This window comes from Pseudomonas sp. 05N431 (assembly GCF_056397005.1).
Genome location: NZ_JBFTMN010000025.1, coordinates 1 through 57,671 on the forward strand (window position 1 = coordinate 1; position 57,671 = coordinate 57,671).

The 57,671-nt window shown below is 58.2% G+C and carries 52 protein-coding genes and 1 pseudogene (1 of these 53 running past the window's edge); 22 read left to right on the forward strand and 31 right to left on the reverse strand.

From position 1 onward, the window contains the following. Positions 1-372: 372 nt before the first annotated feature. Positions 373-585 (reverse strand): hypothetical protein, encoded by a 213-nt coding sequence (locus AC1DIG_RS27030; RefSeq protein ID WP_477769756.1) that lies wholly within the window; start codon positions 583-585, stop codon positions 373-375. A 198-nt stretch (positions 586-783) separates the two neighbouring features. Further along, positions 784-1,827, reverse strand: coding sequence for a GlxA family transcriptional regulator (locus AC1DIG_RS27035; RefSeq protein WP_477769757.1), 1,044 nt, complete (start codon positions 1,825-1,827; stop codon positions 784-786). Between the two features lie 105 nt (positions 1,828-1,932). Between AC1DIG_RS27035 and AC1DIG_RS27040 the strand changes: the two genes are divergently transcribed. From AC1DIG_RS27040 to AC1DIG_RS27065, 6 genes are all read left to right on the forward strand, one after another. After that, positions 1,933-2,574: an HD domain-containing protein gene (locus tag AC1DIG_RS27040; RefSeq protein ID WP_477769758.1), complete on the forward strand. Its 642-nt coding sequence runs from the start codon at positions 1,933-1,935 to the stop codon at positions 2,572-2,574. A 108-nt stretch (positions 2,575-2,682) separates the two neighbouring features. After that, positions 2,683-3,564 (forward strand): NmrA family NAD(P)-binding protein, encoded by an 882-nt coding sequence (locus AC1DIG_RS27045; protein ID WP_477769759.1) that lies wholly within the window; start codon positions 2,683-2,685, stop codon positions 3,562-3,564. A gap of 95 nt (positions 3,565-3,659) precedes the next feature. After that, entirely contained in the window at positions 3,660-4,280 is a 621-nt protein-coding gene (locus AC1DIG_RS27050; RefSeq protein WP_477769760.1) for a glutathione S-transferase family protein, read from the forward strand. 182 nt (positions 4,281-4,462) lie between these two features. Continuing rightward, on the forward strand, positions 4,463-5,515 hold the full coding sequence (locus tag AC1DIG_RS27055) for a sensor histidine kinase (RefSeq protein WP_477769761.1): 1,053 nt from the start codon (positions 4,463-4,465) through the stop codon (positions 5,513-5,515). After that, positions 5,512-6,165, forward strand: coding sequence for a response regulator transcription factor (locus AC1DIG_RS27060; RefSeq protein ID WP_477769762.1), 654 nt, complete (start codon positions 5,512-5,514; stop codon positions 6,163-6,165). Before AC1DIG_RS27055 ends, AC1DIG_RS27060 begins: the two co-directional genes overlap by 4 nt. A gap of 136 nt (positions 6,166-6,301) precedes the next feature. Beyond that, on the forward strand, positions 6,302-7,504 hold the full coding sequence (locus tag AC1DIG_RS27065) for an NAD(P)/FAD-dependent oxidoreductase (protein ID WP_477769763.1): 1,203 nt from the start codon (positions 6,302-6,304) through the stop codon (positions 7,502-7,504). 119 nt (positions 7,505-7,623) lie between these two features. Here the strand turns inward: AC1DIG_RS27065 and AC1DIG_RS27070 are convergent, their stop codons facing one another. From AC1DIG_RS27070 to AC1DIG_RS27090, 5 genes are all read right to left on the reverse strand, one after another. Further along, positions 7,624-9,057 carry a mechanosensitive ion channel domain-containing protein gene (locus AC1DIG_RS27070; RefSeq protein WP_477769764.1) on the reverse strand — a complete coding sequence of 478 codons (1,434 nt, stop codon included), beginning with the start codon at positions 9,055-9,057 and terminating at the stop codon, positions 7,624-7,626. Between the two features lie 446 nt (positions 9,058-9,503). Next, positions 9,504-11,090, reverse strand: a complete 1,587-nt coding sequence (locus AC1DIG_RS27075; protein ID WP_477769807.1) for an MFS transporter — start codon at positions 11,088-11,090, stop codon at positions 9,504-9,506. Between the two features lie 19 nt (positions 11,091-11,109). Continuing rightward, positions 11,110-11,538, reverse strand: a complete 429-nt coding sequence (locus AC1DIG_RS27080) for a DoxX family protein (protein ID WP_477769765.1) — start codon at positions 11,536-11,538, stop codon at positions 11,110-11,112. A gap of 68 nt (positions 11,539-11,606) precedes the next feature. After that, entirely contained in the window at positions 11,607-12,260 is a 654-nt protein-coding gene (locus tag AC1DIG_RS27085; RefSeq protein ID WP_019690853.1) for a hydrolase, read from the reverse strand. 132 nt (positions 12,261-12,392) lie between these two features. Beyond that, positions 12,393-13,289, reverse strand: coding sequence for a LysR family transcriptional regulator (locus AC1DIG_RS27090; protein ID WP_477769766.1), 897 nt, complete (start codon positions 13,287-13,289; stop codon positions 12,393-12,395). Positions 13,290-13,450: 161 nt separating this feature from the next. On the opposite strand from AC1DIG_RS27090, the gene AC1DIG_RS27095 reads away from it, so the two are divergent. Continuing rightward, positions 13,451-14,467 (forward strand): alpha/beta hydrolase, encoded by a 1,017-nt coding sequence (locus tag AC1DIG_RS27095; RefSeq protein ID WP_477769767.1) that lies wholly within the window; start codon positions 13,451-13,453, stop codon positions 14,465-14,467. A 177-nt stretch (positions 14,468-14,644) separates the two neighbouring features. Beyond that, positions 14,645-16,072, forward strand: coding sequence for a mechanosensitive ion channel domain-containing protein (locus AC1DIG_RS27100; protein ID WP_477769768.1), 1,428 nt, complete (start codon positions 14,645-14,647; stop codon positions 16,070-16,072). A 43-nt stretch (positions 16,073-16,115) separates the two neighbouring features. Here the strand turns inward: AC1DIG_RS27100 and ycaC are convergent, their stop codons facing one another. From ycaC to AC1DIG_RS27125, 5 genes are all read right to left on the reverse strand, one after another. After that, positions 16,116-16,742: an isochorismate family cysteine hydrolase YcaC gene (gene ycaC / locus AC1DIG_RS27105; RefSeq protein WP_477769769.1), complete on the reverse strand. Its 627-nt coding sequence runs from the start codon at positions 16,740-16,742 to the stop codon at positions 16,116-16,118. A gap of 69 nt (positions 16,743-16,811) precedes the next feature. Then, positions 16,812-18,650, reverse strand: a complete 1,839-nt coding sequence (locus AC1DIG_RS27110) for an amidohydrolase (RefSeq protein WP_477769770.1) — start codon at positions 18,648-18,650, stop codon at positions 16,812-16,814. Next, the gene (locus AC1DIG_RS27115) at positions 18,647-19,276 is read right to left on the reverse strand and encodes an antibiotic biosynthesis monooxygenase (RefSeq protein ID WP_477769771.1); all 630 of its coding nucleotides are present in this window, start codon (positions 19,274-19,276) and stop codon (positions 18,647-18,649) included. The genes AC1DIG_RS27110 and AC1DIG_RS27115 overlap by 4 nt, the downstream gene beginning before the upstream one ends. Positions 19,277-19,426: 150 nt before the next feature. Beyond that, positions 19,427-20,350 (reverse strand): LysR family transcriptional regulator, encoded by a 924-nt coding sequence (locus tag AC1DIG_RS27120; RefSeq protein WP_414907730.1) that lies wholly within the window; start codon positions 20,348-20,350, stop codon positions 19,427-19,429. 47 nt (positions 20,351-20,397) lie between these two features. Then, positions 20,398-21,393 carry an MBL fold metallo-hydrolase gene (locus tag AC1DIG_RS27125; RefSeq protein ID WP_477769772.1) on the reverse strand — a complete coding sequence of 332 codons (996 nt, stop codon included), beginning with the start codon at positions 21,391-21,393 and terminating at the stop codon, positions 20,398-20,400. A 277-nt stretch (positions 21,394-21,670) separates the two neighbouring features. Between AC1DIG_RS27125 and AC1DIG_RS27130 the strand changes: the two genes are divergently transcribed. Next, a complete protein-coding gene (locus tag AC1DIG_RS27130) occupies positions 21,671-22,096 on the forward strand; it encodes a helix-turn-helix domain-containing protein (RefSeq protein ID WP_216745151.1) in 426 nt (141 codons plus the stop codon). 94 nt (positions 22,097-22,190) lie between these two features. Here the strand turns inward: AC1DIG_RS27130 and AC1DIG_RS27135 are convergent, their stop codons facing one another. Both AC1DIG_RS27135 and AC1DIG_RS27140 read right to left on the reverse strand, forming a co-directional pair. Then, a complete protein-coding gene (locus tag AC1DIG_RS27135; RefSeq protein WP_477769773.1) occupies positions 22,191-23,015 on the reverse strand; it encodes an alpha/beta fold hydrolase in 825 nt (274 codons plus the stop codon). Positions 23,016-23,045: 30 nt separating this feature from the next. Then, positions 23,046-23,621, reverse strand: coding sequence for a flavodoxin family protein (locus AC1DIG_RS27140; protein WP_477769774.1), 576 nt, complete (start codon positions 23,619-23,621; stop codon positions 23,046-23,048). 383 nt (positions 23,622-24,004) lie between these two features. On the opposite strand from AC1DIG_RS27140, the gene AC1DIG_RS27145 reads away from it, so the two are divergent. After that, positions 24,005-26,806, forward strand: a complete 2,802-nt coding sequence (locus AC1DIG_RS27145; RefSeq protein ID WP_477769775.1) for an ATP-binding protein — start codon at positions 24,005-24,007, stop codon at positions 26,804-26,806. On the opposite strand, the gene AC1DIG_RS27150 is transcribed toward AC1DIG_RS27145, so the two are convergent. Together AC1DIG_RS27150 and AC1DIG_RS27155 are read right to left on the reverse strand one after the other, a co-directional pair. Beyond that, positions 26,753-28,249, reverse strand: a complete 1,497-nt coding sequence (locus tag AC1DIG_RS27150) for an ATP-binding protein (protein ID WP_477769776.1) — start codon at positions 28,247-28,249, stop codon at positions 26,753-26,755. The genes AC1DIG_RS27145 and AC1DIG_RS27150 overlap by 54 nt on opposite strands. Before the next feature lie 186 nt (positions 28,250-28,435). After that, the gene (locus tag AC1DIG_RS27155; RefSeq protein ID WP_477769777.1) at positions 28,436-29,386 is read right to left on the reverse strand and encodes a GlxA family transcriptional regulator; all 951 of its coding nucleotides are present in this window, start codon (positions 29,384-29,386) and stop codon (positions 28,436-28,438) included. Between the two features lie 215 nt (positions 29,387-29,601). Here AC1DIG_RS27155 and AC1DIG_RS27160 point away from each other — a divergent pair, with 215 nt between their 5' ends. Beyond that, the gene (locus AC1DIG_RS27160) at positions 29,602-30,324 is read left to right on the forward strand and encodes a pirin family protein (protein WP_477769778.1); all 723 of its coding nucleotides are present in this window, start codon (positions 29,602-29,604) and stop codon (positions 30,322-30,324) included. 203 nt (positions 30,325-30,527) lie between these two features. Further along, complete coding sequence (locus AC1DIG_RS27165; protein WP_477769779.1) at positions 30,528-31,730, forward strand: YbfB/YjiJ family MFS transporter; 1,203 nt, start codon at positions 30,528-30,530, stop codon at positions 31,728-31,730. Here the strand turns inward: AC1DIG_RS27165 and AC1DIG_RS27170 are convergent. The 3 genes from AC1DIG_RS27170 to AC1DIG_RS27180 all read right to left on the reverse strand — a co-directional run bounded on the left by AC1DIG_RS27170 (position 31,722) and on the right by AC1DIG_RS27180 (position 34,816). Further along, the gene (locus AC1DIG_RS27170; RefSeq protein WP_477769780.1) at positions 31,722-32,399 is read right to left on the reverse strand and encodes a DsbA family oxidoreductase; all 678 of its coding nucleotides are present in this window, start codon (positions 32,397-32,399) and stop codon (positions 31,722-31,724) included. The genes AC1DIG_RS27165 and AC1DIG_RS27170 overlap by 9 nt on opposite strands. Positions 32,400-32,506: 107 nt before the next feature. After that, positions 32,507-33,406, reverse strand: a complete 900-nt coding sequence (locus AC1DIG_RS27175) for a LysR family transcriptional regulator (protein ID WP_477769781.1) — start codon at positions 33,404-33,406, stop codon at positions 32,507-32,509. A gap of 195 nt (positions 33,407-33,601) precedes the next feature. Continuing rightward, a complete protein-coding gene (locus AC1DIG_RS27180; protein ID WP_477769782.1) occupies positions 33,602-34,816 on the reverse strand; it encodes an MFS transporter in 1,215 nt (404 codons plus the stop codon). A 230-nt stretch (positions 34,817-35,046) separates the two neighbouring features. Here AC1DIG_RS27180 and AC1DIG_RS27185 point away from each other — a divergent pair, with 230 nt between their 5' ends. The 5 genes from AC1DIG_RS27185 (at position 35,047) to AC1DIG_RS27205 (ending at position 40,469) form a co-directional block, all read left to right on the forward strand. Beyond that, the gene (locus AC1DIG_RS27185) at positions 35,047-36,312 is read left to right on the forward strand and encodes a c-type cytochrome (protein ID WP_477769783.1); all 1,266 of its coding nucleotides are present in this window, start codon (positions 35,047-35,049) and stop codon (positions 36,310-36,312) included. Further along, positions 36,309-36,782: a (2Fe-2S)-binding protein gene (locus AC1DIG_RS27190; protein ID WP_477769784.1), complete on the forward strand. Its 474-nt coding sequence runs from the start codon at positions 36,309-36,311 to the stop codon at positions 36,780-36,782. The genes AC1DIG_RS27185 and AC1DIG_RS27190 overlap by 4 nt, the downstream gene beginning before the upstream one ends. Continuing rightward, a complete protein-coding gene (locus tag AC1DIG_RS27195; RefSeq protein WP_477769785.1) occupies positions 36,779-39,016 on the forward strand; it encodes a xanthine dehydrogenase family protein molybdopterin-binding subunit in 2,238 nt (745 codons plus the stop codon). Before AC1DIG_RS27190 ends, AC1DIG_RS27195 begins: the two co-directional genes overlap by 4 nt. 117 nt (positions 39,017-39,133) lie before the next feature. Further along, on the forward strand, positions 39,134-39,313 hold the full coding sequence (locus AC1DIG_RS27200) for a hypothetical protein (protein WP_477769786.1): 180 nt from the start codon (positions 39,134-39,136) through the stop codon (positions 39,311-39,313). A 43-nt stretch (positions 39,314-39,356) separates the two neighbouring features. Continuing rightward, the gene (locus tag AC1DIG_RS27205) at positions 39,357-40,469 is read left to right on the forward strand and encodes an alkene reductase (protein ID WP_477769787.1); all 1,113 of its coding nucleotides are present in this window, start codon (positions 39,357-39,359) and stop codon (positions 40,467-40,469) included. Positions 40,470-40,578: 109 nt separating this feature from the next. Here the strand turns inward: AC1DIG_RS27205 and AC1DIG_RS27210 are convergent, their stop codons facing one another. The 7 genes from AC1DIG_RS27210 to copC form a co-directional block, all read right to left on the reverse strand. Further along, positions 40,579-41,355: an alpha/beta fold hydrolase gene (locus AC1DIG_RS27210; RefSeq protein ID WP_477769788.1), complete on the reverse strand. Its 777-nt coding sequence runs from the start codon at positions 41,353-41,355 to the stop codon at positions 40,579-40,581. Between the two features lie 23 nt (positions 41,356-41,378). Then, on the reverse strand, positions 41,379-41,888 hold the full coding sequence (locus tag AC1DIG_RS27215) for a cytochrome P460 family protein (protein ID WP_477769789.1): 510 nt from the start codon (positions 41,886-41,888) through the stop codon (positions 41,379-41,381). Positions 41,889-41,910: 22 nt separating this feature from the next. Beyond that, positions 41,911-42,984: an alpha/beta fold hydrolase gene (locus AC1DIG_RS27220; RefSeq protein ID WP_477769790.1), complete on the reverse strand. Its 1,074-nt coding sequence runs from the start codon at positions 42,982-42,984 to the stop codon at positions 41,911-41,913. 63 nt (positions 42,985-43,047) lie between these two features. Then, positions 43,048-44,430, reverse strand: a complete 1,383-nt coding sequence (locus AC1DIG_RS27225; RefSeq protein WP_477769791.1) for an epoxide hydrolase family protein — start codon at positions 44,428-44,430, stop codon at positions 43,048-43,050. A gap of 68 nt (positions 44,431-44,498) precedes the next feature. Beyond that, entirely contained in the window at positions 44,499-44,762 is a 264-nt protein-coding gene (locus AC1DIG_RS27230) for a DUF2790 domain-containing protein (RefSeq protein WP_477769792.1), read from the reverse strand. A gap of 448 nt (positions 44,763-45,210) precedes the next feature. Then, complete coding sequence (copD, locus tag AC1DIG_RS27235) at positions 45,211-46,149, reverse strand: copper homeostasis membrane protein CopD (RefSeq protein WP_477769793.1); 939 nt, start codon at positions 46,147-46,149, stop codon at positions 45,211-45,213. A 3-nt stretch (positions 46,150-46,152) separates the two neighbouring features. Continuing rightward, positions 46,153-46,536 (reverse strand): copper homeostasis periplasmic binding protein CopC, encoded by a 384-nt coding sequence (copC, locus tag AC1DIG_RS27240; protein WP_477769794.1) that lies wholly within the window; start codon positions 46,534-46,536, stop codon positions 46,153-46,155. A gap of 564 nt (positions 46,537-47,100) precedes the next feature. Here copC and AC1DIG_RS27245 point away from each other — a divergent pair. The 5 genes and pseudogenes from AC1DIG_RS27245 to AC1DIG_RS27265 all read left to right on the forward strand — a co-directional run. After that, positions 47,101-47,307, forward strand: a complete 207-nt coding sequence (locus tag AC1DIG_RS27245) for a co-regulatory protein PtrA N-terminal domain-containing protein (protein ID WP_477769795.1) — start codon at positions 47,101-47,103, stop codon at positions 47,305-47,307. 218 nt (positions 47,308-47,525) lie between these two features. After that, positions 47,526-49,370 carry a copper resistance system multicopper oxidase gene (locus AC1DIG_RS27250; RefSeq protein WP_477769796.1) on the forward strand — a complete coding sequence of 615 codons (1,845 nt, stop codon included), beginning with the start codon at positions 47,526-47,528 and terminating at the stop codon, positions 49,368-49,370. 12 nt (positions 49,371-49,382) lie between these two features. Then, a complete protein-coding gene (locus AC1DIG_RS27255) occupies positions 49,383-50,318 on the forward strand; it encodes a copper resistance protein B (protein WP_477769797.1) in 936 nt (311 codons plus the stop codon). A gap of 326 nt (positions 50,319-50,644) precedes the next feature. Beyond that, a complete protein-coding gene (gene fdhA, locus AC1DIG_RS27260) occupies positions 50,645-51,844 on the forward strand; it encodes a formaldehyde dehydrogenase, glutathione-independent (RefSeq protein ID WP_477769798.1) in 1,200 nt (399 codons plus the stop codon). A gap of 47 nt (positions 51,845-51,891) precedes the next feature. Beyond that, a pseudogene (locus AC1DIG_RS27265) lies at positions 51,892-52,509 on the forward strand (integrase core domain-containing protein); the annotation flags it as partial. Between the two features lie 420 nt (positions 52,510-52,929). On the opposite strand, the gene AC1DIG_RS27270 reads toward AC1DIG_RS27265, so the two are convergent. The 5 genes from AC1DIG_RS27270 to AC1DIG_RS27290 form a co-directional block, all read right to left on the reverse strand. Then, a complete protein-coding gene (locus AC1DIG_RS27270) occupies positions 52,930-53,133 on the reverse strand; it encodes a transposase (RefSeq protein WP_477769799.1) in 204 nt (67 codons plus the stop codon). 470 nt (positions 53,134-53,603) lie between these two features. Further along, positions 53,604-54,185, reverse strand: a complete 582-nt coding sequence (locus AC1DIG_RS27275) for a hypothetical protein (RefSeq protein ID WP_477769800.1) — start codon at positions 54,183-54,185, stop codon at positions 53,604-53,606. Positions 54,186-54,200: 15 nt separating this feature from the next. Continuing rightward, positions 54,201-55,415, reverse strand: a complete 1,215-nt coding sequence (locus AC1DIG_RS27280) for a glycosyltransferase family protein (protein WP_477769801.1) — start codon at positions 55,413-55,415, stop codon at positions 54,201-54,203. 19 nt (positions 55,416-55,434) lie between these two features. Then, entirely contained in the window at positions 55,435-56,916 is a 1,482-nt protein-coding gene (locus tag AC1DIG_RS27285) for a hypothetical protein (RefSeq protein WP_477769802.1), read from the reverse strand. Between the two features lie 745 nt (positions 56,917-57,661). Continuing rightward, positions 57,662-57,671, reverse strand: partial view of a hypothetical protein gene (locus tag AC1DIG_RS27290; protein ID WP_477769803.1) — the 3' portion only. It continues 314 nt past the right edge of the window; the window shows 10 of its 324 coding nt (coding positions 315-324); its start codon lies beyond the right edge, outside the window; its stop codon occupies positions 57,662-57,664.

Below are 57,671 nucleotides of genomic sequence, written 5' to 3' on the forward strand. Positions count from 1 at the left end.
GGCTGCGTTCGGCTGCGAAGCAGTCGTGAGTCCGGCTGCCATGGTGTACCTGACACACCGCGATTGCTGAATTTACGGCTGCTTCGCAGCCGAACGCAGCCTTCGGCAGCTGCTACAGATCGCATTACGGCTTAAATGAACAGCATTACACTCATTGAGTGGCGTTTTTCTGTATTTGGAGCGGGATACGAGACTCGCATCTAGCGTCCGACCCATTGAAATCTATGGGGCTTCTTCTATTCCTGAAGCAGGAATGAACTTGATTCTGGACTTGTTTATCCTGCGGCCTGGGGCAGGAAGGGTCTTGTTGCGGCGGCTGAAGTGTCCTTCGGCGTAAAACGTCGATTGAAGGTCAAACCGCCGATAAAGCGCTCAGTGATCCGTAAGGAAGTGACGGACATCATCCTCGCCGCTCAGCGTTCCGTGAAAATGGACGATCTTCGCGTCAGGGGTGAAGGACTCGATCATGCCCTCCAGATCCCAGGTCTCAAACAACCAGTTAACACGATTGACGTAATCCACTGCGCTGGCGCGCATTTGCGCATCAATCTCGCCAACTGCGATTACTTTGGGGAAGAAACTCATCTTTGCCTCCTGTGCTAGACGGCACCGGGCACTCGGTTTCGAATGCGACACTACTCAGCGTCGAACGCCAAGTCGCAAGCGACCGAAGGCCCTGCTGATGGTTCGAACACGCACTCGCGACGTTGAATCAGGAGCATAGTTCTGGTGCCGCTGAAAGGCTATTTGCAGATCCGGAAAGCTCATGACCATTGCACCTGCCTAAGCGGGCTCGTTAACGGGTGCGAAACGTTGTGCGTACTCCTTTGGGCTCACTCCCATGCGTCGCACGAAGGCTTTTCTGAGCACATCGACACTGTGGTAGCCGCACCGGCGCGCAATCTCTTCCATCGACCGCCTTCCCAGCTCGATTTGCCGACAGGCCGCTTCGACCCGGACGTCCTCGACGTACTTCGCAGGCGTTGTCTTGAATTCGCGCTGAAACATGCGAATCAAGGTCCTCACACTGGTGGCGAGCCTGTCTGCAAGTATCTCGACCGTAAGCTCCGTATGTAGATGCTCACTGATCCATACGCATAACTCATCCAGGCTCGAACCTGTCGCATGCTGCGACTGGAGTGCGACGCTGAACTGTGCTTGACCGCCTGGACGTCGCAGAAACAGGACCAGATTTTTCGCGATCTCCAAAGCGATGTCGTCACCCAGGTCTTCGCTGACCAAGGCGAGCGCAAGATCGATTCCCGCCGATATGCCTGCCGAGGTGTACAGGTTGCCGTCTTTGATCCAAATCGGGTTGGGATCCACCCGCACGTTGGGATAGCGATCGGCCAGGCTGCGTGCCATCCGCCAGTGGGTGGTTGCCTTTCGACCATCCAGAAGCCCTGATTCGGCCAAGGCGAACGCCCCGACACAGATCGAGCACACGCGCCTGACAGTCCTGGCTCGCGTGCGGATCCACTCGATGGCGGTCTGATCCAGCTGATCCATGGCTTTCCAGCCCGACGTCACGATCAACGTGTCGATGGCCTTGTTTTCAAGACGCTCCTGTTCAAGCGTCTTGTGCGCCAGAAGTGCGATGCCGGTGCTGCTCTCCAGGTGTTCATTGGCACCCGCACAAACGAGTTCGAGTGCGTAGGGAGCAGAGTCACCGCGGTACAGATTGTTGGCATAGGCAAACACCTCTGCCGGGCCGATCACATCAAGCGAATCCACGGGCGGCAAACCCAGAATCACCACTCGTTTTTGCGCCACACCGATAAAGGAATGATTTGATTTCGTCGTAACTCTCACCGCGATCTCCCGCATTGACCCGACACGCACATTGGCACAAATCATCTGAAAATAGTCAATTTGGCCAGTCACGCCTATTTAGAATGAACCGCAAGCCAACTTCATCCCCCGGAAGCAAACATGAGTACACCTGTCATTATTGGCGGCTTCAGCGCTCCAGGCTCCGAGCTCGCTCGCAAGGCCTCCTTCCTCGTCGAACGCGTTCACTCGACAGTGCTCCTGCACCATGTGCATCGCACGTGGTGGTTTGCTGAATTCCTCGGTCAGCAGCGAGGCCTGAAATACGACCGTGAGGCAGTCTATCTCGCCGCCCTGCTGCACGATCTGGGTCTGACGTACGAATTTGCAGCCGACCAGCGTTTTGAGGTCGACGGCGCCGACGCTGCCAGCCGCTTCCTGGTGGAAAACGGTTACCCGGAATCGAAAGCCGAGCTGGTTTGGGATGCGATCGCACTTCACTCCAGCGCCGGCATCGCCGACCGCAAACAGCCAGAGATCGCCCTGATCTACATGGGCGCCCATGTCGACGTGATGGGATTACGGCTGGAAGAAATCACGCCATCGCTGGTCGAGGATACGCTGGCCCTCTACCCCCGTATTGGAATGAAAGCCGCGTTTACCCAAGCGGTCGCCGAAGTGGCGAGGAAGAAACCTCACACGGCGATTGGCACCGGGCTCGCTGATGTCGGACGTCGTCACGTGCACGGGTTCAATTGCCCGAATGTGTGCGACCTGATTGATCACGCGCCTTTCGATAGCTGACTGCGGTGCCGCCAGATGGCACTACTGCGCAACATTCGTGAATTGGTAACGCCTGATACGTGATATCGGCGCGAGCAATGTGTGTTCCTTTACTTTGGAGTATTCACCATGCAGCAACGTAAATACCTCATCACCGGCGCTACTGGAAAAACTGGCGTCTACACCATTCGCCACCTTCTCAGCGCAGGTCATGCGGTTCGGGCTTTTGTGCATCAGGAGGACGAGCGCAGCGCAGCGCTCCGGAACGAGGGCGCCGAAATAGTTGTTGGCGACCTCCTTGAACATGACGACATCGTTCGTGCGATGGAAGGGGTCACAGGCGCCTACCTGTGCTATCCCGTGCGTCCTGGCTACATTCAGGCGACTGCCTATTTTGCAGATGCCGCCCGGCGAGCCGGCGTCGAGGTTGTGGTGGAAATGTCGCAGATTTCCGCTCGTGAAGATTCATTGAGTCACGCCGCGCGCGACCACTGGATCGCGGAGCGCGTACTCGACTGGTCTGGAGTGCCCACCGTCCATATCCGCCCGACGTTCTTTTCCGAGTGGTTGATCTTTCCGTGGGTGCTTGATCAGATCGTGAAGGAGAACAAGATCACGCTGCCATACGGTAGCGGACGACATGCGCCCATCGCCGCTGAAGACCAGGCGCGACTGATCGCCGCCGTTCTCACACAGCCGTCTGGCCATATCGGGAAGACCTATCCGCTGTACGGCCCTGTCGAGCTGAGCCATCAGGAGATTGCCGACGAAATCAGCGGTATCACAGGCCGCACCATCACCTACAGCCCTTCGACCCTGGAAGAGTATCGCCAGCATCTGGAGACCTACGATCTGCCGGAGTTTGTGATCCAGCACTTTCTCGCAGTCGCGCTCGATTACCAGAAAGGAATCTTTAGCGGTGAGGACGGGGTTATCGGCGAAATCACCGGACAAGCGCCTCAAACGGTGGCTGACTTCGTACGCGCAAACCGGCAAGCGTTCGAGAGGTGAGCATTCGGGGCGTATGCGCTTGGTCTTGAAGACATACGCATACGCCGCGTCTAAATTGGTATTCACTCAATGCCGATGTTTCCAGGGAGTGCCTGATGAACCCCAAAATAGAGCTGTATGGCGCGCATACCGGCAACAGTCTGAGGGCTGCAATAGCCTTGGAAGAAGCAGGTATCCCCTACGCCGCGCGGAAACTGAATTTGCAAGCGAATGAGCAACGCGACTTGTCGTACCTGGCGCTCAATCCGGCAGGAAAGGTCCCGACCCTGGTCGACCATACCTCGACACCCCCGCTGATCATTAACCAATCAAACGCAATCATTCAGTTCGCTGATGCAAAAGCTCCCGGTCGGCTCGCACCCGCGCACAGTGGACCACAGCGCGACCGGGTGTTTGATCGCTACTTCTTTTTCGTAACGGACGTCATCGGGCCCAGCCACGCGGCATTTTTCCTGCGCCAAGCGGGATTCATTGATGCGGCCACAGTCATCGATCTGCGCGTCATTGAGCAACTTGTTTATGCAGAACGGTTTCTTACCGACGACTTTATGGCCGGAGATCAATTCTCCATGGCAGACATCTCTGCTTTCACCATTGCGGCATCACTTCGTGACCGGCTGGATTGGGCTGTACTTGCGCGCTTATCACGCTGGTTCGACGCGATCGAAGCCAGGCCCGCAGTACAGCGGGGATTGAAAGCGTTCCAGGATCACTAAGCGCTACCCCGCAGACCTTATTGTGTGCGCTAGTTCGGTGAGGTACGCCCCCGGCCTCTCAACCTGAGCGCCTTACGTCATTTAAAACACAGTAACGACACAGGCTCCTGGACAAATATCCAAACAAAACTCAATGGAAACCCAAGGCGTCGGCAAAGCATTCGGTCCGGCTGGCAAGCAAAATGCCTGCATCGATCGCCCTTATGCCGTTCATGTCACCGCCAACGAAAAAGCCTGCCAGTGAACGTACCCCCCTCTTGAAAGGTACCTACTGCACGATGCTGTACAACCTGGGCAAAGGGACCTCTCGCCCCTTGATGTTTTCAATCAACGTAGTGAGCGTGGTCGCCCCGCTGTGCATGATGTCGCTGACGGCGACGTTCCTCTACCAGGGAGGCTATCAACACTGGGAATCGACCACAGAGTTTGTACGCAGCCTGAGCGCGCTAGCAGCAATCACCTTGCTGGCACTACGTAGCCAATACGCCGAAGAAGCGCTGCTCCGCGCCCAGGCCCAATTGGCCCATGTCACACGCGTGAAGTCCTTGGGCGAACTGGCAGCCTCCATCGCCCATGAAGTGAGTCAACCCCTCACGGCGATCATCAGCAGTGGTGAAGCCTGCCGCCATTGGCTCGATCGCCCGGTCCCGGACCTGGGCGAAGTACGCCAATCACTCGAGCGGATCATCACCTGTTCCAACCGGGCGAGTGAGATCACCCATCGGGTCCGGGCGTTGTCTCGCCAATGCGATCCGCTACGCCAGGAAGAGTCGCTCAATGACATCGTTCAACAGACGCTGGACCTGCTCCAATGCGAATTGGCACAGCGCAAAGTCTTTCCGAAAGTCGATCTCACAACCGTCACTGACCTGATCAGCGCCGATCGCGTGCAGCTGCAACAAGTCATCATCAATCTGATCCTAAACGCTTGCCATGCAATGGACGCGGTCGAGGTCGGTGAACGAACCCTCTGCATTCGGACTTGGGTAAAAGACAACGAGGCCGTACTGGAAGTGGCCGACCAGGGCTCGGGGATACCTGTCGATATCCTTCCTCATGTGTTCACAGCGTTCTTTACCACTAAAGAAAACGGTTTGGGCCTGGGACTTTCCATCTGCCGATCGATCATCGATTTTCACAATGGGCGTATCTGGGCAACCGCCGCAACGGGCAAGGGCAGCGCCTTCCGGTTTGCATTACCGGTGCTGGTCCCCCGCGAAACGAGCCAACAATGAACGCAGCCTCCCCCACTGACCAAACCACTGACAGCGAGCCATTCGTCTTCATCGTGGACGATGACGCGCCACTACGCGAATCGCTCGGAAGCCTGTTGCGCTCACTCGGTTTGCGGGTCGAACTGTTCCATTCAGTTGCAGAGTTCCTGCACTACAACCGCCCGGACGCTACCAGTTGCCTGGTGCTGGATGTGCGGCTGCAAGGCAGCAGTGGCCTGGATCTTCAGAACGACCTGGCCATGGCCGGCATCAACCTGCCGATCGTGTTTATAACCGGGCACGGAGATATCGCCATGACCGTGCGAGCAATGAAGGCCGGAGCGGTGGACTTCCTGACCAAGCCTTTTCGTGAACAAGACCTGATCGATGCGGTTTACGCCGCCCATGCACGGGACCGGCGGCATCGAGAGGCCGAGCGTCAGACCGATCATTTGCGTCAGCGCTACGCGACACTGACAGCCCGTGAACAAACAGTCATGGCGTTGGCCGTTTCAGGCTTGATGAACAAACAGACAGCCGGGGAAATAGGCTTGAGCGAAATCACGGTCAAGATACATCGAGGCCAGGCCATGCGAAAAATGGGGGCACGCTCATTTGCCGATCTGGTGCGGATGGCTGCAGCTATTTCAGTTCACCCTCCCACCCGGTAACAGGCGTCATTCAATACCTTGGTATACAGACGTCATACTTCGTCATGCCTCGACTGCCCCTATGTAGAAGTGCTCCAGACCGTGCGCGTGGATAACATCCCCCGAAGTCCAAGCGAACACAAACAGGAGCAACTTAATGAAAAAGCAGATATTGATTATTGGCGCAGGGTTCGGTGGAGTATGGAGCGCCTTGAGCGCTGCCCGTTTGCTGGACAAGCACAATCGTCATGACGTCGATATCACCGTTCTCGCGCCTCAGGCCGAGCTGCGGATCCGCCCACGCTTTTACGAGGCCAACGTGCATACCATGACGGCGCCCCTGAACGACTTGTTCGACGCCGTGGGGGTGAAATTCGTGCGGGGCTCGGCCAACGTCATCGACGAGAAAAACCAACAGGTCAGCTACAGCGACACACTGGGCCAGAAAGGTCAGTTGAGTTATGACCGGCTGGTGCTTGCCACGGGTAGCCATGTCACTCGCCCTGCCGCCGAAGGCATGACCAAACATGTGTTCGATGTCGACCAGATCGAAGAAGCCACTCGCCTGGAAGACCACATCAACTCGCTGAAGGATTTGCCCGCCAGCGTCGCCCGCAACACGGTAGTGGTCGCAGGTGGCGGTCTGACCGGCATCGAAACGGCGACCGAAATGCCTGCGCGTCTGCGCGCGGCCCTGGGCAATGACACCGATATCCGAGTGATCGTCGTGGACCGCAGCCCGAAAATTGCCGCCGCCATGGGCAAAGAGCTGAGCCCCTTCATTGCCGAGGCGTCAGAGCATCTGGGGATCGAATGGGTGCTCAATGCAACCGTCGCCTCGGTCGATGCCAATGGCGTAACCCTGGCCAATGGTCAGCGCATCGAATCCAACACCGTGATCTGGACCGTTGGCTTGCGTGCCAGTCACTTGACCGAACACGTGGACGGTACGCGTGATCATCAAGGCAGGCTGCATGTCGATCAGCACTTGAAGGTACGCAGTCAAACGGCGGTGTACGCCGCTGGAGACGTTGCCTATGCCTCGACCGACGCGGTGGGCAACTTCGCGGTGATGTCCTGTCAGCATGCCATCTCCCTGGGCCGCTACGCTGGCAACAACGCGGCCGCGGACCTGCTCGGCGTGGAGCCGATTCCTTACAGCCAACCCAAGTACGTCACTTGCGTCGACCTGGGCACTTGGGGCGCGGTGTTCACCGAGGGTTGGGATCGGCAGGTAAAACTCATCAAGCACGAGGCAAAGGAATTCAAGACTCAAATCAACACGGTGTGGATTTATCCGCCCGCTGCTGATCGTGCCTCGGCGCTTGCCGCCGCCGACCCGCTGATCCCGGTGGCCTGACGCGCAAAAACGCCTGTCAGGCATTCCTGTCCCGGCCAGCGCTCTCCTTGCTGGGCCGGGCATTTTCCGAGCGCCCGCCCACGTTTTCCGGCGGGCGTTTTTTTCTCAAGCAAGCCGTTTCAGCGTCTTTGCAACAGCCAGTGCAACAATCCGCTTTTCTTGGTCTGTGCAGGTTTTTGCATGACGATGGCCTGACGGATCCCCTGGCGCTGATCCTGAAGGTTGCTCAGGGCAGACTTCAAATCGCCGGGGTGTTTCAACTGATTGTCGAGCACCGCTTTTTCAATCCGGAAATACCGGCCACTGGTGATACTGCGAAACTCTCCTCGCGATGGGCTTTCGGCGAGCACCCCCTCTTCGCCCATAACCTCCCCCGGCCCGATACGCATGGCCTCAAGCAGTTTTTCACCGTCGTGAATCGAGACCGAAACCACCCCGGTACTGATAATCATCAGGCCATCGGCAACCTCGTCGAAAGCCAGGAGCACCTCATTGGCCTGATAGTCCACCGGAGTCATTTCGCCGGCGAGACGATCACGCTCATCGTTACTCAGTGAGCGGAAAATACGCACGTCCTCCAGCAACTGGCGTTGACGGTTCCAGGGCTGGCTGTCCTGATCGGTGTCCCAGGAAACACCTGTGGCTTCGAGATGACGATGGGCGAGATCGAACATCAGATTGCACACTTCGGTCTTGTCTTGTTCCAACGCTATATAGCCCTTGAGTTCGTACTCGGTGTACTCAAGATGGGAACTCTTTATCGAGACTTTAGTGGAAAACTCCGGTAACAACGCCTGAGTCCCGCGCAAGGTTTTTTCCAGGGCATCGATCACACGACGCGGACGTACGCTGCTGGGGACCGTAATGGTCACACTGACCCCCTGTACGTCCCCGGGACGGCTGAAATTGATAATGCGTGCTTTCGCTGCCACGGAGTTGGGCACCACCGCAATGGCGCCCATATCCGTGATCAGATGCGTCGAACGCCAGTCGATCTCGACCACTTTGCCCTGGGTGGCATCAATGGAAACCTGGTCCCCCAGTTGGTAAGGCTTGGTGGTGTTGATCACGATGCCTGAAAACAAATCGCTCAATGTGCTCTGCACCGCCAGGGCGATCACGATAGCCATCGCCCCGGAAGTCGCCAGCAAGCCCTTGACCGGCAACTGCAAGACATAGGCCGCGGCGCCGATAATGCCGATCAGGAATATCACCGCCCCCATCAGATCGTAGAGCAACCGGGCGTTGCGACCGGCGCGAGACATCAGGCCATTGCCCAGGATCACCGTCAGTACTCTGGCCGCAAACAGCCACCAGCCGATGCCCAACACCGTGGCCATCAGGTTCAGTACCGGATCCTCCGGCCAGAGGGGGGGTTGCAAGGGGCTGATGCCGACAGACAGCATGACCCAGCAGAACAACACAAAAATACCGACGCGCACGCACATTCGCAGGTTACGCCGTGAGGGACCAATCAACTGCCAGAGCGCCAGTTCAATCAGAATCAGGGTGATAGCGCTGATCAGCGGGTGAGCCTGCAGGAGTGTGAACATGAGTGACTTCTCCAGAACCCTGTATGCCGTGCACGGATTCAGTGAACAGGTGACGATCTGCGCGCGCTCCTCTCCATCAATAGACAGATTAGCGTTCAGGGGAGAAAAGCCGCGACAGCCGTTGGAAGCGTTGGACGGATGGACCTGAGCGGCCGTTTTTACCCATCCAGCTGACAACGCACTTTAAGTCGCACACCCGCACCAGGCACTCCTACTTCAGTGCTAGCGACTCATACCCTGGTATGAAGGGCCTGGCCCGCCTATGTGTTGGCGCAACCCATTTATTCCGGCAGCCCCGCTTTGCGCAGACCATCCACCAGTGTGGCGAGATTTTCCGGCCGGTGGATCGCTAGCCATTCAGTGAGATTGGACACCGTGTCTAGTCCTGAAATAGGTTTACACCTGTTTCACCCCAACGCCCGGTGCATCTGCGCGGAACTAACCCTTCAGCCTTTGAGCAGGTGCCGAATACGTACAGGCTTTCCAGCGATTTGAAAGCGCCGGGCGGCTGATTCGATTTTCAACTCGGCGCGAGTGACTCGACTGTGATGGCGTAGATGATCGTGCCAGGACTCGTCAAAAAACAGCTCTATCCACCGTTGCGGATTTTCGGTGTCCTGCATCAATTGCCAGGAAAAAGAACCATTGCGCTGGCGCATTCTGCGCACCTCTTCCATGGCCTCTTTGAAGGCATCGGCGTGCGCCGTGTCAATCTCGTACTCGACCGTGATCATGACTGGCCCACGTTCACCATCGGCATCGACACTCAGCAACGGTTGAGGCCAATGCAGCGAAGGAGCGAGGTCTTCTGCGCTCAGCGCGGGCAGTTTGAACCACCGGCCCAGCGCTACTCCCGCCACCATGATGACGGCGGCAAAACTCAGCGATATCGAGATCGAAAGCCAGCTGGCGATCAGCCCCCATACCACACCGCCCATGGCCATGCTGCCAAAGAACGTCAGAATGTAGACCGCCAACGCCCTGGCCCTGACCCACGCCGGTACCGATGTTTGCGCAGACACCTGAAGGCTGGACAATACCGCGATCCAGGCAGCACCACTGATGAGCATCACCGGGATAAGCAGATAGAAATCCCGAACCCATGCCAAAGCCAGCAAGACTGCCGCATAGATAAGGCTGGCCGATGCCACCAGCAAATTGACCGCAATATGACGACGAATCAGGGGCAGAAACATTGCGCCCGCGACCGCCCCGATCCCGACGCAACCGAGCAAGATCCCGAATTGCTCAGCGCTGCCCTTCAACTCACCTCGCACAATCAGTGGAAGCAACGACATGCCGGCGCTTGCGCCGAGAAAGAACGCCAGGGCACGCACCATGACTCGCTGCAGTTCGCGTGAGCTACGGGCATAGCGCCAACCCACACGGATAGCGCCAAACAGCCGTTCTGCCGGCAATACGGACGGTTGTGGCGTACGACGCCACAAGGCGAGCACCGCGATAACGCCAAAGAAAGACAGGGCGTTGACGGCAAATGTCGCCCATGGCCCTACCAGGCTGATGATGATGCCAGCGATGGCCGGTCCGAGTGCGCGGGCAACGTTAACCCCCACACTACTAAGCGATATCGCGGCGGGCAGATCACTCGCTGGAACCAACTCGGGTGTCAACGCTGACCATGCTGGCATGGTCAGCGCTGTTCCAACCCCCATGGCCAGCGTAAACAGGAGTAAAAGCGGCGCGCTCATCAGGTTCGCAAAGGTGATCAAGGCGAGCGCAAGTGCAATGACGGCCATCCCTGTCTGGACAGCCAACAGGTAACGCCGTTTGTCGATGATGTCGGCCAACGCGCCAGCGGGTAGCGCTAGAAGGAACATGGGAGCGGCACCCGCTACCTGCACCAGAGACACCATGAAAGGACTGGCCGACAAGGAGGTCATCAGCCAGCCAGCACCCACTTCATGCATCCACGTCCCTATGCTGGAGGCAATGCTGGCGAGCCACAGACTGCGAAACAATCCATGACGAAGCGGCTGCCAGGCCGACGTTGTCGGTGGCTGCTCATTGGTCATCGTACTCACCCGTCTCTCCTTACAGTTTGCTCAGGAGTGGCCAGCGATGCGACAGACTCGTACCCACTGCCAATTTTCCAGACCCGCCGACAAGAATCGTCGAGAAGATGATCAGCAGCAGCCAGGCGAACTGGCCCTCGGCCAGGCTCCACTCGGGATGAACCCAGAGAACCGAGACAACCAGCAAAAAGAGCACAGGCAGTGTCGCAAGGCGCGTCAGAAGTCCGGCTGCGATGAATATCGGACACAACACTTCCGCGAAAATTGCCAGAGACAAAGTCAACCGAGCCCCCATGCCAAACGGGTCTTCGATCAACGTCAGTTCGTGCTCAAAATTGAAAAGCTTAGGCAATCCGTGCACCAGCAACAGCATCAGTACACCGGTGATGCGTAGCCAAAACAGCGCCGCGTCCGCTGCAGTCGTCGTATTCATATCAGATGTGGACATGTTCCATTGCTCCCCACCGCTCGCCTGAGTACGCCTCTTCCCTTATGAAGGAAGAGGCGCAATTCAGATCAGTGACCTTCCGATGCGTTAAACATGGTTTTGGCATAAATCAAACCAAGACCATAAGCGCCGCCGTGAGCGATAGAGGTTTTCACCGTTTCGTTATAGGTGTCGCTGCGAGCCCAGTCACGTTGCAGTTCAAGGAGGTACTGGAGAGAGGTCATCGGACGCGCACCGGCTTGAATCATGCGCTCGATAGCGCGCTCATGAGCCTCATCCGAAACGTCACCGCACGCATCGCAAATGATGTAGACCTCGAAGCCTTGTTCAAGCGCCGAGATTGCAGGGCCGACAATGCAGACCGAAGTCCAGAGACCGGCAAGAACGATTCGGTCGCGACCGATCTTGTTCACGGCGACGGCAATTCGCTCGTCTTCCCAGGTGTTCATGCTGGTGCGGTCAATCAGTTCCTGACCGGCAAAAACCGAGGTGATTTCTTCAAACATCGGGCCCGAAAAGCTTTTTTCGGCGACGGTGGTAAGAATGGAAGGAACGCCAAACTCCTTCGCTGCCTTGGAGATCAGTGCAGCGTTATTGCGGAGTGAAACAGCGTCGATGGATTTGGTCGCAAATGACATCTGCGACTGAAAGTCGATCAGGATCAGAGCGTGGTTGCTCGGATTGATCAGACCTTTACCTGGTGCTGCTTTTGCGGTTGCCATAACACTTCTCCGGATATGTTTGAGAGGGGCTATTTTCGGCTTCGCTGTAGCAGAGCGATTGTATGGATGTGCGAATCTGGAAAAGTTTGTGCTGAGAAAATTCTTTCGCCAAGCATCCGGAGGCTGCTGTATTTACAGCCCGTCCTCGGTCCGATCCAGCCGTTCACGCAAGAACTCGATCAGCGCCTGCACCGGTCGCGAGCCCTGGCGATGCTGCGGATAGACCGCCGATAACGTCAACGGCTCGGGGCGGAAGCTGTCCAGCACCGGCACCAGTCGCCCGTCCTTCAAGGCCGAGCCGACAATGAAGGTCGGCAAATAAGTAATGCCCATACCGGCGATGGCCGCGTCCTTGAGCAATTCTCCGTTGTTGACCCGCATCCTTCCGGTGACGTTCACGGTCAATGGTTTGCCCTGTCCTTCGAACCGCCATTGCACCTGGCGACCGTGGCCGTAAGGCAGGCAGTCATGGCTGTGCAAGTCTTCGGGGTGAACCGGCGTACCGCGCTCGGCCAGGTAGGCCGGGCTCGCGCAGTACACCCGCTGGATGGCGGCGAGGCGTCGGGCGATCAGCGTCGAGTCTTCCAGCACGCCGATGCGCAATGCCAGGTCGTAGCCTTCGCCAAGCAAGTCCACCGGACGATCACTCAAGTCCACTTCCACCGTGACGTCACGATAGCGCTGCAAAAACACCGGCAGCAGGCACCCCAAGTGCGCCACTGCGAACGACAGCGGCGCGCTCAAGCGAATGGTGCCGCGTGGCTCGGCGGTCTGCCCGGCGATGCCCTGCTCCACGTGTTCGACTTCGCTGAGCAGACGCAGGGCCGACTCGTAATAACTCTGCCCCAAGGGCGTGACGTCCAGCCGCCGGGTCGAGCGGTTGAGCAGGCGCACGCCGAGGCGCTCCTCCAATTGCATCAGCCGGCGGCTGACGAACTGCTTGGACAGGCCCAACTGATCGGCCGCCGCCGTGAAGCTGCCGGAGTCCATGACCTGGCAAAAAATACGCATGTCTTCGAACGGGTTCATTGTCACTTCCTGGTTGACAGTTAAACGCTTTATAGCCGCTTTTTCACTTTCAGGCACCTCATTAATCTGTGCTCACGGTGTTGCTGAGGCCAGAACCCCAGCGCCACAGCAGCCCGATCCCAAGGCATAAAAAACTCAAACGATTGAAAAAGGAATTGACCATGAGCCTCAAGAAAACCCTCACCGCATCCCTCCTCGCCCTGTCCATCGGCAACGCTTTTGCCGCTGGCAGCCCCGGTGTCGAACACAACACCCAGGCGTTCCTCGATGCCCTCGCCGCCGGCGGTGGCAAACCGCTGGAACAACTGAGCCCGAAAGACGCCCGCGCGGTGCTGACCGGTGCCCAGGCCTCGGTGAAGGTCGATCTGTCCGGTGTTGAAGTCAGCGACAAGGCGATCAAGGTCGACGGCCAGACGATCAACCTGAAAGTGGTGCGTCCGGCCAAGGTCAAAGGCGAGTTGCCGGTGTTCATGTTCTTCCACGGTGGCGGTTGGGTACTGGGCGACTTCCCGACCCACCAACGCTTGATCCGTGATCTGGTGGTGGGCTCCGGGGCAGTAGCCGTGTACGTCGATTACACCCCGTCGCCGGAAGCCCACTACCCGACTGCGATCAACCAGGCCTACGCCGCTACGAAATGGGTGGCCGAGCACGGCAAAGACATCGGTGTCGACGGCAAGCGTCTGGCGGTGGCCGGCAACAGCGTCGGCGGCAACATGGCGGCGGTGGTCGCGTTGATGGCCAAGGAACAGAACACCCCGGCCCTGCGCTTCCAGTTGCTGATGTGGCCGGTGACCAACGCCGGGTTCGATAACGGCTCGTACCAGCAGTTTGCCGAAGGCCACTTCCTGACCAAAGGCATGATGCAGTGGTTCTGGGACAACTACACCACCAGCCCGGTCGAACGCGCGCAGATCCATGCCTCGCCACTGAATGCCAGCGCCGAACAGCTCAAGGGCCTGCCCGCTGCGCTGGTGCAGACCGCCGAATTCGACGTGCTGCGTGACGAAGGCGAAGGCTACGCCCGCCACCTCGATGCGGCCGGCGTGCCGGTGACCTCGGTGCGCTACAACGGGATGATTCATGACTTCGGCCTGCTCAATCCGCTGAGTCAGATACCTGAAGTGAAGGCTGCAGTGCGACAAGCGGCGGCTGAGCTCAAGACCCATCTGAACTAAGCCAGGGCCCTTCCCCCACAGCGATGTGGGGCGAAGGGCTTTTTTGTTGGAGCGAGCCTGCTCGCGATGGCGTCCTGTCAGCCGCTGCACTATTGACTGATAGACCGCCATCGCGAGCAAGCTCGCTCCCACACAATCCGGTGCGAGCCACTCACTCTTTTCCGGCGGAGCTATTCCATGACTTTCATGTTTACCCACCTGCTGTCCTGGAGCGCCTTGCTTTTGGTGCTCGACGCTCTGCTCTGGCACCTCGCCCCGTTCAAACACCGCGCCCCGCGGGTCGGCGTGCGTCTGGCGTTGTTTCTGGCGTTCAGTGCGCTGGTCATCAACGCCGGCGTCAGCCCGTTGCAGGCGCCGTTGTTCGCCGATGATCATGTTGCGCAACTGGGCGCCACGGCACTGGGGATTCTCTGGTGGCTGTACGCCGCGCGGGTGCTGACCGAAGTGATCGGTCTGGCCCTGATGCGCCGCATCGGTCACAGCGGTCGGTTGTTGCAGGACGTGATCGGTGCGCTGGTGTTCCTGGCCGCCATTGTCGCTGCCGCCGGGTATGTGCTGGAGCTGCCGGTCAAAGGCCTGCTCGCGACCTCCGGGGTGGTCGCTATCGTGGTCGGTCTGGCGTTGCAGAGTACGTTGAGCGACGTGTTCTCCGGCATCGTGCTCAACACCACCAAGCCCTATCAGGTGGACGATTTCGTGATGATCGACGGCGTCGAAGGCAAAGTGCTCGATATTGACTGGAGCGCCACCCATCTGCTGACCAGCGCTGGCACCCTGGCCGTGGTGCCGAACTCCGTGGCGGCCAAGGCCAAGATCGTCAACCTCAGCCGCCCGACCAACCTGCACGGCGTGTCGATCAGCATCATGGTGCCGAACCACATCCGTCCGCGCCGGGTGCTCGATGCCCTCGAGCGTACTCTGCAAGGCAGCAGCAGTCTGTTGCTCGATCCGGCGCCGAAAGCGCTGCTCAAAGAGGCCGGTGAAGAAATGTCCGAATACGTGGCCAGCGGTTTCATCGCCGAACTGGGCAAGAAAGGCGACGTGCGCAATCAACTGTTCGACCTCGCCCATCGGCACCTTGAAGCGGCGGGCATTTCGCGGCATCCGGACGGTGTGATCGAACCCTCGAGCCGCGCCCGCGCACTGCTCGATGAAGTGAAGATTTTCCGCTCGCTTAGCCATGAAGAACGTGACCGCCTCGCCGAATCGATGGTGCCGCAGCAGTACACCACCGGCCAGGTGGTGCTGGACCTGGACGAAGTGCCGGACAGCCTGTTTGTGATTGCCACCGGTGTCGTCAGCGCCAGCGTGTCCGACGGCAATGGCCTGGCCGAGGCAGGCCGCATGGGGCCGAGCGAAGTCATGGGCGAACAGAGCATCCTTGCCGATACACCGTCCCAGGCGACGTTCACCGCGCTGACATCCTCCATCATCTACCGTCTCGACAAGAACCTGACTCGCCAGTGCATGGAGCAGCGCAGCGAAGTGGGCCAGGCGTTGAACAAGCTGCAGGCGGTACGGCAACAGAACAGTCGGTTGGCGTTGATGGCCAAGCCTGTGCCGGTCAGAAAAGGTGGATTTCTGGGGTGGTTGCAAAAACGTTGAGCAAAAAAATGCCCGCACATCGGCGGGCATTTTTTTCAGCGGATTACTTGGCAGTGAACTTGGTATAGCTATTGATCAGATTGCGATAGTTCGGCAGGCGCTGCGACAGCAGGTTCGCCAGACCTTCCATGTCATTGCGCCAGTCGACTTGCAGCTCGCAGGCCACCGCGAACCAGTTCATCAGATGCGCACCGGCGGCCGACATCCGCGCCCACGCCGCTTGTTGCACAGTGGTGTTGAAGGTGCCGGAAGAATCGGTGACCACGAACACCTCAAAACCTTCAGCAATCGCCGACAGGGTCGGGAACGCCACGCACACGTCAGTCACTACGCCGGCGATGATCAGTTGCTTGCGGCCCGTGGCCTTGACGGCTTTGACGAAGTCTGCGTTGTCCCAGGCGTTGATCTGGCCAGGGCGGGCAATGAACGGCGCGTCAGGGAATTGCTCTTTGAGTTCCGGCACGATCGGACCGTTCGGGCCGCTGTCGAAACTGGTGGTAAGGATGGTCGGCAGGTTGAAGAACTTGGCGATGTCACCCAGTGCCAGGACGTTGTTCTTGAACTCGTTCGGGCTGAAATCCTGCACCAGCGAGATCAGACCGGTCTGGTGGTCGACCAACAGCACAACGGCATCGTCTTTGTTCAGACGCGAGTAAGGAACGTTGCTCATGTGAAACTCCTCGATGGATGGTTGTTGCGGGGGAGCGCCGGTCACGAAGGCCGGCGCTTTGTTTCTGAATCAGAAGGCGAAGCAGGAACAGCCGAACGCGCCCCAGAAACCGGCGAAATCGCTGACCGGCGCATTCGAATAGCGCGCCTTTTCATGGCTGTGCGTATGCACCGCGCACGGGCCGCTGCAAAGGTGGACCTGAGCCTGCATCGGCGAATTCGGGCGCCAGTGGCCGGGGACTTTCATCACCGGCGACCAGTCCGGCAGTACCGGCACGCTGGCCGGACCGAGCTTTTCGAAGTCGCCGGCGGCGTACACAACCTTGCCACCGACTACCGTCAGTACCGACTCGATCCACTTGATCGCTTCTTCCTCGACGCTGAAGAAGTCCGCGCTCAACGCTGCCACGTCCGCCAGTTGCCCGACCTTGATCTGGCCCTTCTTGCCCTGTTCGGACGAGAACCAGGCGCTACCGTGGGTGAACAGTTCCAGCGCAGTGGTGCGCGGCAAGCCTTCCTCGTACAACGCCAGACCACCGACGGTGCGGCCGCTGACCATCCAGTACAGCGAGGTCCACGGGTTGTAGCTGGAAACGCGTGTGGCGTCGGTGCCCGCGCCGACCGGCACGCCCTCGGCGAGCATGCGTTTGATCGGCGGGGTGTGCTCGGCGGCTTTGCTGCCGTAACGGTCGACGAAGTATTCCCCCTGGAACGCCATGCGGTCCTGAATCGCGATGCCGCCACCCAGCGCCTTCACCCGCTCGATGTTCTGCGGGGTGATGGTTTCGGCGTGGTCGAAGAACCACGGCAAACCGTTGAACGGGATGTCGCGATTGACCTTCTCGAACACATCGAGCATGCGGCTGATGGATTCGTTGTAGGTGGCGTGCAGGCGGAACGGCCAGCGTTGCTCGACCAAGTGGCGAACCACCGGTTCCAGTTCCTGTTCCATGGTCTGCGGCAAGTCCGGACGCGGTTCGAGGAAGTCCTCGAAATCCGCCGCCGAAAACACCAGCATTTCACCGGCGCCGTTGTGGCGCAGGTAATCGTCGCCCTGATGCAGGGTGACGCTACTGGTCCAGTTCTTGAAGTCGGTCAGCTCTTCCTTGGGTTTCTGGGTGAACAGGTTATAAGCAATGCGAACCGTCAGTTGCTGGTCCTTGGCCAACTGCTCGATCACCGCGTAATCGTCCGGGTAATTCTGGAAACCACCACCGGCATCGATGGCGCTGGTCAGGCCCAGACGATTGAGTTCACGCATGAACTGACGGGTCGAGTTGACCTGATATTCCAGCGGCAACTTCGGCCCTTTGGCCAAGGTCGAGTAAAGAATCATCGCGTTCGGGCGGGCCACCAACATGCCGGTCGGCTCACCGTTGGCGTCGCGCACAATCTCGCCACCCGGTGGGTTCGGCGTGTTGCGCGTGTAACCGACAACCTTGAGCGCTGCGCGGTTGAGCAAGGCGCGGTCGTACAAGTGCAAAACGAACACCGGTGTATCCGGCGCAGCCTGGTTGAGTTCTTCAATCGTCGGCATGCGCTTTTCGGCAAACTGGAATTCGTTCCAGCCACCGACCACCCGCACCCATTGCGGCGTCGGCGTGCGATCGGCCTGGTCCTTGAGCATGCGCAGGGCATCGGCCAGGGACGGCACGCCTTCCCAGCGCAGTTCGAGATTGTAGTTCAAGCCACCCCGAATCAAGTGCAAGTGCGAGTCGTTGAGGCCTGGGATAACGCAGCGGCCCTTGAGGTCAATGACCTGGGTGCCCGAACCGCGCAGGGCCATGGCTTGCGCATCGGTGCCAACCGCGACGAAGCGACCGTCGGTGATCGCCACCGCACTGGCAAGAGGGTTTTCACGGTCAACGGTATGAAATTGGCCATTGAATAGAATCAGATCGGCGTTCATCGCGTTTCCTCACGCAGAGTGGAATGGGACTGGTCGGCTGTCAGCCAGGGGGCGAATAGTCGGGTCGCCATGGGCATGAACAGGTACACCACCGAAAGCACGATGGTCAGGGTGATCAGGAAGGTGGCGATCACGTAATTGGAGAGCAAAGCGTTGAGCTGCAGCACTGGCCCCCAGATCAACGGCACCAGCAGGGTGTGCGGCAGAATCACCATCAATGTCAGCACCGCCTGCTTCCAGCGCGGAGGTGGTGATGCGGCATCGGCCAGCGGTGAAAACCAGAATTCATTGATCGGCTGGACCTCGGTCTGGTCACCGTCCGCCAGCATCGGTGCGGCTTCGTTGACCAACTCCAGCCGTTGCGGCGAATCGAGCCAGCGCTGCATCGCCTCGGTGGAGCAGAAGCGCAGCACGCAAGTGAACATGTCGAGACCGGCATTCTTGCCGCGAATCACGTCCACGCCCAAATGTCCCTCGCTCTGCCCGGCGATACCGACAATGCGCCGCAACCAGGCTTCATAGGGTGCTTCAAAACCAGCCTTGATCCGGTGTTTGACGATCAAGGTCACGACCTCATCGAAACCCGGCCGCGCGGTTGCAGTGTCGAGGCGATTGGAATCAGGCATAACCGAAAGCTCCGGCAAAACGATCATTGAGCATAGCCCAGTTGAAAAACACCGACGTTGGTGCGCCGATAACTGATTCGATAGTGCCAATGCCAGGGCACAAAAAATTGAATGCACGTGCTCTCTTTGCGACCCGGCTTTTAGTACTGCCTAGGGGGGTGTGATGTTCAAGGGTTCAGACATGTACTGACTGATCCGCGAACGTAACCAGCGCTCTGCCGGATCGTTGTCGTGAACGCCACTCCAGGCCATCGACAGTTGCGCCGCATCGATGGGAAACGGCGGGTCTTCGGCTCTCAAGGCACATCCTTCAACCAGCGCACACGCCGCGTAGTCGGGCACGGTGGCGATCATTTCGGTACCGGCGAGCATCGCCCGCAAACCACTGAATTGCGGAACCCCCAGCACCACTCGCCGGGTACGACCGACCTTGGCCAGATCGAGGTCGATATTGCCGCTCAGGTCGCCAGAGAACGACACCATCGCATGGGGTCGCTGGCAATATTCATCGAGCGTCAGCTCACCGGGCCGGTTGTCACCGCGCAACACTTTGCAGGCGATATCACGCAGCCTCTTGCGCTTGGCGTTGGCCGGCAATTCGGTGGTGTAACTGACCCCCACCGAAATCTCCCCCGATGCCAGCAAAGCCGGCATCAACAGATAATTGGCCCGGCGCACTACCACCACAATTCCCGGTGCCTCCTGCTGCAGCTGACGCAACAACGGCGGGAACAAACCAAATTCGGCATCGTCCGAAAGACCAATGCGAAACACATCGCAGCTCGTTGCCGGATCGAACTCCTTGGCCCGGCTGACGGCACCCGAGATGGTGTCCATCGCCGGTTGCAGCTCTTTAAGAATCGCCAAGGCTCGCGCCGTTGGCTCCATCCCGCGACCGTTGCGCAACAGTAGCGGATCGTCGAACAAATCCCGTAGGCGGCCCAGCGCAGCACTCACCGCTGGCTGTCCCATGAACAATTTTTCAGCCACACGGGTCAGGTTCTTTTCGAACATCAGGGCCTCGAAAATCACCAACAGATTCATGTCTACACGGCGCAGATCGTTACGGTTCACAGGCACAGTCCCATTGTGTTTTCAACCAGGTACGAGTCAGTCGGACTTCACTCGATCATCGGCACTTTTGCCGCCCGCTTGTAAGGCCCGTATTCGATAGGCACCCACTGAAAATGCCTGTCCACCGTGGTGATGTGGCCGACACCCGGAAACGGCAGGTGCGCCGCGGTCACCCAAATCTTGCTCGTTGCCGCGTCAGTGAAAACTTTGTCCCGGCTCTTGATCGCCTGCTGACTGTCGACGTCGAAGCGGATCGACACTTCGGGATGCTCGAACTGCACCGCCAGGTTATGCACCAGATCACCCATGAACAGAATGCTCTGGCCCTGAGAGGTGAAGCGGTACGTGGTGCTGCCCGGCGTGTGCCCCGCTTCGAGTTCGGCATCGACGATACCCGGCACCGGTGACTGACCGGCGTCGAAGGTCTTGAAGCGCCCCGCGGCAACGTAAGGCGCGGTTGAATCCTGGGCGATCCTGAAAAACTCCTTGGCACCGGCGGGTGCTTTGGCCATGGTCTGAGGATCGAGCCAATAATCGGCTTCCGCCTTCGCCGCGTAGACCGTGGCGTTGGCGAACACCGGTTGCTGCTTGTCGTCCACCAGCCCGCAAACATGGTCCAGATGCAGGTGCGTGAGCAGGATGGTGTCGACCTGTTCCGGCTGATAACCGGACGCTTTCATGTTCGCTGCGAGCATGCCGGCGGTGGCTCCGATGCACTGCCCCGCTCCGGTGTCCACCAGGATCAGCTGCTTGCCGGTATTGATCAGAAAGGCGTTGAACGCCGTCTGCACCCCCGGTGTTTCAATCGAACGACGGGCCAGTAATGCACGGATCTGGCTCTGGGTCAGGCCATTGAGCAGATTCGGCGACAGATCGTTGTAGCCATCGAACAGCGCCGTCACTTCGTAATCGCCCACTGCCAGCCGGTAGTAACCAGGTACCTGAGTAGCCATCTGGGTCGGTGCCTGAGCCAGTGCGCCAACCGATGTCAGCGCCAATGCCAGGCCGAATCCGCCCAGCGTGCAAACCAGAGAATGCTTCATGCGTTCACCTTTGATCGAGTCAGAAAAGCGGCCATCCACACGCCCGCCAGATGAGCTCAATCATGCACTCGTCCCACGCCTCGAAAATTGCAGCCATGTGCTGAGTCAGTGCAGTTGTTCGCTGCCGCACGCGGACGGAATTAACAACGTTTAACTCGCAAGCCAGCGCCCCGCGACCAAGAATGAAGCCCTCTGTGCAGACCTGTTTTCTAAAGCGGGAAGCTGCTGACCCACGGCGCAGTGTGCCAGCGCATTCCCATCGACACGGATATTTGTCATGGCCCACCTTCAGCACAACGCCGCCCGCGCATCAGCCACTGAAACGCGAAAAGCCACCACCGGAGGCCTCTCTCCCTGGCGGGAAAGCCTGGTCAAAAAACTGATCCTCGACGGTCTGGGTGAAACTCTGGAAGTCACCGAACTCGCTCGGGCCTGCGCCCTGTCCCGCAGTCACTTCTCCCGTGCCTTCAAGTGCAGCACCGGCCTGTCGCCCCAGGACTGGATTCGTTGCCAGCGCATCGCCCGGGCCAAGCAATTGATCCAGAACACCGACCTGACCCTGACGAAAATCAGCCTGGAATGTGGCTTTTGCGATCAGGCACACTTCTGCCACATTTTCACCCGTAGCGAAGGCATCAATCCGTTTGCCTGGCGGTGTCGAGTACTGCGCGCCGGCCCCAGCCTCAATCAGGCGAGCGCATAGCGCCGCGGCACGCTCGATGGCCATCAATGAAAACGCCGAGGGGCAAAACCCCTCGGCGTTTTTTTCATGGTCAGGAAACAGGATGCCGAACGACTCAGCCTTCGACGAACGCCAGCATATCGGCGTTGAGCTGATCCTTGTGGGTGTCGGTCAGACCATGAGGTGCGCCTGGATAGATCAGCAGCTTCGAACCTTTGACGAGTTTGGCCGAGGCAATGCCGGCAGCTTCGATCGGCACGATCTGGTCGGCGTCACCGTGCACCACCAGAGTCGGTACGTCGAACTTTTTCAGGTCTTCGGTGAAGTCGGTTTCGGAGAAGGCCTTGATGCAGTCATAGGCGCTCTTGTGGCCGGAGGTCATGCCCTGCATCCAGAACCAGTCAATCATCCCCTGGGAAGGCTTGGCACCAGGCTGGTTGAAGCCAAAGAACGGCCCGCTGGCGACGTCTTTATACAGCTGTGAACGGTCCGCCAGGGACGCCTGGCGCAAACCGTCGAACACTTGCATCGGCAGGCCGCCTGGATTGGCTTCGGTCTTGAGCATCAGCGGCGGCACTGCGGAAATCAGCCCGGCCTTCGCGACTCGTCCAGTGCCATGACGACCGATGTAACGCGCCACTTCGCCACCGCCAGTGGAGAAACCGAACAGCACGGCGTTTTGCAGATCCAGCAGCTCGATCAACTGCGCGAGGTCGTCGGCGTAGGTGTCCATTTCATTGCCAAACCAGGGCTGGCTGGAGCGGCCGTGACCACGGCGGTCATGGGCGATGACCCGGTAGCCCTTGGACGCCAGGAAGATCATCTGCGATTCCCAGCTGTCGGCATTCAGCGGCCAGCCATGGCTGAAAACGATGGGTTGGCCAGTGCCCCAGTCCTTGTAATAGATCTCGGTACCGTCGCGGGTAGTGAATGTACTCATGGCATTTGCTCCTTCAGGGGGTTGGGTGACTCAAATCGATGGATAGCCCATGCGCTCGGCCAGGCGCGCCACCCGCTCGCCCAAGTGCGCGGCGGTGCGGCGATCTTCAACAGGTGGCGCTTGCTCGGGAGACTGTTCGACATTCGACTGGGCCATGGCGCCCAGGGAGCTGCCCAGGCGATTCAATTGCCCATCGAACACCCCGGTGCTGGAACGCGCCGGCAGCAGGTCGAGACCGACCCAGATCATCGAATGCTGGGCAGCGAAGACCGCCATCTGCAATAAGGTGTTGAGCTTGTCGCCACACAGGCAACCGGAATTGGTGAAGCCGGCGGCGAGCTTGTCGCGCCAGGGCTGGGCCAGATAGAACGACGCGGTGGCCTCCATAAAGCTCTTGAAGGACGCCGAGGCGCTGCCCATGTAGGTCGGGGCGCCGAAGATGATGGCGTCGGCCTGGTGCAGGCGCTCCCACTGGTCGTGCACGTCCTCGACCGGAATCAGCCGACAGGCGCTGCCCAGATGCCGCTCCACACCCTGGGCCACGGCCTCGGCCATAACCCGGGTATGGCCATAGCCACTGTGATAGACCACCACCACATTGCTCATTCCGGCATCCTCCCCACGTGTTCATCCCTTTTGCTGCCCACAGCACGCACAACCATCCCTTCGGTTGGCGCACTTGGAGGATTGGAGTTTTGAGCGTAGACCGGACGCAGGGCGAGTTAAACGTTGTTAATTTTCCATGGCACAGGCAAACACCCGAACCACTCGTCGCCAATGTCGCAGCCAATAAATACGGCACTCGACGCTGGCAAGGAGATTGCTGTGGTTAACACACTCGATGCACGCGCGTCCGAGCCACGTTGCGTTGATCAAGAAACCTGAGGAATATGCTCGAAAACCGCGTGACAGAAGACTGCAACCTTCGTCCGCCCTCCCCGTACAAGTGCAACGGGGCGGATTAAAAGAACAGCAGCAGGAGTGAGCCGTTGACCCTTCCCCCCGAACAGGCTGTGCATTTCGGCCCCTACCGGATCTACCCCGGACAACGTCTGATTCTGGAGGCCGATCGGCCCTTGCGCCTCGGCCGACGTTCCATGGACATTCTGTTGATCCTCCTGGAGCACGCCGGACATGTGGTCAGCAAACAGCAACTGATCGCGCGGGTCTGGCCGAAAAGCGTCGTCGAAGACACCAATCTGCGCGTGCACATGACGGCGCTGCGCAAGGCCCTGGGCGACGGTCAGGCCGGCCAGCGCTATATCATCACCGTGGCCCAGCGTGGCTACAGCTTCGTCGCCCCCTTCTCCCTGGAGCCCATCGAGCATAGCCCCGAAGGCGATACAACCGAACCGAGGGGCCATAACCTGCCGGTGCGGCGCACCCGCATGATCGGACGCCAGGGCTTGGTGGACAGTGTGATGACGCAACTTGCACACCAGCGTTTCATCACCCTGGTCGGCCCCGGCGGCATCGGCAAGACCACCGCAGCCCTGCGGGTAGCCGAACAACTGATCGGCCACTACCGGGACGGTATCCGGCTGTTGGACCTGGCCCCGGTCAATGACCCGCTGATGATCACCAGTCACCTGGCGACACTCCTCGACCTGGCGCTGCACGACGGCGAACCGATGGGCAACCTGGCGAGCTTCCTGCGCGAGCGGCAGATGCTGCTGGTGATCGACAACTGCGAGCACTTGCTCGACGCCATTGCGCCGCTCTGCGAAAGCATCCTGCGCGCCGCGCCACACGTGCATATCCTGGCCACCAGCCGTGAGAGCCTGCGGGCCGAAGGCGAATTCGTGCAACGCCTGGAATCGCTGGACTGCCCACCACCCATCGCCGTGCTGGACCGCACCCAGGCCCTGACCTTTTCGGCCCTGCAATTGTTCGTCGAGCGGGCGATGGCCAGCCACGACAGCTTTGAACTGAGTCATGACGAACTGCCCTTGGCGATAGAAATCTGCCGACGCCTGGACGGCATTCCCCTGGCGCTCGAACTCGCGGCCGCGCAGGTCGGCAACCTGGGCCTCAGTGGGTTGCTGAGCCAGCTGCAAGGCAGTTTTCGGCTGCTGACCCACGGCAGCCAGATAACGCCGGGCCGTCATCAGACCCTGCGCGCCACACTGGATTGGAGCTTCGAACTGCTCAATGCCTGCGAGCAGGCCTGTCTGCGTCGGCTGGGCATCTTCAGGGGGGGCTTCACCCTGCAATCGGCAGCGGCGGTGATCGTCGGCGAACACATCGAACCCGACGTGGTTTTTACCTCGATCACGCAACTGGTGGCCAAGTCCTTGCTGAACGTGGAAGTCGGCGACGAGGAAGTGTTTTATCGCCTGCTGGACACCACCCGCAGCTATGCCCTGGAAAAACTCGACCAGGCCGACGAGCTGCCGATTACGCGCAAGCGTCACGCCGAACGTTGCCTGGCCTTGATGCATCAGGCCCAGGAGGACTGGGAGCAGACCCCGTCGGCCCTATGGATCGAGCGTCACGCCCGCAGCCTGGAAGATATCCGCGCGGCGCTCGACTGGGGCTTGAATAGCCAAGGCCCACAGATGCTGGCGATCCGTCTGGCCGCGGCCTCCGCACCACTGTGGCAGGAGCTGTCACTGCTCAAGGAGCACGGCGTGTATGTGCGCAAGGCGCTGGCCCTGCTTCACGCGGCAGCCGAGCCCTGCCCTCGCTTGACCCTGGCCCTCAAGCTCGCCCTCGGCAGCTCCTGCTACCACACCCAAGGCAGCAGCGCCGAAGCGATCGATGCCTTCGTGGCGGCCAGAACCCTGGCCGAAAGTAGCGACGATGTGGCAGCTCAACTCAAGGCAGTGTCCGGGCACACGGCGGTCAATCTGAGTTGCGGTCACTACCAACTGGCCCTGGAACAAAGCCGTCAGTTCGACGACCTGGCGCTACGCAGTACCGGCCGGGCCGTGATATCCCTCAGCACCCAGCGCCTGCAGGTACTGGCTCTACACTTTGCCGGCGATCAGCCGCAAGCCCGGGACAAAGCCGAGCAAGTCTTCCAGCTCATGACCCAGAGCGGACATCTCAGCCGGTTCACCTGTGGCTTTGGCGTGCAGTACGACCAGAGCGTCGCCTCGCTGACGATCCTGGCGCGGATCCTCTGGTTGCAGGGCCATCCGGAAAAGGCCTGGAGCACCGCGCGTCAGGCTCTGGACATCGCGCTCCAGATCGACCATGGCACGTCCATCTGCTACACGCTGGCACTGTCCGGCTGCCTGATTGCCCACTACAACGGCGACACTCAAACTGCCCGCGACCTCTTGCGCCTGCTGCTCGAACAAGCACAAAAACATTCGGTGCTGCTGTTCTACAACTGGGCCCGGCACTATGCGCAGGTAATCGATGGCGATGGTGCACATCCGAACCCGCAACCCGGCACCGGGCTGATCAAGGAAATCATGGTCACCCTGGATAGCGGCTTCGTCGATGACGCATTGCTGGCACGGGCCGAAAACGGCGCTGCGGGTTGGAGCACGGCGGAAATCCTTCGGGCCAGAGCGAATGCTCTGCTTGCAGAAAACAGCCAGACTGCAGCCGAGACCGTGCTGCTCAAAGCGCTGGGAGTGGCAAAAGCCCAAGGGGCTCTAACATGGGAACTGCGCACTGCCACCTCACTGGCTGAGCTTTGGCAGCGGCAAGGCCACCTCCAACAAGCCCACGACCTGCTGGCGCCGGTCTACAACCGCTTCACCGAAGGCTTTGCCACACCAGACCTAAGCAAAGTCCGCCGTTTGCTCGACGAGTTGCAACGACACCGGCCGTCCTGACCCCCAGCGTGCCCGACTGATGTAGCGGGCATAACGCATTTCAAACACTCGCAGCAGTCCGCTCAGTTCAAGCTTTTCCAGTACGTAAGTGCGGGTAGTGTTGAGAAGCCGATAACGTGTCATGCCATTGCCCTGCTCAACCGACAACAGCGATTTCAGCACCAGCCGTTCTATCACCTCTGCCAGACTGGTGGGCCGCAGCACCGCACAACTGATGACGCCGATGGCTGCATTCAAAGTAAAAGCTATTTTGAATACCGCCAGCCCCTGCAGTACGGTCTGCTCCAGCGGGCTCAACCGCTGATAGCTCCAGTCCAGCGCGGCCTTGAGCGTCTGATGCCGTGGCACCGCGGTGCGCCGGCCTTGGGTCAGCAGTTGAAAACAGTTGTCCAGTTGTGCTCGCAGCCCAACCAGTGCCAGCGCATCGATCTGCGCCGCGGCCAGTTCGATGGCCAAGGGCAGACCGTCGAGGCGCCGACAGATTTCCCGGACAGCCTTGAGGTCCTGTTCACGCAGGGCAAACCCTTGTTGGCGGGCACGGGCACGGCTGACAAACAGTTGCACCGCTGAATAGCTCATAACCTCGCCGACACTCTGCAGCGCCGACATCGGCGGCACCGCCAGGGCTGGCAATCGCTGGACCGTTTCCGTCGCCGCCCGCAGCGGTTCGCGGCTGGTGACCAGGATCGATAACCGTGGCGCCGAAACCAATAGGCCCTCCACCAGCGATCGGCAACGTTCGAGCAGGTGCTCGCAATTGTCGAGTACCAGCAATGCATGCCGTGGCGCCAGTGCATCCACGCCAACATCCAGTTCCAGGGTCTGGCTCAGATAATCGACGAGCCGCGCAGGGTCATCGATTGCCGCCAGATCAACGATCCAGACGCCATCGCTATAGTGCTGCAACAGCAGTTCGGCCACGCGCAAGGCCACCGTGGTCTTGCCAATTCCGCCGGGGCCGACCAGGGTCATGAAACGGCAAACCGGCAACAGCCGGACCACGCTACCAACGACCGAATCTCGGCCGGTCACTGGCGTGATCCGAGTAGGCAAGTTGTGCTGGTGCTTTTGAACGGTCTCGACCGAGAAAAGTGCACCTTCCAACTCACACTGCACTGGGGCGATGAAGCTATAACCGCGCCGGGGAATATTGGCGATGTAGCGCTGCCCGTTCTGGCCATCGCCGAGAGCCCGACGCAGGGCAGCGATGTGCACGCGCAGGTTGATTTCCTCGACCACCGAAGTCGGCCAGACGTGGGCGATCAGTTCGTCCTTGCTGACCACGTTGCCCGCGCGCTCGACCAGTACCTGGAGGATATCCAGGGCCCGTCCGCCCATACGCAGCGGCCGATCACCTTCCAGGATCAGCCGTTGACGAGTGTGAAACACGTACGGGCCAAACCGCAGCACCGCACTGCTATTTAAATCTCTGAGTCTGTTCATGCACATCCACGTGCTGAAAACCTGGCCCGGCTCAAGGTACTGCCTCATCCATTGTGCGAGTTCGCCCAGGCTCCCGCATCTCCGCTGCCAAGAGTCCACGAGTATCTTGGCAGGCATGAGTGACGGTACAACGGCGATGGAGGGAGCGTCACGGCCATTGCGGTGCGCAGGACGGACAAGAACGCTCTAACTGAACTGTTCGCGGTACTGGGCGGGGGTCAGACCCAGTTTTTCACTGAACAGAAAACGCATGTGCCGCACGCTGCCGAAGCCGCTCTTGTAGGCGACGGTCTTGAGCGGCAGGTCACTGGTTTCCAGCAGGTTCCTGGCGCAATCGATGCGCGCGCTTTGCAAAAACTCCATGGGCGTAATATTCACTTCACGGGCGAACACCCGAGCGAAATGTCGCGCACTCATGTTCGCCAGGCTGGCCATGCGTTCGACACTGAAGGCTTCATCAAGGTGTTCGAGCACATGATTCTGCACCCGGGTCACCGGCGTTTCCTGTGGCGCCACCGCACTCATCAATGGGCTGAACTGCGCCTGTCCGCCCTGGCGTTTCATCACCACCAGCAACACCTTGGCCACGTCCTGGGCGATTTTCTTGCCGTGATCCTGAGCGACCACCGCCAGTGCCAGGTCGATGCCGGCGGTGACCCCGCCAGAGCTGATCAGGTTGCGGTCCTCGACGTAAATCTGATCGGTCTTCACCGTCGCCTCGGGGAAGGCTCGAATCAACCGCTCCGTGTAATGCCAGTGAGTCGTCACCCGATAACCGTCCAGCAATCCGGCATGCCCCAATATGAACGCCCCCGTGCAGATCGAGCCATAAACGGCCGACCGACTGACGGCGCCCCGCAGCCAGTCGAGCAACGGTGGATGTCTTTCGTTGTAAGCCCCCGGACCGCCCGGCACCAGCAGCAAGTCATAGCTGTCGCAGGCCTGGTCTATGTGCACATCGGTCTGAACGCTGACGCCGTTGGATGCGCGCAACGTGCCATGCTCGGTGCCGATCGTCGACAGCTGATAACGGGCGTCCGGCTCCAGATAACGGTTGGCGATGGAAAACACCTCCATGGGCCCGGCCATATCAAGCAGGAGAAAGTCTGGAAACAGCACCATTGCCACGGTTTTCATGGGTTGGAAATCACTGATATCAAAGAAATGGGAAACGTAGTGTCAGCACTGAACATTATGGCCATTTGTAACAACAAGAATACATGAACCCGCTCACATAACTGTCAACCTGATCGAGACAGTATTTCAATTTCCATCTACTTATTGCACTCACCGGTAAACATTAACCTTCTCCTCACTCGGACGAACTCTCGTCCCAAACAGGAGATTTCATCATGCTGACCCTTCGCAAAGCCTCTGATCGCGGTGCGGCCAATCACGGTTGGTTGAAGTCGTTCCATACCTTTTCCTTTGCCAACTACCGCAATCCGCGGGAGCAGGGTTTTTCTGACCTGCTGGTGATCAACGATGACCGCGTGGCAGCCGGTAAAGGCTTTGGCCAGCACCCGCACCGGGACATGGAGATCTTCTCCTATGTGCTCGAGGGTGCCCTGGAACACAAGGACACTTTAGGCACAGGTTCGGTGATCCGCCCCGGCGACGTGCAATTGATGAGCGCCGGCAGCGGCGTGGCGCACAGCGAGTACAACCACTCGGCGACCCGGCCGGTGCACTTCCTGCAAATCTGGATCGTACCGGACGTCAGCGGTGCCAAACCGCGTTATCAACAAGAGCACTTCAGCACGCAGAAGAAACGCGGTCGCCTGCAACTGATCATCTCCCCCGATGGGGCCAGCGGTTCGCTGCGGGTGCGTCAGGATGCCCGGGTCTATGCCGGCCTGATCGACGGCAAGGAAAGCGCCAGCCTCACGCTCGCCGCCGATCGCTACGCCTATGTGCATGTGGCCCGGGGCAAGGTCGAACTCAACGGCCTGCAATTGCAGGAAGGCGATGGTGTACGGGTTCGCGATGAACAGGTGCTGACCTTGAGCAACGGTGTGGATGCCGAAGTGCTGGTGTTCGATTTGCGTCCTCAAGAACTGCCGGAAATGCCTTGACCGCAACGTGCCTGGGGGCCTGCGCCCCCGGGCTTGATTGGCAGGCGAAAACTTCGACAGACAGGGCCCCGCAAACGCTTGAAGCGATGTCGGCGAAACATATCCACTATCGACACCGATGATTTCCGCCGCGCGGGTGCTGACTCCCAAAATCCAATCCTCCTATCCATTTCCACACCCGTAAATCATCAAGGACTCCGCCCATGTCAGCGCCTACGACTGCGACACTCCCCATGCGCAATGAAGTCTGGCTGCATATTTTCGCTGGCTTGTGCGCCAGCCTGGTCAGTATCGGGCTGGCGCGCTTTGCCTATACACCGCTTATCCCGCAACTGATCCAGGCCCACTGGTTCGTACAGGCGGATGTGGTCTATCTGGGCGCCGCGAATCTCGCGGGGTACCTCATCGGAGCGCTGGTCGGGCATCCCCTGGGCAAGCGCCTTTCCAATCCGTTCGTGCTGCGGCTGATGCTGGTGGTCGCCACGTTGTCATTCTTCGCCTGTGCCTGGGCCTTGTCCTTCGGCTGGTTCTTCGCCTGGCGCCTGCTGTCGGGAATCGCCGGTGGCGCCATCATGGTGCTGGTGGCGTCCACTGTCTTGCCACACGTGCCGGCGGCGCGTAGAGGCGCGGCCAGCGGCGCAATCTTTCTCGGCATCGGCCTTGGCATTGCAGGCTCCGGTACGCTGGTGCCAGCCCTGCTCGAATGGGGCCTGCGCGATACCTGGATAGGCCTGGGGTTGGTCGCTGCGGTGCTGACCGCTGCCAGTTGGTTCGGCTGGCCGCAGAGCCAGCCCGAGCCCGTTGTCGACGTCAGGACCAGTGAGCCGGCAAGCCATGAGGATCAAGCATCCGGCAGTGGTTTGCGTCTGCTGTTCGCCCAGTACGCGTTGATGGCCACGGGGCTGGTACCCGCCATGGTCTTTCTGGTGGATTACGTGGCCCGCGGTCTTGATGCGGGTACCCATGTGGCGACGCTGGTCTGGGTGATGTATGGCGTCGGAGCGATCTTTGGCCCGATGGTCTATGGCATGCTCGCCGATCACCTTGGGGCACGCCGCAGCATCCTCTCGGTGCTGATCGTGCAGGCGCTGGCGGTGGGTGCCTTGAGCATTACCAGTCAGCCGTGGGTGCTGTGCGGGCTCGCTGTATTGATAGGTTCGTTTCCGCCCGGCATCGTGCCCTTGGCCCTGGCCCGCGTGCACGAACTGAAGAAGCACGCCCATGCCCAGCAGGTCGCCTGGAGCCGCGCGACCGTGGCCTTTGCCAGCTTCCAGGCGTTGGCCGGGGCTGCCTATTCGTTGATCTTCAACGCCAGCGGCGGGCATCATCAGTTGCTGTTCGTGATCGCTGGCATGGCGCTGCTGCTGGCTATCGTGTTGGATATCGCTGCACGCCGGCTACGCTAATGCACTTCGCGCACCGCTGCGGCGGTGGGCCACTTGAACCTCAGGTGCCGCCGCGTCCCGCAACACACGAGCCAGCAATGCGCTGGGTTGGGTACCCGATACCAGGGTGTCGCCGATACGAAGGACCGGCAGCACCCCACCTGACCAACCCGCGGCGTCACGCTTGTGGCGCTGCACCGCCGCCACTCCTTCACCGCTGCGCAGATAGTCGAGCAACCGGTCCTGCTGGACCTTGCTGTCCCCACCCAACTGCGCGAGTACCCGCACATCCCCGATATCGCGGCCCTCACAGAAATAGGCTCGGAAGATACGCCTGAACAGACCGGCACAGTCACCACCTCGCGCGGCCCGCTCCAGCATCAAACTGTGCGCCGGGTCGGTATCGACCAGACGCTCGATTCGGTCAAAGGCAAAACGCAAACCCAGCGCCTGGCCGGCCTGGGTGATTTGCGCTTCGAACATCCGGCTGCGCGACAGGCTGCCGAACTTGCGCCTGGCATACTCACCTTGTTCGATACGGCTGGCGGGAAGGTCGAAAGCAGATCGGCACGGTACATAGATGATCGGCTGTGGCCGATTCGATGCCGCCATCGCCTTGCGCAGGTTCAGTTCACCGATCCAGCACCAGGGATTGATGAAGTCGTACGCCAGATGAATGACGTTATCCATAGCGACCACCTTACTTCGACAAATGATGGCCAGACTCTAGGCCTGCATCTGCCGGGCGAGTAGCCACATGGCGCGCAACGCTGTTTTGTCGAATACCCAAGTAGTGTTCAGGAAGCGAGGATTTCCTCGAGGAACTCAATGAACACATTGATGCGACTGGAGCCGCGGTGGTTGGGCAGATAGAGCGCGTTGATGCAGGTGCTGGCGGTGCCGGGATTGACTTCATACTGCTCCAGCACGCGGGTCAGACGGCCCCGGCCGACATCGTCACGCACCAGCCAGTCGGCCAGTAGCGCCACTCCGCCACCGGCCAGCGCCGCCTCGCGCAGGATGTCGGCGTTGTTGCTCTGCAATCGCCCCTGCACACTCAGGCGCAGGGTGTCCTCGTCGCCCTGGAATGTCCAGTCGTGGTGCGCCGCGCCATAGTCAAAACGCAGGCACTGATGTTTCAGCAGGTCACTCGGGTGGCGTGGCAGACCGGTACGAGTCAGGTACTCGGGACTGGCCACGACCCAACGCTGAAAGTCACCGATCTTCTTGCTGACGATGTCATCGCTGACCACCGAAGAACCGAGACGCACAGACACATCGATTCGCTCGCTGATCAGGTCACTGACCTGGTCGCTCAACGACAGGCTGATCTCCAGGCCCGGATGGCGCTCAAGCAGGCGCCCCAGGTGAGGCGCAATGATCCGCCGGCCGAACTCCACCGGAACGCTGGCACGCAGATGTCCCTGGACCTCGGTGCCACGGTCGGCGACGGTGGCATCGGCTTCGTCGACGGCCTCGAGAATCGCCACGGCCTTCTCGAAATAAGCCTGCCCTGCAACCGTGACACTGGTGTTGCGCGTGGTGCGATTAAGCAGGCTGGCACCCAATTCACTTTCCAGGCCCGCCACCTGCCGCGTCACCGAAGACGTAGAGAGGCCGAGCTTGCGCGCCGCTGATGAATAGCCGCCACAGCGTACGGTTTCAACGAACATCTTCAGCGCCAGCAACTTGTCCATCAGCCAATCCCGACAGCGAAAAATCAAGCGAACTACTATGCCTGACCGCGAATGAGGTGTCTTGCACGGTTGTGCTCAAACACGGGCGCAACATTCAGAACACCATCAACAGGACGCTGATACCCAAGGACAACCATGACCTTGCGGCGACTCTTCTTTCTCTTCGACTTCGGCCTCAATAGCTCGCGACGGTGCTCACCCCTGGCGGTACTGACGACTTAGAAACATCACCAGTGCCAAGCCAGGAAACGCTGCAATCGAGGCTGCCGACAGGCTCCATCCAACCAGCTCATAAAGGGGGCTGGCCACCAGCGATCCCAGGGCTCCTCCGACAAAGATGCTGGTCATGTACACGGCATTCAAGCGTGCCCGGCTGTGCGGATCGATGGCGTATACCTCACGCTGTCCGAGCACCATGTTGAGTTGCACCGCAAAATCCAGCAGCACCGCGCACGCCACCAGCCAAAGGTAGCCACTGCCTGGCAGAGCACCTATCAGCAAGGAAACAGGCGCCAATATCAACGCAACCAGAGTGCCGCGCTGGCCATGCCCCGCGTCGGCCAGCCGGCCGGCAATCGGGGCCGCGATCGCACCAACGGCCCCCACCAGGGCAAACACCGCAACCTGCGCCTGGCTGAAACCATGCTGGCGAATCAACTCTATAGGAACGATGGTCCAGAACAGGCTGAAGCTGGCAAACAACAACCCTTGATACAAGGAGCGCTCACGCAGGCTCGGATGGCGTCGCGCGAGCGCAAATACCGAGCGGATCAACTCACCATAAGAGGACTGATGTGTTGGCATGCGCCGTGGCAGGGCAACGGCCATGATGCAGGCGATCAATGCCATCAGGCCCGCGGCGCTGAAGAATACTCCGCGCCAACCGAAAGCCTCCGACAACAGGCTCGACAGCGGGCGCGACAACAGAATGCCCAGCAGCAGGCCGCTCATGATGTTTCCTACCACCCGCCCGCGGGTTTCTTCAGGTGCCATGTGCGCAGCCAACGGCACGAGAATCTGTACGGCCACGGAAGTGAGGCCGATGAGTAATGACAGTGCCAGGAACAGCGAAGGCGACTGAGTGAAGCCGGCGCCAACCAGGCAAAGGCTCACAGCGAGCGTGAAACCCACTACCAGACGGCGGTTTTCCATCAGGTCGGCCAGCGGCACCAACAGGAGCAAACCCGCGGCGTAGCCAAACTGGGTCAGCGAAACAATGAGGCTGGCATGGGCGTTCGATAGACCGATTTGCGGAGCGATCAGCTCGACGATCGGCTGGGCATAGTAAAGGTTGGCGACAACGGCGCCACAACAGAAGGCCAACAAAGCCACCAGGGCGCCAGAGATTGACGCGGGCCGTTCACCCTTCACCGTCGTACTTGCCGTTATTGCAACGTTGCCGATGGGCATGATGAAACCTCATTTGCTTGGAGAAAGTTTCGGCAAGGCTAGACGCGACGTTCGCCAAGGAGAATCCACCGCTGGGGCAATTGAGCGATGCGTATGGCGCAACGACCCCAGCGTTGCCGTTGGCGCAAAACGCCATTGCGCGGTTTGCTAATACCGCCGCCCGTCCCCCTTCTCTACCCTCGGCGAGATGAGTCCCTCGCGGGGTCCACGGACGAATGAAGGGTGACGTCATGAAAGCCAGGCAGCTGTGGGTGGGCGCTGTGGTTCTAGCTTCGCTAGGCGGGATATGCGCTGCGTTGCTGATGTGGCGCCCGGCGATCGCGCCGGCCAAACCGCCACAGCATTTCGATTCCGCTCAGGTAAAACAGGGTGCGCGGGTAGCCGAAGCCGGCGACTGCGCGGTCTGCCATACGCGTCCCGGCGGTCAACACCTGGCCGGTGGATTGGCGCTGGTGACACCGTTCGGCACGCTCTACAGCACCAATATCACTCCGGACGCCGAGACCGGTATTGGCCAATGGTCATTGCCGGCCTTTGAGCGGGCAATGCGCGAAGGAGTCTCGCGCGATGGGCACTTGCTGTATCCCGCCTTCCCTTACGTGCACTACCGGCGCATGAAGGACGGGGATATCGCGGATGTCTACGCGTATTTGATGAGCGGCCCCGCCGTGCGCTCGCCGGCCGTACAGAACCGGATGAAATTCCCGATGAACATCCGGCCATTGGTGTCGTTCTGGAATCTGCTGTTCCTGCACGCAGAACCCTTGACGCCCGTGGCGCAGCAATCTGCAACCTGGAACCGTGGACGTTATATGGTCGAAGGCCCTGGCCACTGCGCCGGCTGCCATTCTCCGCTCAACTTGCTAGGTGCCGAGAAACCCGCTCAGCACCTAGCAGGAGGGAGGGTCGACGGATGGGAGGCGCCTTCTCTGCTGGGTATGACCAACCGTGACTTTCCCTGGAGCAGCGAGCAGTTGGTGAGCTACTTGCGTGCTGAAGTGGTGGAGGGCCATGGCACCGCTGCGGGGTCGATGCGACCGGTCAGCCTTAGCCTGGCCAACCTGCCCACCAGCGACGCCGAGGCCATTGCCGAATATCTGCTGAGCCTCAAGAACCCTGCGCCCACCCTACCCGCCTCAGCGATCACGCGCCCCACCGAGGTAGCCGGGCAGACGCCTGCCGCCCTGCTGTTCCAGGGTGCGTGCGCGGGCTGCCATGGCCCGGCCGCACCGATGCGAGAGATCGATGGACGTCCCGCTCTGGATCGGACATCAGCGCTGCATGCAGTGAGCGCACGCAACTTCCTCAAGACAGTGCTCGAAGGTGTGCCTGCCACCCCAGGGTTACCCGGACCGGTCATGCCGCCTTTCGCAGCCAGTCTGGATAACGACCAGCTTGCGGCGCTGGCTTCATTTCTCCGCGAGCAGGCCAGGCCTGGCCAGCCGTGGGCAGACCTTTCTTCCACCCTTCACGAGTTACGCCAGGAGGCGCAATGATCCAAATGACCCTCAACGTCAACGGCTCGCCCCATTCGCTGGAGCTGGAGCCCGACATGCTGTTGCTGTATGCGCTGCGCAATCACCTGGGGCTTAACGGCGCCAAGTACGGCTGCGGTTTGGGACAGTGCGGTGCCTGCACTGTGCTGGTGGATGACCAGCCGGTCTTTTCCTGCCTGACACCTTGCACGGGGCTGGAAGGCAAGGACATCCGTACGGTCGAGAGCCTGGGTACGGCGGAGCGTCCAGGTCCGTTGCAAAAAGCCTTTATCGAGACGCAGGCAGCTCAATGCGGTTACTGCATCGCCGGCATGCTGATGCGCGCCCAGGCGTTGCTTGAGCGCACTCCCCATCCGGACGAACACACCATTCGCGAGCATATGGCGAGCAACCTGTGCCGCTGCGGAACTCACTTGCGGATCATCGAAGCCATCAGCCGTGTTGCCAGACAAGACAGGAGCGCCACATGACACTTCAGCATGAAGTCGATCAGGGCCGCCGCGCTTTTCTGCGCGCAGGAGCGCTGGTACTGACATTCACTCTGGTACCGGCAGCGCGTCATGCGCTGGCCGATAGCGAAGTCGATACGCTCGGCACGGTCGTGCTGGCGCCCGATCTCCCTGGAAGCCTGCGTACCAATCCCTATCTCGATGCCTGGATCCGCGTCGATGCCGAAGGCATCACCGTCTACACCGGCAAGGTTGAATTGGGTACGGGGGTGAAAACGGCCCTTCTGCAGATTGCCGCGGAACGCCTGGATATCTCGCCAACCGCGATCCATCTGCTCACCGCGGATACCGCCCTGACACCCAACGAAGGTTATACAGCCGGCAGCCACAGTATTTTCGACAGCGGCACCGCCTTGTTCAACGCAGCGGCTCAGGTTCGGGAGTTGCTGTTGGAGTCGGCGGCACGCAGCTGGAGAGTCGAAGCCGCACTGCTGACCACCCATGAGGGCGTCATCCAGGGCCTGGCTGGACAACGGATGTCATACGCCGAAGCCGTCAAGGGCGTCGACCTGCACCACTATGCGAAGGCCCGATCGCCATCGATGCCGGCGTCCGCTTTCAAGCTGATCGGTCATTCTCTTCCTCGCCTGGATATCCCGGCCAAAGTCAGTGGCGGCGCCGCTTTCGTCCAGGATCTGCGCCTGCCCGGCATGCTGCATGCCCGCGTCATCCGTCCGCCACGTCCTGGTTGCACCCTTGAAGACTTCGATGCCGAGTCGATAAAGGGTCTGCCCGGGGTGGTGCAGGTGGTGCACGACGGCAACTACCTGGCAGTGGTGGCCCGAGATGAGTGGCAAGCCATTAAAGCGATGCGCAGCGGGTATGAGCGGGCCCGCTGGAGCGGCGGACAGGCGATCCCCGAATCTCAGGACATCCACTCGTTGTTGACACGCCTACCCGCACGCCGCTATCCGATCAGCCACGAAGGCAGCCCGGCTGCCGGAGCCAGCGCGAGTTATCGCGCACGGGTCACCAAACAGTACCTCATGCACGGGTCCATTGGTCCGTCCTGCGCCGTGGCCTGGTTCAAGGATGGCACTCTCACTGTCTGGACCCACACGCAGGGTGTCTACCCTCTTCGCACGGGGATCGCCGAGATGGTGGGACTGGCACCTGAGCGGGTGCGCTGCATCCATACCGAGGGGTCCGGGTGTTACGGCCACAACGGCGCGGACGACGCGGCAGCCGATGCCGCGTTGATAGCGATGCGTGTCGCAGGCACGCCTGTGCGCGTGCAATGGATGCGCGAGCAGGAAAACCTCTGGGAGCCCTACAGTTCCGCCATGCTCACCGAGGTCCAGGCCAGCCTCGATGCGCAGGGCAGACTGCAGGACTGGGCCTATGAGCTGTGGACGACGCCGCACAACGAACGCATCGTAAATGCCGGCAGATTGATTCCCGCACGGCTGTTGGCCCGCCCGTTCGTCTCCGCGCCGTCGGTTCCAATCGCCCAACCCGAAGGGGATGGCGATCGAAATGCCGTGCCGCTGTACACCTTGGCATCCACCCGCATCGACATGAACTTCGTGACCACAATGCCGTTTCGCACATCCGCAATGCGTTCGTTGGGGGCACACATCAATATCTTCGCCATCGAAGCCTGCATCGATGAACTGGCCGCTCGGGCCGGCACCGATCCGGTTGCCTTGCGCCTCGCCCATCTGGCAGATCCACGAGCACGTGCGGTGGTCGAACGCGTCCGGGACGCCAGCGGCTGGCCGCACCAAGGCAATGAACCTGGTTCCGGCATTGGCTTCGCGTTTGCCCGCTACAAGAACATCATGGGGTATTGCGCAATAGCCGTCCGTTTGCAGGTGCATCCGCAGACCGGCGAGATTCAGCTCGATCGAGTGATAACAGCAGTGGACGTGGGGCAAATCGTCAACCCCGATGGCCTGCGCAACCAGGTGGAAGGAGGCATCGTGCAGTCCGCCAGCTGGACCTTGTATGAAAAAGTCGGTTACGACCCGGGAGGTGTGCGCAGCTACGATTGGAGCGGTTATCCGATCCTGCGCTTTCCTCAATTACCCAAGCAGGTCGACGTGCATTTGCTCGATCAGCCGGGACAACCATTTCTCGGTGCGGCCGAGATCGTCCAGGGCCCCATGGCCGCCGCCATCGGGAATGCCGTGGCGAACGCTACCGGCCGACGCTGGCTGAATCTCCCCCTGACCCGCTCAGAGCAGCAGGCATAGCCTGAAATCCACCTTCCGTTAAAGCGTTGCGTTTCACGCAATGCAGCGTAGAGCCACGCCTGGATTATCACTCAAGGCCCGGCGGATTAAGTTAGTGCCCAACAGGAGGAAAACACCATGTCCGGCACTGCATCGCAATCGCATCATCGACGCCGCGCCATTGTCGACAGACTCTTGTACACGTCGATCAAACCGGGACCGGGATCATTAACCCAACTGGCGCTGGATCGGAAACTGCGGATACAGGGCACGGAAATCGGCAATCACCTGCTTTTCAACCAGGCACCGTCCGCCTGAGCACTCACGGCATCCCGGTCGATGCCCTCCCAAGGAAATACCCATGACTCAGCACCTGTTTCAACCGATTGCGGTTGGCCCCTACACACTGGCTCATCGCGTGGCCATGGCCCCTCTGACCCGCTCCCGAGCCGGACAGCCGGGCGACCTTCCGACCGCCATGAACGCCGAGTATTACCGGCAACGCGCAAGTGCCGCCTTGATCATTACCGAAGCCACGCAGATTTCCCGTCAAGGTCAGGGCTACGCCTGGACCCCGGGGATTTACAGCGATGAACAGGTGGAAGCCTGGCGCCAGGTGAGTACACAAGTGCACGAAGCGGGAGGACTGATTTTCATGCAGCTGTGGCATGTGGGGCGTGTCTCTCACCCAAGCTTCCAACCCGATAACGCCCTACCGGTTGCCCCCAGCGCACTGCCTGTTCCAGGCAAGACGTTTATCGTCGATGACGATGGCAATGGTGTCTGGGGTGATGTACCCGTCCCACGCGCCCTGGAAACCTCGGAGATTGCGCAAATCATCGGCGACTATCGTCGCGCTGCGCGCAATGCCTTGAAAGCCGGCATGGACGGCGTTGAAATCCACGCGGGCAACGGTTATCTGCTCGACCAATTCATCAATAGCAACAGCAACCAGCGTGAGGACGACTACGGCGGCAGCGTGGAAAATCGCGCTCGCCTGTTGCTGGAAGTCGTAGAGGCTGTTGCCGATGAGGTGGGGGCCGAACGAGTGGGTGTACGGCTTACGCCCATGGGGCGCTTCATGGGAATGGGCGATGTGACACCCGAGGCCACGTTCGGCCACATCGTGCGCTCTATGAACCGCTGGCCCCTGGCCTACCTCCACCTTGTGGAGCCTGCGGTGGTAGGCACCGTCAAGGACGAGAATTTCGATCCCCGCTGGGACGCGATCATCGGTCAACTGCGTACGCAATGGAAAGGCGTGCTGATGGTTGCCGGCGGTTACGATCCGAAAACAGCAGAACAAGCCTTGGCCGCCAACCGTGCCGACATCATTGCCTTTGGAAGGCCGTTTCTGGCCAACCCCGACTTGCCGCGGCGGATCCGTGACGGACTGGCGCTCAACACTTCAGACCCAAGCACCTTCTTTGGTGGTGACCAGCGCGGATACATTGATTATCCCGTTCATCCATAAAGGACGCCGGACACAAAAAATCGAATCAAGGCAGGAGTGAATGCCTCACTCGATGCCTTGATTCGATACCTGACCCTCTGTCTCTACCCACCCTTCACAAGCGCAGGAATCACTTTGCCGCAGCCGCTTGTTCAATCAGTCGGGCGACCGGCTCCGGATTTGAAACCATCACGACATGAGAAGCCCCTTTAACGACTTTCACTGCCTTGGCGTCGGCTCGCTTGGCCATGAACTCCATGGCCTGCGGTGGAATGTTCTTGTCCTTGTCACCATAGATGTACCAGGACGGTATGTGCTTCCAGGCCGGTGTACCTGACTGCTCGTTCAGCGCCGCTTCGGTGACCGGACGCTGAGTCGCCGCCATCAATGCCGCCTGCGCGGCGGGGACATCAGCCGCGAATTGGTCGTGGAACTTATCCTGCTGGATGTACAAATCCTTGCCGCCATCAGCCAGCGCGACAGGCGCCGCAAGGGTTGGGCCGAGGGTACTCCCCGGGAATTTTCCGGCTAGCCCGGCGACGGTTTCGCCCGCCTCGGGCGCGAAGGCGCTGACGTAAACCAGCGCCTTTACATTGGCACGGTCATTGGCCGCTTCACTGATGACGTTGCCGCCGTAGGAGTGACCGACCAATACGACGGGCGACTTGATGCCAGCCAGCAATGCGGAAACAGCAGCGCCGTCACCCTTCACGCTGCGCAACGGATTGGCGGCAGCCACAACGGGGTAGCCATCCTTCTCGAGGATCTTCACCACGCCATTCCAGCTCGACGCATCGGCAAAGGCGCCATGCACGAGAACGACCGTAGGCTTTTCAGTTTGCGCCGATGCGTTGGCACCGATGATCAGGCCTGCGGTGCAGGCCAGAGCAGCCATTACTTTTTTCATTGGAACCTCCTTGGGTGATTGGACTATGGAGCGAATCGGGTGAAGACGAAGTCGTGGTTCTGCACTCGCGCCTGGTGGCAGGCGAAGCAGGTCTGGTGCTGTGCTTCATCGGCGGGTTTGCCGTTGATAAAGCGGCCGAAACCCCAGCCGCCGGTTGATGCATATTTCCGGGAGTCCTTGACCATGACCTGAACGGTAGTGGCCGCGCCGGGAATGGAGGCCGACTCGAACTCCGGGGACTGGACGTGTTTCCAGGCGAGCTTCACCAGCACCGTGCCGTCAGGGAACGGCAGCGTTGAATCCTGATAGGCCTTGATCGCCAGATCATTGCCCAGGACCGCTCGAAGTTCGTCCAGGGGTGCCGCTTCCTGCGCCGGCGCTATCAGCGCCCATTGGCGATAGCCATCGGGAAGCTTCACGCCGTAGATCGGTGAAGCGTCGCCGCTACCGGCGTCGCCCAGGGCTACTCCGGTAGCGATCAACGCAACCGATGCCACGGCAGCGGACAACACGGCCAGATGCTTGAGCTTCATCGCTGCTCTCCCCTTCTGGCCATCAGAGATGATCGGCGTCGATCACTGCCTGGGCGAAGGCTTGTGGGGCCTCCTGCGGCAAGTTGTGGCCGATACCGCCATTGATCAATCGATACTCATATTTGCCGGTGAAGCGCTTGGCATAGGCCTCGGCAGGTGGATGCGGCGCACCGTTGGCATCGCCCTCAAGGGTGATGGTCGGCACGCTGATGGACGGGAAAGCCGCCAGTTTCTTCTCCAGCTTGTCGTATTTTGATTCGCCCTTGATCAGGCCCAGGCGCCAGCGATAGTTGAAGATGGATACGGCGACGTGATCGGGATTTTGCAAAGCGGCGGCGCTTCGGTCATAGGTGGTGTCGTCGAAGTTCCACTTTGGCGACGCCAGTTTCCAGATCAACTTGGCGAAGTCGTGGGTGTTTTTTTCATAGCCCAGACGGCCGCGCTCTGTCGCAAAGTAGAACTGATACCACCACTGCAACTCGGCGGCAGGTGGCAGCGGTGTCTTGCCTGCCTCTTGGCTGCCGATCAAGTAACCACTCACCGCAACCAGCGCCTTCACCCGCTCCGGCCATAAGGCCGCGACGATGTCGGCCGTGCGCGCACCCCAGTCATACCCGCCGAGCACGGCCTGGTTGATTTTCAGCGCATCCATGAAGTCGATCAGATCGGTTGCAAGTGCAGCAGGCTGGCCATTGCGAAGGGTCTTGGCAGAAAGAAAACGCGTATCGCCATAACCGCGCGCATACGGAATCAGCACTCGATAGCCCTTCTGCGCCAGCGCCGGCGCCACGTCGGCGTAGCTGTGAATATCGTAAGGCCAACCGTGCAGCAGGATGACCACCGGCCCATCGGCAGGGCCGACTTCGGCGTAGGCAACATCCAGCAGACCGGCCTTGACATGCTTCAATGGGCCGAACGAAGTGTTACTTCCCGGCGTAATGGTGCCGATGGTGCTGGCCGGCACATCAGCGGCGTTCGCCTGCGCCGAGGCCACACTCAAAGCGCCCAGCTGCATCAATGCGATCGCCAGAACAGATGGCGCGAGCAGACGCCGATGGCGCGGTGCGGGTTTGTGGTTCAACAGGGTCGTGTCCATGGTGAGTCTCCCTTGCTAGCAGCTGGTTAGCGGTTCCGAGTTTTGGAATCGATTGGAAAGTGTTTACCGGGCGGCCTGAGCGCCGGTGTTTTGCGCAGATGCACGCAACGGACGGAATGCCTCACGCAATTCTTCGCTGAACAATTGAGGCTGCTCCCAGGCAGCGAAGTGGCCGCCCTTGTTGACTTCGCTGAAGTAGGAAAGCGAGGGATAGGCACGCTGTGCCCAGACTTTTGGCGCGCGGTAGATTTCGTGCGGGAACACGGTGATCGCCACCGGGACCTTGATGTCAGCAGTCTTTTGCGCCGCAGCGCTGAAGTTATTGTTGTTGTTCTCCCAATAGAAACGGGAGGACGACGCGCCGGTGTCAGTCAGCCAATACAGGCTGATGTCGTCGAGCATCTCATCGCGACTGAGCACACGTTCAGGCTTGCCGTCACTGTCGGTCCAGGCTGCGAATTTTTCGTACATCCACGCCGCCGTGCCGGAGGGCGAGTCAGCCAGCAGATAACCAATAGTCTGCGGCCGAGTCACCATCATCGCGCCGTAGGCTGCATTGCGACCGAAGAACGAACTCAGCGAGTTGTAGGCCGTGCGTTCCGGATCGGTCAGCCCGGCCGGGGCCGGATCGCCGCTGTTGATCGGCTTCACCAGCTCCGGCGGTACGGTCGCCGGCATATTCAGATGGATGCCAAGTAATCCTGGAGGCGCAAGGCGACCCAGTGCGTCGGAAATCACCGAACCATGATCGCCGCCCTGGGACACGTAATGGGTGTAGCCCAGTCGCTTCATCAGCACATCCCAAGCCTTTGCCACCCGGTCAGGCCCCCAGCCCAATTCAGTCGGTTTGCCGGAAAAACCATAGCCGGGAATCGACGGAATCACCACGTCGAAAGAGTCTTCCGCACGCCCTCCGTAAGCGGTCGGATCGGTCAGCGGGCCGATGGTTTTAAGAAATTCGAATTGCGAACCGGGCCAGCCGTGGGTGAGGATCAACGGCATGGCGTTGGGATTACGCGAGCGCACATGGATGAACTGGATGTCGACACCATCGATGGTGGTCATGAACTCCGGCAAAGCATTGAGCCTGGCCTCGGCCTTGCGCCAGTCGTAACCGTTGCCCCAGTACTTCACCAGTTCCTGCACCTGTGCCCGTTGCACACCTTGGGAAACGTCGTTGACGGTCTCCTTGTCAGGCCAGCGGGTGTCTGCGATGCGTTTGCGCAGGTCGGTCAGGCGCGCTTCATCAATATGAATGCGGTATGGGCGAATGGCCTCCGATGTAGCCGATGTAGCCGATGCAGCGCTGGCAGACGCAGTGTCAGCAGCCGTGGTGGCTGCCCATGCGCCACTGCTGCCAGCCAGCAGTGCGAGACCGAACACGTGAACCCTGGTGGATGAAGCCAGGCAACGGTGCCAGGCGGAAACGGACGAAACTGCAAGCATGATAAATCTCCTTTTTAGTCAGTGGCCTATAGGCGCGGCGATCGTTGCCTGCCCTGCACAACCTTGCATCAACTGCCTTGGCCGCAGTCCTGGGCAAGGGTGCTGTAATCCAGAGACTGGATCTTGCCGAGCGAGTCGAGGTAAGTCATACGAGTCGCCACGACACCACAGCCCGAGGACGGTGCTTCATTGACCGACAGCACTTTGGCGATATCCAGATGATCGCCGTACATGTAGCTGTGGGATTTGACGCTGTCTTGGGCGTTGGCCGCCACGGCGCCAAGGCTGAGTACGGCAAACAATGAAGCGATGCTGAGGTTCTTCCAGTTCATGACGATATCTCCAGCGTTGAGTGATCCAGTGAGACGGCTTGTGCTGTCTCGGTGGAGCTCATTTGACGCCGATCAGGTATCCCGTATGTGTCAGCAACGGCCCACAAAAGAAACAGTCCGTATCGGCATGCGGCCTAGATACACAGAGATACATTTGTGTCAGAAGGAGTGGAGAGCAAATGGCAGTGGTTTCGAGTGAAACCTGCTGGAACGAAAAAAAAGAGGCAAAAGCCCAATGCCAGTCAGTTAAGGCACAAACCTGTGGGAGCGAGCTTGCTCGCGATAGCGGTGGGTCAGTCAACATTGATGTTGAATGTTATGCCGTCATCGCGAGCAAGCTCGCTCCCACATGGATTGCACTTAACTGACAGACATTAGGCAAAAGCCTCTTTTTTTCAATCCGTCTTTTAATGCTTGGAGGGGGAAACGAGACATGCGGTTTTTAGTTCTATTCAGCTTTCATACTCATCTCCGGGCTCAACGTTCCTAACCAAGCGACAAGACACACTATGATGACGGCCATTGAGAACTCAAACGTCATGCTACGCCGCAAAGCCTTGACCGCAACTGAATACTCTCCATGTCGAACTGATCGCTCCAATAGCGGGCTTAGATGAAAACGATTAAGCATGGCCAGTACGATCATTCCGGAAAACAGCAGGACTTTCAGGAACAGCAATACCCCATAAGTGCTCAGCATCACCTCATCGAGGGTTGGACCTACGATAAACAGGTAATTCACTACACCGGTGATACTCAGGATCACTACGATCACCGCGCCAGCCGATTCAAATCCAGTCAGTACCCGTGCAAGAATTCGCGCCTCTTGCTCGCCCTTCAGTGATTTCAAACGCAGCATCAGAGCGAACGCCGCGAGAGCCCCCAACCAACCACCTGCGGCTAACAGATGGAAGATATCGCTGATGAAATGCCAATAACGACGGCTACCTTCATCCATAGCACCATGTCCTGTCCATGCCAGGGTCGCCAGTGCCATGGCTCCACATGCGGTGACGATCCAGAGGCTGAGTGTCGGGAGGCGCTTATTCAATGCGACGCCAATAATTGCCATCACCAGAGCAGCTATTCGGACCATCCAGGTCAATCCGACGTCAGTCCCCATGAGGACCATTTGAAAAATATGGTGATGTAGCTCCATAAACCCCGACACACCGCTCATTGCTTTCGCAAGCAACAACATGGCGGCAAGGGACAGGGCTACACCTGCAACAGAAGTACCATAAAGAAGCGACTCAAAATTCAAAGCCGTGCCCGATACTCTTTCCTTTCCCCTGAGGCTGTACAAGCCAAAAATTGCCAATCCGAATAACAGCATCAGGTCGAAATAAAGAGCAAAGCGAACCACGATGTTTATTGAGTCGCTCATGAATCATTTCACTTTGAAAGAAAAGTTGCCGGTAATCGGGTGAGTGTCCGAAGAGACGGCACGCCATTCGACTTTGTAAGTACCCGTGGTCAATGGCGATGCGGGCGTAATAACCATCGTTTTCGGATCACTGCCACCTGCGACGCCGGCCTTAACGCCCATTGGAGAGTTCGGCATGCCAGGCATATCGGTCATGATCAGTTTTGCACCGGAAAACTGAGTCGTGAGGTTCTCGGAAAAGTGCAGCTCAATTTTCGAAGGGGCCGCCGCATCCGAACTTTCTGCTGGACTAGAGGAAAGAAGTTTTGGATGTGCTTGAGCAACTGCACTCAAAAGTAAACCAGCGGTCAGTACAGCGGCGACGGTGGTGGATTTAAGGAATGACATGCAAGACTCCTCACAGCATGAGCTGTTGGTTCGAGGTTTGGTTGGGGGGAAGATCCAGTTTTTACTGCTTGATTCTTGTTAAAACCACAGACGAATACTCAGTGTATTTCACGTCCCGGTACGTACTGAACACGGGGAACCTGACCAATACTCCAGCGTTATAGTGCGACTACACGATGCCACATGAACGCAGGCCGTGCGATTACATTTCAGTCAGCTTTGGAGTGGCTCTTTGCCCTGAATCTCGGACTGAGTTTGTAATGAATGGGTCCAGCCAGGCAGAAACTGACAGAAAAGTAATCCCAGCTTCAGGTAAATGTCAGCAAGCGCTACTCAAGGTGGCCATATATGCACTATGGGTATAGGCAACATGACGTGAACCTGCACTCTGCTTACCCATAGGTTCAAGAAGGAAGTTGCAACCTGACAAAACGGTAATGCTGACTTAAGGCTTCTGACAGGGGGCGAGTTTTAAAGTTGTATCGAGCCTAACGCTCAGCCCCAAGAAACATCATCCTGATGTGGACTCAACGGGGTAAACAAAACTCATCCGAGAATACCCAAATGAACTCTGTAAAAACCTTGATGATCATCGCTGCCTTGACTGTCTCTTCTCTGGCGATGGCCGAAGGCGGCAGTGATCGCGTATTCGCACGCATGGAAGCTGCCAGACAGAACTCAATGCAAGCGTATCAGGTAGCCCAAACCCAAGGCACCCAACCTCCCGTCGCAGAAAGCAAAACCAAAGAGCTGGACCACAAGAATTGCTGAAGGGTTTGGTGCATTCCAGGCTGACAAAAATGTAATCACTGCGGTGGTTCAAATGTGGCAATTTCCGGGCTCGCTTGCCGTATCAATTTGTCTCTGGCAACGGCGGGCGAAGCTTATCCGGGACTAATACGAACTCCCGAGAAAGTGCCTTCAACCTGTATGAGCAACTCACTGGTTGTTTCGCACAGCCCCCTTTTGATTGATTGGACATAAACGGCATGCACTCCAAAACCTCTAGGCGGACGTTCGTCAAAGGCCTGGCCGCGGGTGGAATTCTTGGCGGCCTTGGCCTGTGGCGCACGCCTGTATGGGCAGTCACCAGCCCGGGCCTGCCGAGCGTACTGAGCGGCAACGAATTTGATCTGTTTATTAGTGAAACACCGGTAAACATCACCGGTTCGCCGCGCACTGCCATAACCATCAATGGCACATTGCCCGGGCCTCTGCTGCGCTGGCGTGAAGGAGAAACGGTCACGCTGCGGGTGAAAAACCGCCTGGACCAGGATACTTCGATCCATTGGCACGGGATCATCCTGCCGGCCAACATGGACGGTGTACCTGGCTTGAGTTTCCATGGCATCGCCCCCGATGGCATGTACGAGTACACATTCAAGGTTCAGCAGAACGGTACGTACTGGTACCACAGCCACTCGGGTTTTCAGGAACAGGTAGGCGTTTACGGTCCAATCGTGATCGACTCGAAAGAGCCCGAGCCTTTTCAATACCACCGCGATTACGTGGTGATGCTGACCGACTGGACCGATGAAGATCCTGGTCGTGTCATGGCCAAGCTCAAGAAGCAATCTGACTACTACAACCACCACAAACGGACAGTTGGCGACTTCATCGACGATGTCAGCAAGCAAGGCTGGTCCGCGGCGGTGGCCGATCGGAAGATGTGGGCTGAAATGAAAATGAACCCCACCGATCTTGCAGACGTCAGTGGGGACACTTACACCTATCTCATGAATGGCCAGGGCCCCAACGGCAACTGGACCGGCATTTTCAAACCGGGTGAGAAGCTGCGCCTGCGCTTCATCAACGGCTCGGCCATGAGCTATTTCGACGTCCGTATCCCGGGTTTGAAAATGACTGTTGTGGCTGCCGACGGCCAACACGTCAACCCGGTCAGCGTCGATGAATTTCGCATCGCCACTGCAGAAACCTATGACGTGATCGTGGAGCCTGCTAGCCAAGAGGCTTACACCATCTTCGCCCAATCCATGGATCGAACCGGTTATGCACGCGGAACCCTGGCGGTACGCGAAGGGTTGAAGGCTCCAGTACCGGCGATCGATCCCCGCCCTCTTTTGACCATGGATGACATGGGGATGGGCGGTATGGCCGGCATGGACCATGGCAGCATGGACGGCGGCGATATGGCTGGCATGGACCACAGCAAGATGACCGGGATGGACCAGGGCGACATGACCGGCATGGACAGCGGCGACATGCCTAACATGGCCAGCATGGATCACAGCAAAATGGCCGGGATGGACCATGGAGATATGTCGGGAATGGCTGGCATGGGTGGAGAAATGCAGACTCACCCGGCCTCCGAAACCAACAACCCCTTGGTTGACATGCAAGCCATGAGCGCAACGCCGAAGCTCAACGATCCTGGCATTGGCTTACGCAATAATGGCCGTCGTGTGCTCACCTATTCTGACCTGAAAAGTACCTTCCAGGATCCTGACGGCCGCGAACCCAATCGCACCATTGAGCTGCATCTGACCGGTCACATGGAGAAATTCTCGTGGTCGTTCAACGGCATCAAGTTCTCCGATGCCGAACCGTTGCGCCTCAAGTATGGCGAGCGTCTGCGCATCACGCTGGTAAACGACACCATGATGACTCACCCCATTCACCTCCACGGCATGTGGAGTGACCTTGAGGATGAGAACGGCAAATTCATGGTACGCAAACACACGATCGACATGCCACCCGGAACCAAACGCAGCTACCGAGTCACCGCCGATGCCCTGGGTCGCTGGGCTTATCACTGCCACCTGCTATTCCATATGGAAATGGGCATGTTCCGTGAAGTACGGGTTGATGAGTAAAGGAGACGGGGTATGAGCAAAAATCCAGAAAGGCAGCTTGAGATCATGACCAGTAAGCTTTTACGCCCAGCTCTGATTGCACTGGCGGTCTGCGTCAGTCCTGCTTTCTTTACCGTGGCCAACGCTGCTGAAGAGATGGCTCACGGTTCGATGGGAACCATGGATCACAGCAAGATGAACATGGACCTGAGCCAAATGGACGGTATGGAGAGTATGGACTCAGGAGCGACCACCACGAGTCGTACTCCCATTCCCGTACTGACCGACGCTGATCGTGCAGCTGCCTTTCCACCGGTGGCTGGTCATGGCGTCCACGACAAGAAACTCAACTCCTTCATCCTGCTTGATAAGTTCGAATACCAGGATGCTGACAACGGCAGTGCACTGAGCTGGGATGCAAAGGGATGGATTGGTGGAGACGTCGATCGCCTGTGGTTGCGTTCGGAAGGTGAACGTACCAACGGCGTAACCGAGAGCGCCGAACTCCAGGCGCTTTGGGGGCACTCGATCGGTCCATGGTGGGATGTCGTCACCGGTGTACGCCAGGACTTCAAACCCGGATCAGCGCAGACATGGGGGGCTCTTGGTATTCAGGGGATGGCCCTTTACAACTTCGAAACCGAAGCGACTGCTTACATCGGCGAGAACGGCCAGACTGCTGCTCGGTTCGAAGGTGACTACGACATTCTGCTCACCAATCGCCTGATCTTGCAGCCGACCGCCGAGGCGAATCTCTACGGGAAAAACGACCCTCAGCGCGGCATTGGCTCAGGCTTGGCGAACACCGAAGTGGGCTTGCGTTTGCGCTATGAAATTGTCCGTGAGTTTGCCCCCTATATCGGGGTGTCCTGGAATCGCTCCTACGGCAAGACCGCCGACCTGGCCGAAGATGAAGGACAAAAGACCAATGAGGCTCGATTTGTAGCCGGTATCCGGATGTGGTTCTGAGGCATTTGCCTGAGCAACACCCTCCACGTCACTCTCCTCCGTTGCAGGACTCGGGTGAGGCCGGAAACGTAACGGCAGCAGCCACTTCTTCGGACGACCCGCCCTGCCAACCGGGAGGGTGATTGGGTGCTGAATGCCCTCGCAGAGTGCTGATACCAGGCGTAGGATCGATACGATGACTGCTAATCACGTGTCGTTGGAAGGTGACTTCCAACCAATCTGCATTCACGCGCAAACGCAAGACATATACCGCCGCACTGTAAGGCCGCGCGACCCTTCGCAGTACAAGGGCCGTGTTCTCACAATGACAAAAGCGAGGTGAAATCATGTCTGGTAATCGTGGTGTCGTGTATCTCGGCGCAGGCAAGGTCGAGGTGCAGACCATCCCCTATCCGAAAATGCAAGACCCGCGCGGCAAGCGCATTGACCATGGCGTGATCCTACGCGTGGTTTCGACCAATATCTGCGGCTCCGACCAGCATATGGTGCGTGGCCGGACCACGGCCCAGGTCGGGCTGGTGCTTGGCCATGAGATCACCGGCGAGGTAATCGAGAGGGGCCGTGACGTGGAAAACGTGCAGATCGGTGACCTGGTATCGGTGCCGTTCAACGTCGCCTGCGGCCGTTGTCGCAGTTGCAAGGAACAGCACACTGGCGTCTGCCTGACGGTCAACCCAGCGCGCCCCGGCGGTGCCTATGGCTATGTGGACATGGGTGACTGGGTTGGCGGCCAGGCCGAATACGTGCTGGTGCCGTATGCCGACTTCAACCTGCTGAAGCTGCCCGATCGCGACAAGGCAATGGAGAAAATCCGCGATCTGACCTGCCTCTCCGATATCCTGCCGACCGGCTACCATGGCGCGGTGACCGCCGGTGTCGGCCCTGGCAGCACGGTGTATATCGCCGGTGCCGGCCCGGTTGGACTGGCTGCTGCCGCCTCCGCTCGTCTACTGGGTGCGGCGGTGGTGATAGTCGGCGACATCAATCCGCTGCGTCTGGCGCATGCCAAGGCCCAAGGCTTCGAGATCGCCGACCTGACCCTGGACACTCCGCTGCACGAGCAAATCGCCAACCTGCTCGGTGAGCCGGAAGTCGATTGTGCGGTCGATGCGGTCGGCTTCGAAGCCCGTGGCCACGGCCATGACGGCGCGCAACACGAGGCCCCGGCCGATGTGCTCAACGCGCTGATGGGTGTGGTGCGGGTCGCCGGCAATATCGGTATCCCCGGTCTGTATGTCACCGAAGACCCGGGCGCGGTCAACAAAGCCGCCAAGCATGGCAGCCTGAACATCCGTTTCGGCCTCGGCTGGGCCAAGTCCCACAGCTTCCACACCGGCCAGACCCCGACGATGAAGTACAACCGTCAGCTGATGCAAGCGATCATGTGGGACCGGATCAACATTGCCGAGGTCGTCGGCGTGCAGGTGATCAGCCTGGACGACGCGCCGCGTGGTTACCACGAGTTCGATGCCGGGGCGCCGAAGAAATTCGTCATGGATCCGCACAAGCTGTTTACCGCGGCCTAAGGAGCAGGTTGGGAAAAGGGCAGCTTTGAGCTGCCCTTTGTTATGGCCGAACACTTCACAACCTAATGCGCACTGAGCCAGAAGTGTCCGTAAAGGTTGGTCGAGACCATTTATTCGATATCTTGCGAGATCGGCGCGAACTGGTTCCCCGCAGACGGGCCTATCACAAAACGACAGACAGCCATCATCGCTTTCGCCGGTATCCAAATCTGCTCAAAGATGGGCCGATTCAGGTAGTCGCCAAGGCGCCAGAGCAAGTATGGGTTGCGGAAATCACCTACTTGCCGACACAAACGGGTGTCGCTTACCTGAGCTTGATCACCGATGTGTACTCCCGAAAAAATCGTGGGGCACCATGTCCATGAACGCTTGCACATCGAATCGGTGATCCAGGGGTCCAATACTGCTCCGAGCTTTATCAGCGACTGCATGCCAAATACGGCATCACCTGCTCAATGACCGATGGCTACGACTGCTACCAAAATGCGTTGGCTGAGCGTGTGAATGGGATTTTGAAAAACGAGTTATTGCTACATCAACCCAAAGATTTTGTAGAGGCCACTCGGATGGTGGACGAGTCGGCGCAAATCTATAACAACGAGCGGCCTCATTTGTCGCTGAAATACAAAACGTGGCTGGTGGCAGACTCCCGTAGAACTCTCTAGAACAAAAAAAGAGGCCGAAGCCTCTTTTTTCAATGTTGACAACAAAAATAACGCGCAAAAAAAACGCCACTCATTGAGTGGCGTTTTTCTGTATTTGGAGCGGGAAACGAGACTGGAATCCACGCTCTTTCTCCTTGAAAGCGTTGAGGTTTTTCTACCGTCAGCGCTTTCGATGTACTGGATAATGTACACATTCGGCTAGGCTGGAAAGGCCCTATTTTTTACAAATCACTTCAGGGGCATTCGTAGCACCCGTCATCTCTCACACCAAAATGCTCTGGAAGTCTTTTTTGCGTGTTCAGTTTTCGAATGTTCAAGTTCGGCGCGAGTACTCCTCCTGGCTCCCCATAGGTATGCTGGAAGCCGGTTAGCCTCCGTGCCAAAAAAACCGCAACACGATCGCCCGGAGCTGGTGTCATATTAGTAGCGCACGATCAGCATGCGGATCGTCAACTCAGGATCAATTAGGGAACGTCCAATCAGGCTATAGAAATCGGTGAAATGATGGCACCAGTCACTTAGATCAAGGCGCCGATCAAGTTTGCGCAATAGATGAACTCTCGGGATGCGGTCTTCAAGGTTGATTAGGAAAACAGCCGCTCCTGCCCACTCAATAACTGCCACATCATACTCCGCATTCTCCTGCCGACCGATGATGAGATGTGGACTATGGGCAGACCAACATTCCAAGAGAGTAACCAACCTTTATACAATCAAGACACACGGTCTCCAAATTGAATCAATTACACTATCATCAATGGCTTCGCGACTTGTAGGAGCATTCGTCGCGACTCATTGAAATCCCCCACATCAATTCAGATGTGCACCACATAGACTAGAAAACTCAAATTAGCTGCAAGGGCCAAGAAATTCCTGGACCGAGTACTAAATATTACTGCGAACGTGAAATCTACCGATCGGGATCAGGTCGTTATGTTCGGTGATATGCTGTTTGGCGCCCACAAACCCAAACTCATTTGACAATCTCGGGATCAAACAGACGACCGAGCATCTGAAAGCGTGCCACATACTGTTAGCGGCAATATATTTTAAATATTGGCCATATCGGCGGTGAGCACTTTCCAAACTCACCTTCAGTTCGCGCGATAGATAGCGAGAATCATCTGATTCGCGTTTGTCGTTTGATTTAAAATTGTTTCGGTTACGTCCTGAAAGCTTCTCGGAGAAGTGTAAAGGTAGTAATTCAAGTTCCCTCCGGTTGGCCTGTTTGACCTAAAAGTGTTGAGCGCAGTCCCATCTCCTACTCCAATCTTCAGGATAGCTGACGCGACAAAAACGTTAGCTTGTTTCCAAGCATCCGATTGCCCAACTATCTTTTTACAATCAGAGATAAAGTCTAGAACGGTCGTTTTGTAGGTAGCGTTTCGTTGCGTTTTCAGTTCGAACCATATCGCTGTCCCGCGCGCTGGTGTAAATTTCAGGTCGCACCGCTTCGCCGGGGTCCCCGGCGGAACGTCAAAGCTGGCTTCGCGCTCAAAATTGCATCCAATCCCCAAGTTGCTACACGCAGTGCGTGCAAATTCCACTTGAAGCCATGCTTCCCAGCCTCCCGTCATATTGCTTTTCAAGAAGTATGGAACTACCGGAAGCGGACTTACCGCATCGTTGACGATGACTGACTGTAAATAAGCTACCATTTGTGCTGACGTTGCCACAGGCGTTTCCTCATATCAAAGATGTTGGGAGATGAGTCTGCCGATATTTTTCCAGCTGTTCGACTCATGTGAAGCCCTGCGATAAGCGCTCTCAGCTAGATCGACTCTAAGCTCATCGTCGTAGTACAAAGCCTCAAGAGCTGTATATACTTCTAAGGCATTGACTGTGTGCATATTTGCAGCCTCATAAAACACAAACTCAATACCGGATACCGGCATTAACCAGGCCGCTCCAGACCAGTTTTCTCGAAAGCTGGTGTGATCTGGAACCACCAGGGCACAGCGCGTCATTGCGTGTTCGAAAATTCCGAGCCCCCATCCTTCACCCATTGACGTCGAGAGACCGATGTCACAGGCGTTGTACAGCGCATTAAGTTCGGACTTTCCGAAAATATTAGCGGATGTCGACTCGGGCGTAAGTCGTATTTGAGTTGCAACTCCAGATGCATCGATCATTTTCCGCAATTCCATGTCGTCGTAATCTGATCGTTGGCCGGTATGAAGATGCAGCAAGACATCTGGCTTGCCATCGGCAAACAGCGCAAAACCGCTAATGGTAATATCCAATCTTTTGCGCCAATACGGCTTGTTTGCGTTGAGTATAATGAAGGCTTCCATGGCGGCCGAGTCAGATCCATACAACTCTCGGCGTGCAAGGCGACGTCTGTGCTTTTCATCGAAACTTTCAATTGGAAAAAAACGTGTGGAATCGGCTCCGTGCCCTACGACCGCGAGATCAGGAGTTTTATATTCAGGTCGCCCCCGTATTGCGCGATCACACATCGCCTTAACATCCTTCCTGGCCGACTCCGTATACAGAATACATAAGTCTACCTGCTCAATAATCGGCGCAAATTCTTCATTTGCTAGTGAACCTTCGATCGGCAAATACAACACAATCCTGGTGTTGTTCCTCCAAGGTTGCAATTGTTGCAACAATAACTTCCCAACATAGCCAGGTGAGATCAACAACACCGTGTCAGGTGGAGTATCTCCAAATCGCTTGTCGAGCCATCGGGGATCAACCCAAAAGTGCCGAAACGGTGAATACTGAATGTGGACGCTGCAGTTGCGCAGCGTCACATCCTCGTGTCCTACTCTGTCGGAGGGCCCAAAACCGAGGCAGCTCACTTCAAACGTCTTGCTTAGCTCATCTGCGAGCGCTTCCATAACGTTAGTCAGCCCACTGCCTGGCGTATATAGCCCGGCCAACAGAATCTTTTTCTTCATGTTCAGGCGGCTCCAGCTATCACCCCCAAGGACAAAGAATCGGTGCATTATATGCAAGAAGGTTCATAAAATCGTAGGGTTCAGAACTATTAACCTCCATGACATATTGAAGCACACTGTCGGTTAGGAACGGCACGGGAGAATTATTCGAAGCATATGTTTCGATTGGGATCAGTCCGTCGATGTTATTCATGTTAGTCAGCTGATATTGACCGTCAGCGAGTGGCGAACTCGTATTGTTAGCAGTAAATACCATGCGCTTTAAGTAAATTCCGCCGTATACCATATTTGGGTCTGGCAAAGTGCTAGCCGGAGGTGGGTTGTCCATTTGGAAATAATAGGGCCCGAAGTCCAGGGTCGAGGCAGGCTGTATTATATTACCCGCACCGGCATGGGTAATGGTCATAACAGCTTGTTTCACCAGTGAACCTATACCATTCAAATCATCACATAGCACATGCACGACAATTCGACGGGATGAGGAATCGTTTACCGCGAGCGTGGCCAATAGCTCCTCCGCCTTCATGAAGAGGCTTGAGGGTACATAGTACGAAGAACCTGGCCTTGCATCACCTGGCAGGTATTGGACTTGAGGATTTAGATGCATTGATGCATCGATACCGGAGAAGTTTGGAGGCGTACCTGGAGTTGGTACTGAACCCGACACGCCAGCCAGTACAAGTGGCAACATCCATTGGATGAAAGCGCCTTCCTGCTGCACCACTAGCTCTTGGTAATCAATGAACGCTTTTTGAGCCATGTCCGGAGCACTGCTAAAATTATACGCCTCCATCAAGAGGTTGGTAGCACACAGTTGTCCGTAGGTTAGGCGCTTGTAATAATTTTGATATTGCTGTATCGCGTCACGATAGTCTAATACACCACTGCCTACCAGCGGGGCAACCATACTGCACCAAAGTTGCAATGCACCTTGTTGTTGCGCTCCGTCAACAACCAGATTCGAAATGGCGTTAAGCGCTTCCTTTGGACCGTTATCCGAATTCAAAATATCCTGAACAAGGTCGCCAACCAAAGCCGTGGGCGTATTACTATAATCACCCAAGTAAGAAACGTAGTTAGAATAGCATGTATCGATAACGGTTAGGTAACCGCTAAGCACAACATCTACGGACTGCCATGCTTGGTATAACTGCAATTTCGCAACATGCTGTAGCAGCGACTCTACTTTTTTAACATCGACTGCGAGCGTATTGATAGACTGGGAGATCGCACCCAACTGAGCGCCGATATTGACGATCTCTTGTTGCTGCTGCTGAAGCCCTTGGCCCAGAGCTGCTAGCTGCTCAGCAGTACCTGTGAACTCACTAGGGAGACTGGTGATAAGTGCGTTGATATTTTGACCTCCTTGTTCCTGACCATCACCGAACACATAGTTCAATGTCCCCCCAATATCAACTCCGGTCGCGTCACTTAGTGCTTTTTCTGCACACTGAGCCAAATTTTTTCCAATACTGTTAATCGCACTATCGAGAAAACTCATCTTGACACCCCTTAATTAATATTTTTTTGTATCCAACCATCACCAAACAACTTGATAAAGCAGTAGAGCAGTTCAACGCAAAAGTTTCTAAAATCAGGAAGCTCTCAATACCCAGTCAAAATTTAAGCGGATAGCTGAGCTACACCGTCGGATGCTGACGGCGGATTGCCGACAAGCAGTGACAACATGCAGTTCATGTATTCAAAAAAACAGCTTCGACTGCGAGCAAAATCATTTGCAAACGTAAGTCGTAAAAATAGGAGTACATAGGTGGTCATTACTGCCAAGCCCTGCTGGGCTTGGCAGTAATCAAATGTGTACGCGACCAAAACCCCAAGAAAATGTCTTGTTGCGCCCAGATCAAAAATTACATTTTTCTACAGTTCTGTTACTCACCTAGCAAACAAAAAATGCTTGGCCAAGTTCATGATTTGATCGCAGATGTTGATTCTATGAGAAAAACCCATCTCGATTGTCCCTATTGAGAATTCGATGTGGCACTAGGCTATCCGTCGCGCTTAAAGTAATAGCGGCCACTGACGCGAAACGCAAGGAGTAGTATTTATTTAATTTTAAGGCAGGCCTCTATCAGCCTTCAGGACCAAGTGAAAAACCTGCTGAAATCTTGCGCCCCTAACCTCGCAGTACCAGGAAAGAAGCAATTGTAGACAATATTTAGCAGTACGCCGTGCACAAAGCCGGCAGCAATATCTGCGAGCCGATCTTGCCCATCGCTCCATCGCGCTTAGAGGTGA

Bases quoted from the DNA above. Each gene is read 5' to 3' on its own strand.
- AC1DIG_RS27030 (WP_477769756.1), bottom strand. From the start codon at position 585: ATGAGTTTCTTCCCCAAAGTAATCGCAGTTGGCGAGATTGATGCGCAA.
- AC1DIG_RS27035 (WP_477769757.1), bottom strand. From the start codon at position 1,827: ATGCGGGAGATCGCGGTGAGAGTTACGACGAAATCAAATCATTCCTTT.
- AC1DIG_RS27040 (WP_477769758.1), top strand. From the start codon at position 1,933: ATGAGTACACCTGTCATTATTGGCGGCTTCAGCGCTCCAGGCTCCGAG.
- AC1DIG_RS27045 (WP_477769759.1), top strand. From the start codon at position 2,683: ATGCAGCAACGTAAATACCTCATCACCGGCGCTACTGGAAAAACTGGC.
- AC1DIG_RS27050 (WP_477769760.1), top strand. From the start codon at position 3,660: ATGAACCCCAAAATAGAGCTGTATGGCGCGCATACCGGCAACAGTCTG.
- AC1DIG_RS27055 (WP_477769761.1), top strand. From the start codon at position 4,463: ATGCCTGCATCGATCGCCCTTATGCCGTTCATGTCACCGCCAACGAAA.
- AC1DIG_RS27060 (WP_477769762.1), top strand. From the start codon at position 5,512: ATGAACGCAGCCTCCCCCACTGACCAAACCACTGACAGCGAGCCATTC.
- AC1DIG_RS27065 (WP_477769763.1), top strand. From the start codon at position 6,302: ATGAAAAAGCAGATATTGATTATTGGCGCAGGGTTCGGTGGAGTATGG.
- AC1DIG_RS27070 (WP_477769764.1), bottom strand. From the start codon at position 9,057: ATGTTCACACTCCTGCAGGCTCACCCGCTGATCAGCGCTATCACCCTG.
- AC1DIG_RS27075 (WP_477769807.1), bottom strand. From the start codon at position 11,090: ATGACCAATGAGCAGCCACCGACAACGTCGGCCTGGCAGCCGCTTCGT.
- AC1DIG_RS27080 (WP_477769765.1), bottom strand. From the start codon at position 11,538: ATGTCCACATCTGATATGAATACGACGACTGCAGCGGACGCGGCGCTG.
- AC1DIG_RS27085 (WP_019690853.1), bottom strand. From the start codon at position 12,260: ATGGCAACCGCAAAAGCAGCACCAGGTAAAGGTCTGATCAATCCGAGC.
- AC1DIG_RS27090 (WP_477769766.1), bottom strand. From the start codon at position 13,289: ATGAACCCGTTCGAAGACATGCGTATTTTTTGCCAGGTCATGGACTCC.
- AC1DIG_RS27095 (WP_477769767.1), top strand. From the start codon at position 13,451: ATGAGCCTCAAGAAAACCCTCACCGCATCCCTCCTCGCCCTGTCCATC.
- AC1DIG_RS27100 (WP_477769768.1), top strand. From the start codon at position 14,645: ATGACTTTCATGTTTACCCACCTGCTGTCCTGGAGCGCCTTGCTTTTG.
- ycaC (WP_477769769.1), bottom strand. From the start codon at position 16,742: ATGAGCAACGTTCCTTACTCGCGTCTGAACAAAGACGATGCCGTTGTG.
- AC1DIG_RS27110 (WP_477769770.1), bottom strand. From the start codon at position 18,650: ATGAACGCCGATCTGATTCTATTCAATGGCCAATTTCATACCGTTGAC.
- AC1DIG_RS27115 (WP_477769771.1), bottom strand. From the start codon at position 19,276: ATGCCTGATTCCAATCGCCTCGACACTGCAACCGCGCGGCCGGGTTTC.
- AC1DIG_RS27125 (WP_477769772.1), bottom strand. From the start codon at position 21,393: ATGAAGCATTCTCTGGTTTGCACGCTGGGCGGATTCGGCCTGGCATTG.
- AC1DIG_RS27130 (WP_216745151.1), top strand. From the start codon at position 21,671: ATGGCCCACCTTCAGCACAACGCCGCCCGCGCATCAGCCACTGAAACG.
- AC1DIG_RS27135 (WP_477769773.1), bottom strand. From the start codon at position 23,015: ATGAGTACATTCACTACCCGCGACGGTACCGAGATCTATTACAAGGAC.
- AC1DIG_RS27140 (WP_477769774.1), bottom strand. From the start codon at position 23,621: ATGAGCAATGTGGTGGTGGTCTATCACAGTGGCTATGGCCATACCCGG.
- AC1DIG_RS27150 (WP_477769776.1), bottom strand. From the start codon at position 28,249: ATGAACAGACTCAGAGATTTAAATAGCAGTGCGGTGCTGCGGTTTGGC.
- AC1DIG_RS27155 (WP_477769777.1), bottom strand. From the start codon at position 29,386: ATGAAAACCGTGGCAATGGTGCTGTTTCCAGACTTTCTCCTGCTTGAT.
- AC1DIG_RS27160 (WP_477769778.1), top strand. From the start codon at position 29,602: ATGCTGACCCTTCGCAAAGCCTCTGATCGCGGTGCGGCCAATCACGGT.
- AC1DIG_RS27165 (WP_477769779.1), top strand. From the start codon at position 30,528: ATGTCAGCGCCTACGACTGCGACACTCCCCATGCGCAATGAAGTCTGG.
- AC1DIG_RS27170 (WP_477769780.1), bottom strand. From the start codon at position 32,399: ATGGATAACGTCATTCATCTGGCGTACGACTTCATCAATCCCTGGTGC.
- AC1DIG_RS27175 (WP_477769781.1), bottom strand. From the start codon at position 33,406: ATGGACAAGTTGCTGGCGCTGAAGATGTTCGTTGAAACCGTACGCTGT.
- AC1DIG_RS27180 (WP_477769782.1), bottom strand. From the start codon at position 34,816: ATGCCCATCGGCAACGTTGCAATAACGGCAAGTACGACGGTGAAGGGT.
- AC1DIG_RS27185 (WP_477769783.1), top strand. From the start codon at position 35,047: ATGAAAGCCAGGCAGCTGTGGGTGGGCGCTGTGGTTCTAGCTTCGCTA.
- AC1DIG_RS27190 (WP_477769784.1), top strand. From the start codon at position 36,309: ATGATCCAAATGACCCTCAACGTCAACGGCTCGCCCCATTCGCTGGAG.
- AC1DIG_RS27195 (WP_477769785.1), top strand. From the start codon at position 36,779: ATGACACTTCAGCATGAAGTCGATCAGGGCCGCCGCGCTTTTCTGCGC.
- AC1DIG_RS27200 (WP_477769786.1), top strand. From the start codon at position 39,134: ATGTCCGGCACTGCATCGCAATCGCATCATCGACGCCGCGCCATTGTC.
- AC1DIG_RS27205 (WP_477769787.1), top strand. From the start codon at position 39,357: ATGACTCAGCACCTGTTTCAACCGATTGCGGTTGGCCCCTACACACTG.
- AC1DIG_RS27210 (WP_477769788.1), bottom strand. From the start codon at position 41,355: ATGAAAAAAGTAATGGCTGCTCTGGCCTGCACCGCAGGCCTGATCATC.
- AC1DIG_RS27215 (WP_477769789.1), bottom strand. From the start codon at position 41,888: ATGAAGCTCAAGCATCTGGCCGTGTTGTCCGCTGCCGTGGCATCGGTT.
- AC1DIG_RS27220 (WP_477769790.1), bottom strand. From the start codon at position 42,984: ATGGACACGACCCTGTTGAACCACAAACCCGCACCGCGCCATCGGCGT.
- AC1DIG_RS27225 (WP_477769791.1), bottom strand. From the start codon at position 44,430: ATGCTTGCAGTTTCGTCCGTTTCCGCCTGGCACCGTTGCCTGGCTTCA.
- AC1DIG_RS27230 (WP_477769792.1), bottom strand. From the start codon at position 44,762: ATGAACTGGAAGAACCTCAGCATCGCTTCATTGTTTGCCGTACTCAGC.
- copD (WP_477769793.1), bottom strand. From the start codon at position 46,149: ATGAGCGACTCAATAAACATCGTGGTTCGCTTTGCTCTTTATTTCGAC.
- copC (WP_477769794.1), bottom strand. From the start codon at position 46,536: ATGTCATTCCTTAAATCCACCACCGTCGCCGCTGTACTGACCGCTGGT.
- AC1DIG_RS27245 (WP_477769795.1), top strand. From the start codon at position 47,101: ATGAACTCTGTAAAAACCTTGATGATCATCGCTGCCTTGACTGTCTCT.
- AC1DIG_RS27250 (WP_477769796.1), top strand. From the start codon at position 47,526: ATGCACTCCAAAACCTCTAGGCGGACGTTCGTCAAAGGCCTGGCCGCG.
- AC1DIG_RS27255 (WP_477769797.1), top strand. From the start codon at position 49,383: ATGAGCAAAAATCCAGAAAGGCAGCTTGAGATCATGACCAGTAAGCTT.
- fdhA (WP_477769798.1), top strand. From the start codon at position 50,645: ATGTCTGGTAATCGTGGTGTCGTGTATCTCGGCGCAGGCAAGGTCGAG.
- AC1DIG_RS27280 (WP_477769801.1), bottom strand. From the start codon at position 55,415: ATGAAGAAAAAGATTCTGTTGGCCGGGCTATATACGCCAGGCAGTGGG.
- AC1DIG_RS27285 (WP_477769802.1), bottom strand. From the start codon at position 56,916: ATGAGTTTTCTCGATAGTGCGATTAACAGTATTGGAAAAAATTTGGCT.